The organism is Pseudomonas sp. PAGU 2196, from assembly GCF_022179005.1.
Taxonomy (GTDB): Bacteria; Pseudomonadota; Gammaproteobacteria; order Pseudomonadales; family Pseudomonadaceae; genus Aquipseudomonas; species Aquipseudomonas kermanshahensis.
Genome location: NZ_BNTL01000008.1, coordinates 100,545 through 156,820 on the forward strand (window position 1 = coordinate 100,545; position 56,276 = coordinate 156,820).

Consider the following 56,276-nt stretch of genomic DNA (forward strand, 5'->3'; position numbering starts at 1 on the left):
GGGCACTGACCTTCGACCAATTTTCCAACGGCCGTTTGCTGTTCAATGTGGTCAACGGCAACGACGCCGGCCTGGCCACGCTGGGCGTGCATTACCCGCACGATGAACGCTACGACTTCAGCCTGGAGTACTGGCGTGCGTTCCAGGGCTTTTACGCGGGTGAAACGGCAGGCTACGACGGCCGTTACGTCAAGCTCTCGCCACGCTCACCTGCGGCGGCCAGCCACCCCCTGGGCGGTTGGCACCCACCCAAGCAAAAGCCTGGCATCCCGCTGTGGGGCGCGGGCACATCGGCGCCGGGCGTGGCCCATTCGGTGCAGTTACTCGACGTCTACCTGAGCTTTGCCGATACCCCGCAAAAGCTCGGCGACAAGTTCCGCAGGGTGGCCGCCGAGGCAGCAAAAATCGGCCGCGAGCTGACCTACGGCACACGCCTGCAAGTCATCGTGCGCGAGACCGAAGAAGAAGCCTGGGCGCATGCCGAACGCCTGCTACAGCGCACTTCGCTGGCCACCGCCCGCGCGGCCATCGAGCGTCAATTGCCGGCAGGGCAGACCCTGTACACCTACGTTAGCGACGACCCGCGCATTCAGCGCAACCTCGACAGCATTCGCGCCGGGCGCCTGCCCACTGCCCGCGAGCTGGAGATCTACCCCAACGTCTGGCTGGGCCCCAGCCTGTTCGGCTTCAACATACTTGGCCCGGCCGCGGGCACCTACCTGGTCGGCAGCGCCGAACAGGTGGCCGAGCGCATCCGCGAGTACGAAGCCCAAGGCACCTCGGCGTTCATCCTGTCGGGCTTCCCGCTGATCGACGAAGCCCACCGGGTGGCCGACCTGCTGTTCCCGCTGCTCGACCTGGACCACGGGTTCGAGGTGCCGCGCCTGAGCGCCCGCACTAAGCCGACCGTGGCCCAACCGGCGTAAGGAGAGGGTGATGAGTGAGTTTTCGCGCCGGGTGTTTCTCGGCAACAGCCTGGCCGTCGGGGGCGGCCTGCTGCTCGGTGGCGGGCTGCTCAGCGGCTGCGATGGTGGCGCGCCCGCTGCCACGGCTGGCGGTATCGCATTACCCGCCACGCCGGTGCGCGGTGGGCGGTTGCGCGTGGGCATCATCGACGGAGACCAGGCGGGCAACCTCGATGCGCACAAGCCGGTGGGCGGCGGCATCATCCGCGGCTGGGCGCTGTACGCCAAGTTCTGGGAATGGAACCCGGATGTCAGCACACGGCTGGCCTTGGCCGAGTTCGCCGAGCCGAATGCCGATGCCAGCGCCTGGACCATCCGCCTCAAGCCGGGGCTGGAATTTCACCATGGCAAAAGCATCACTGCCGACGACATGCTGTTCTCGATCCTGCGTTTGACCGACCCGCAGTTGGCCTCGCCGTTTGCCGGGCTGGTCGGCGCCATCGACCGCCAGGCGCTGCGCAAGCTGGATGCGCGTACGATCGAGATCCGCTTCAAACAGGGGCAAAGCTTCTATCCCTTGGATGAAACGCTGATCAGTTTCGGCGGCATCGTGCCGACCGATTATCATCCGTTGACCAACCCGGTAGGCGCCGGGCCCTACAAGCTCAAAAGCTTCATCCCTGGCCAACGCTCGCTCTACACCCGCTTCGAAAACTACTACAAACCTAACCGTCCTTATGCGGATGAGCTGGAGATCATCGAATTCAAGGACCAGGTCTCGCGTGCGGCGGCCTTGCGCGCAGGGCAGATCGACGTGGCCAGCGGGGTGCAGGCCGAGCACAGTGCCTTGCTCAAGGCTGACCCGCGCCTGCGCCTGTACGCCTCGCCCAGCACCTCGTTCACCGGTTTCAACCTGAACCTGGCTAAGCCGCCATTCCAGGACGTACGTGTGCGCCAGGCGTTCCGGCTGCTCGCCGACCGGCAAGAGCTGGTGGCGCGTGGGCTCAATGGTTTCGGCCGTGTCGCCAACGACCTGTATTCGCCACACGACCCGACTTACAACCACACGATCGCCCAGCGCCCGTACAACCTTGATCAGGCCCGTTCACTGCTGCGCCAGGCCGGGCAGGACGACTTGCGTGTCGAGTTGACCACCACACCAGGCCCAGGGGTGAACGCGGCGTTGGTGTTTGCCCAGCAGGCGCAGAAGGCGGGGGTGCAGGTCAAGGTCAACCAGGTCGACGGCTCGGTGTTCAATGGCCCACAGCGCGAGCAGTGGCAGCTGTCACCAGGTTCGACGCCGGCCCGCGGTTTCCTCGCCTCGGCGCTGCACAACGATGCGCCGCAAGCCATCTACAACCGCAGTAATTTTCACGACTCACGGTTTACCGAACTGTACGGCCAGGCGCTGGCGCAGCCCGACCTGGAGCGGCGCAAGGCCTTGGTGCATGAAGCTCAGGTAATCCAGCACGAACGTGGCGGGCTGTTGATCTGGGGTTTCTCGGACGTGCTCGATGCAGCGTCCGCCAAGGTCGGCGGGCTCGTCCCCGAACAGACCACCTTCGCCTCCTGGCGCTTCGACGAACTCTGGTTGAACCATGCCTGATCACGCTCACCGTTCCCCACGTACGCCGGCCTGGCTGGCCTGGTTCATTGGCCGTCTGGGCTACGGCCTGCTGACCGCCTGGGTCATCAGCCTAGTGGTGTTCATCGCCACCCAGGCGCTGCCCTCGGACCCGGCGCGGGTCATCCTTGGCCCCGATGCGCCACTGGACAGCATCGTGACCTTGCAGCGCCAGCTGGGCCTCGACCAGCCGATCCTGGTGCAGTACCTGCGTTGGCTGGGGGCGGCATTGCGCGGTGACCTGGGCATCTCGCTGGACTCGCAGGTGCCGGTGGCACAGCTGCTGTTCGGGCGGCTCGGCCACACCCTGGCCTTGCTGGCCGGCGTGCTGGCGCTGGTGGTGCCACTGGCGCTGACCCTGGGCGTGAGCCTGGCGCTGCGCCGTGACCGGCCGCTGGACCGCAGGGGGTTGTCGGCCTTGATCCTGTTGAAGGCCACGCCGAGCTTTCTGTTGGCCATCGGCCTGGTGCTGTTGTTTTCCATGCCCGGCATGGGCTGGCTGCCGGCGGTGTCGATCCTCGACCCGCAATTGCCCTTGTGGCGGCAGTTGCCATCGTTGGTGCTGCCGGTGGTTGCCTTGAGCCTGTCGGCGCTGCCGTACCTGACACGCATGGTCCGCGCCTCGATGATCGAGGCGTTGGAGTCCGACTACGTGGTGGCCGCACGCTTGCGCGGTATACCGGAGCGGCGCATCGTCTGGCGCCATACCTTGCCCAACGCCCTGACCCCGGCCATCCAGGGGGTGGCGTTGACCCTGCGCACGCTGGTCGGCGGCGCGCTGTTGGCCGAAGTGATCTTCAGCTACCCGGGCATCGGCACGGCCCTCAATGCGGCGATCCAAATGCGCGACCTGCCGATGATCCAGGGCGTGGTGCTGGTCATCACCCTGGCTGTGGTGCTGATCAACCTGTTGGCCGACCTGCTGACTGTTCTACTCACCCCCAAGCTGCGCACCGCGCGCCGGGTCAAGATGATCCGCCGCAACCGGCGCGGCATCCGCCCGTGGTGGCGACGCGCACGCCGTACACCTGCCCAGGAGGCAACCCATGACTGAGACCCGCTGGCTGGCCGACCCGCAGGTGCGGCGCGGCGCTGTGATTACCGCGCTGGTGATGTTGCTGGCGCTGCTGGGCCCCTGGCTCGCGCCGCATGCACCGACGGCCATGGTCGGGCCGGTGTATGGGCCGCCGACTGCCGATGCGCCGCTGGGGCATGATTTTCTTGGCCACGACTTGTTGTCTCGCTTGCTCAGCGGGGGCGTGTCGGTGCTGTGGATGTCGGTGGCGGCGGCCACCCTTGCGCTGGTGGTCGGCGGCAGCCTTGGGTTGTTGGCCGGTTTTTCGCGCCGCCGCCTGGACCAGGCGATCAGTTGGGCGGCGGATGTCTCGCTGGCTTTTCCGGACCTGATTCTGGTGTTGCTGATCGTCTCGATGCTCGGCCGTGCGCCGTGGCTGATCGTGTTGACCGTGGCCATCGCGTTTACCCCAGGGGTCGTGCGCCTGGCGCGTGGCAGCGCGGTGGCGGTGGCGGGCCAGGAGTTCGTCGAGGCGGCGCAGATGATGGGCTACTCACGTTGGCGCATCCTGTTCAGCGAAATCCTGCCGAACATCCTGACGCCGCTGCTGGTGCATTTCGGCAACATGCTGACCTGGGCGGTGGGCATGCTCTCGGGCTTGAGCTTCCTGGGTTATGGCGTAGCGCCGCCGGCGGCGGACTGGGGGCTGATGATCAACGAAAACCAGGCCGGCCTGCTGGTACAGCCCTGGGCAGTATTGGCACCGGCGCTGCTGATTGCGGTGTTCGCCTATGGCACCAACATTCTGGCGGAAGGTATCGGCCGGGTCAGTGCACGTATTGGGGAGAAACAGCCATGACGGCGGCGTTGAAGGTCGACAGCGACGTGTTGCGGGTCAGCGACCTGCGGGTGGAACTGGCCGGGCAGGTCGATGTGCTGGCCGATGTCTCGTTCAGCCTGGCGGCGGGAGAGATCGTGGGGTTGGTGGGCGAGTCCGGTTCGGGCAAGACCACCCTGGCCACGGCCTTGCTGTGCCATGCGCGACAAGGTGCGCGTATTACCGGCGGGCGCATTGCGGTGGCTGGGCAGGCGGTGCTGGAGCTTGAGGGCGAAGCCTTGCGCCTGGCGCGGGGAGGGTTGGTGGGCTACGTCGCCCAGGACCCGGCCACAGCGCTGAACCCGGCTCTGCGCATAGGCGCCTTGTTGCGTGAAACCGTGTTGGCGCATCAACCCAAGCTGACCAAAGATGCATTGCAGCAGCGTATCAGTGAGACCCTGGTGGATGTCGGTTTGCCGGATGATCCCGCTTTTTTGCGGCGCTTTCCGCATCAGTTGTCCGGGGGGCAGCAACAGCGGGTGATGCTGGCATTGGCGTTTGTCCTGCGGCCGAAACTGATCGTGCTCGACGAGCCGACCACGGCGCTCGATGTGACCACCCAGGCGCATGTGCTGGAAACCCTCAAGCGACTGTGCCGGGGGCACGGTGTGGCGGCGTTGTACGTGACGCACGACCTGGCCGTGGTGCGCGACCTGGTTGACCGGGTGATGGTGATGTATGCCGGGCGATTGGTGGAAGTGGCGGGGCGCGAAACCTTGTTCAAAGCACCGGCACACCCTTACACCCGTGCCTTGCTCGCGGCCATTCCTGATATTGCCCGACGCCAGCCGCTGCAAGCCATTGGCGGCCATGCGCCGGCGCCGGGGCAGCGGCCTGCGGGCTGCGCGTTTGCCCCTCGTTGTGCCAGGCGACGTGCCGAATGTGCGGTGATCGAGCCTTCGCTGCTGGCGTTCGAGGGCGGTCAGCAAGTCGCTTGCCTGGCGCCCTACCGTGAGCCGCTGCCCCCGGGCGAGCGGGGTGTCGAGATGGCAGCGGCGCCTAGTGCAGAGGTGTTGCTGGAGGTGCAGGGGCTGGATGTGGCTTACGACCGCCAAGTGCTGTTCGATGTTTCACTGCAGGTAGCGCAAGGCGAATGCCTGGCGCTGGTGGGCGAGTCCGGCTCGGGCAAGACCAGCCTGGCCAGGGCCATCGCGGGGTTGGGCGAGAACGTTCAAGGGCAACTGCGTTACGGCGGCGAGCCGCTGGCGTTCACCGCGCGTCAACGGAATGCGCGGCTGCGTCACCAGATTCAGTACGTGTTCCAGAACCCCTACCGGGCGTTGAACCCTCGGCAGACGATCGCGCAGACCCTCAGCGCGCCCTTGGCGCATTTCTTCGCTGTACGTGGCGATGAGGCGCGTCATCGGGTCGAAGCGGTACTGGCGCGGGTGTCGCTGCCGGCGCGTGTGGCTGATCTGTATCCGCACAGCCTGTCAGGGGGAGAACGGCAGCGCGTGGCGATTGCCCGGGCGTTGATCTGTGAGCCACGGCTGTTGGTTTGCGACGAGATTACCTCGGCGCTGGATGTGTCGGTGCAGGCGTCGATCCTCGCATTGCTGCGGCGTTTGCAGCGTGAAGGGCTGACCGTGTTGTTCGTCACCCACGACTTGGGCGTGGTGCGGGCGATAGCCGACCGGGTGTTGGTGTTGCGCCAGGGCAGGGTGGTGGAAGAGGGGGCGGCTGAGCAGGTGCTTGGGCGGCCGGTTGATGCCTATACCCGGACCTTGGTGGAACATTCGCCTCGGTTGCAGGTGGGCTTCTAGGTGCATGCCTTGGGTTGTAGGGCGCCTGTGAGGCCGAGCGCCGCGCGGGCGGCGCTCGATCTTACAGGCGGTGCAAGGCCCAAGGCATGCACCTGGCACCCCAGATGCAATCCCCAGCTGGGCACCATCACCCAGCAAATCGCGCCTGCCGCCGCCGCACTTCCTCCCGCACCGCCGGAATCACCCACCGCCCGTAATCCACCGTGTCGTACAACGGGTCATACCCGCGGTTGAGGAAGGTGCTCACCCCCAGGTCGACATAATCCAGCAACGCCTGGGCAACGGTCTCCGGCGTGCCCACCAGCGCTGTGGTATCGCCATAAGCCCCGACCGCTGTCGCCGTCGGCATCCACAATGCCCGGTCATGCCGGTCCGCCCGGGCGGCGGCGGCGAGCAGGCGTTCGGAACCGGTGCCCTTGATGCGCTTCTGCCAGGGGCTGTCCGCCGCAAACTGCGGGTTGGCCTTGATCTGCGCGAGGATCTGCTCCGCGCGCTGCCAGGCCAGCTCCTCGGTGGCACCCAGGATCAGCCGCACCGACAAGCTCACCCGTGGCGCCGCCACGCCAGCGGCACTCGCCGCAGCCTTGAGCTTGGCGATCTGCTCGGCGACGCCGCTCAGCGGTTCACCCCACAGGGCATACAGGTCGGCATGTTTGACGGCGATCTGGTAGGCGATGTCGGACGAGCCACCAAAGGAAATCGGGATATGCGGCTGCTGCAGCGGCTTGACCGGCGAAAAAGCGCCCTTGATGGTGAAGTAGCGGCCTTCGAAGTCGAACGGCTCCTCGGCAGTCCAGGTGCGCCGGACAATCTCCAGGTATTCGTCGGCGCGCTGGTAACGCGCGGTCTTGTCCAGCAGGGTGTCACCTTCTTGCGGCTCGGCCGTGATGCCGGTGATCGCATGCAGGCGAATGCGCCCGCCGCCGGTGGTGTGGTCGAGGGTGGCGAATGCCCGCGCGGCCACCGTCGGCGCGGTCAGGGCAGGGCGGTGGGCGATCATGAAGCCGAGGCGCTCGGTGTGCGCGGCCGCATAGGCGGCAATCTGCAGGCTGTCGGCACTGCCTGGGCCGCTGGCGATCAGTACCCGGTCGAAACCGGCATGCTCATGGGCGCGGGCGTGGTGGCGGATGAACGGCAGGTCGAAGTCGGGCGAGCGCACGCCGCGGGTCTCGGACCACTGGCGGGGGAAAATCATGCCGACGAATTCAATGGACATGGCGATGGCCTTTTACGTTGAGGAAGGGTCAGAACTGGTAATCGACCTGGGCCAGCAAGGTGCGCCCGGGCATGGGTTGCAAGAAGGTGTTGGTCGAGCCGGCCAGGCCGCTGACGAAATTCAATTCGTCGGTGACGTTGAGCATGCGCAGCGTCACGCCCCACTGTGGCTGGCGGTAATACGCGGCAAGGTCGAGGTTGTATTCGTCGGGCACCTTTACCGTCTTGCTCAGGTTCAGGTACCAGCTGCTGGTCCACCAGCCAGAGAGCTCCACGCCGAACCCGGAATCGAAGCGGTAATCGACATAGCCGCCTGCGTTGTACTCAGGAATCTGCACCGCATCGAACTTGCCGGACGGGCGCTGGTTGAGGCTGTTGTTGTCGCCGAACACGGTGCCGTTGTCGGGGATGAACCCTGCGGAGGCGAACCCGGCCTGGCTGGTGAACTCGTTGTAGGCACTGATGCGGCTGAGGTTGAGGCCGCCGCGCAGGTGCGGGTCCTGGTAGCGCAGGGTTGCTTCCCAGCCTTTGACGATCAACCGGGCGATGTTGTTGTTGCTGTCTGGCGACTGGTCGCGCGCCTGCTTGTAGGCGGCCAAGGTGAAGAACAACTGGTCGGGCATGGCCTCGACCTTCAGCCCCACTTCGTGCAGCACGCTAAGGCTCTCGAACGCCAGCGGGTTGAGCTGGTTGGCCCCGGCGCCACTGCCCCAGCCCAAACCATTGGTGAAGAACCCGGTGTTGACGGCGAGGGAGCGGTCGAAGGTGTAGTACAGGGTGCTGTTGTCGGTGGGTTTGAAATAGGGGCTGACCTGTACCGAGAACAACCGGTAATTGTCAGAGTCCTTACGCGGGTTGCCGCCCGCGAGCACGAAGGGGTTTTCGATACGGGCATCGATCCAGCTGCGGCTGGCCCCCACGTTCAGCCCCACGCGCTCGCCCAGGCGCAGGTTGTGCTGGCTGAACAGGGTTTGGGTGGTCCAGGTGCTGTCGGCGGTGTAGGGCGCCACCGATTCAGCGTACAAACCGTGCCCTGCCGGGTACATGGCGGGCAGGTTGAGCCAGCCATAGTAATTGGACAACTGTGGCACGCCGGGCTGGCCGATCCAGGCTCCGTTGCCACCGGCGGGGTTGCGCCCACTCAGTCCGAGCAGGTCGCCAGGGTTTTTCAGCGTCGGGTCGAGAGTGAGGTCGTAGGCGTTGATGGTGGAGCCAAAATTGTTGTTGGCGGCGATCGACTCGTTGGTCTCGCGGCGGTAGATCAGCCCGGTGTTGCTGTCGTCGACCAGCGTCAGGCCGCCCAGCTGCCATTGGCCACGGGCGCGGAACTCGAAGCGGTTGTCGAAGATGTCGTCCTTGCCCTGCACCTGGAACGCGCCCACCGCGTCGGTGGTGTCGGTGGAGTGCTGGTAGAAAGTGCTGTTGGCCAGGGTGATCGACGGGGTCAGGTCGCCCTCGACGCGCAGTTGTGTGGTGAAGCGCCGCGAGCGGTTCTGGTCCTGCGCGCGCTGGCCGGTCTGTGGCGACAGCGAGGTCTGGCCATTGCCTGCCAGCGACGGGTCGTACACCCAGCCGCGCAAGCTGCCTGGGCTGGCCTGGGTATTGGGTGAGGCGCCCTGGAAGCTGCCATCGACCACCTGGTACTGGCCCTGCGCGTTGCGCTGGCGCTGCACCCAGCCGAGTACCTGGGCATCGCTGGCACCCGATGACAGCACCGGCGACCACAGGCTGTTGCCGTTCTGGATGATCGGCGTGGCGCGCCCGGCGTTGTACCTGCCGTGGTCGACCAGGTCTTGGGTGGCGCGGTTCCAGCCGTGGGTGATGTTGTAGTCGTAGTAGTCGTCGTAGGCGGCGTTCCAGTCCACCCGCAGGTTGTCGTTGCGCCAGGCGAGGGCGCCGTAGAACGCGTCGAAGTTGTTGTCGACGTTGTCGTAGAAGGTTTCCTGGCGCTGGCGGGTGATGCTGACCCGGTAGGCCAGGCTGTCACTGAGGGGACCGGTGTTGTCGATGCTGAATTGGGTGGCATCGCGTGATTCGCCATCGGGGATCCAGCTGCCGATTTCGCCACTCAGGCGGGTGCGGAAGCGGTTGAAGTCGGGCTTCTTGCTTAGGTAGTTGATGTAGCCGCCGCTGCCACTGACCGATCCGTAGGTGACCGACGAGGGCCCGGCGACGATGTCGGCGCCTTCGTAGGCGTTGAAGTTGGCGGGGTGGCGTACGCCGTAGGCGCGTTGGCCATCCTGGAACACCTCGGAGCTTTGCCCGCGCATTTGCGGGGCGATGCCGGCGTTCTGGCCGCCGCCACGGGTGATGCCGGGGGCGTACTTGACCAGGTCGTCCGAGCTCTGGATCGGGTCGCGGGCCAATTGCTCGGCGTTGATCTGGGTGACAGAGCGTGGGGTGTCGAGGACTTTGCTTTCCAGGCCGCCGTAGATCGAGGCCGGTGGGCGGGTGGGCAGGGCGTCGTCGTCAGCCTGTTCGGCTTGGACGGTGACGGTTTGCAGTTGGGTGTCCTCGGCGTAGGCCAGCGGTACGCTGGCGGCCAGGATGGCCAGTGCCAGGGCGCTGGGCTGGAATGTCGGGTGCAGCAAGGCAACGCGGAGCATGGGGCTGAGCCTCGTTCTGTTCGGGAATGGGAAAAGCGAGGGCGCAGCCGCGCCTGCGGTTATTGGGTGCCTATGGCGACTGCCGGGGGCGCTATGCGCCCCTTGTGGGAGCGGGCTTGCCCCGCGAACACGGGCGAAGCCCGTGCCATCCCCTCGGGGTACCTGCTTCGCGGGGCAAGCCCGCTCCCACAGAAGATTGTGCTGGCCCAGCGTTTAGCTCCTGAGCCACAGGCTCTCGAACCGCCAGGTACTGAACAGCGACTGCTCCGCCTGCGCCCCACCGACCCGTGTGCTGACGCTGTCGAGCAAGTCGGCAAAGCCCCAGATCAGCATGCCGCCGCGTTCGTACTGGATGCGTTGGGCGCGGTGCACCAGGGCTTTGCGTTTCTCAAGGTCGGGCTGGGCCATGGCAGCGAGGAAGGCCTCGCTGAATGCCGTGTCGTGGAAATGGGTCTTGTTGGCCACGGCGAACGGCGCGTCGGTATGGATGGCGCTGGCCAGAAACGGCGCACCGATGCTGCCACCCGTGCTCAACGTCCAGTCGTCGCGTTGCGGCCCCTGGAACGTCGCCAGGTCGACCTGGCGTACTGTGATCGTCACGCCGATGCGCCGTGCCTGTTCGGCCAGCACCAGGGCCGAGGTAAGCCCAGGCCCTGGGGTCGTGACCAGTTCCACCTGCAGGCCTTCGTGGCCCGCGTCCTTGAGCAATTGCGCCGCCCGTTGTGGGTCATGCGGCCGTGGCCCGAGGCTGTGGTCGAAGGTGGGGTCGAAAGGGGCGTACAGATCATTGGCCACCCGGCCCTGGCCATTGAGTGCCCGGCGCACCAAGTCTTCTCGGTCTGCCAGCAGGCGAAACGCCTCACGCACCCGCGGGTCGTCGAAGGGCGCTTTGGTGGTGTTCATGTCGAACGACAACCAGTTGCCGCTCACCGACTTCAGCAGGCGCAGGCGTGGGTCGGCCTGCAGCACTTGCAGGTGCTCGGTGGACATGACGTTGGCCATGTCGATCTGCCCGGCGCGCAAGGCCGCCAGGCGGCCGGTCTGGTCCTTGAAGTCGATGATCTCCAGTTCATCGGCATACGGTTTGCCGGGCTTGTAGTAATTGTCGAAACGGGTGAACAGCGAGCGCTGGCCCGGGGTGAAACTTTTGAGTTTGTAAGGGCCGGCACCGACCGGGTTGGTGACCGGGTGGTAGTCCACCGGCACGATGCCGCCGAAGTTGACCCACGTTTCGGGCAACGGCAGGTAGCTGCGGCCTTCGCGAAAAGCCAGGCGCACGGTGCGATCGTCGAGCTTGACCAGGTTGTCGCGGTCGACCCAGTGCAGCAGCGCCGCATAGGGCGAGGCCAACTGCGGGTCGGTCAGGCGCCTGATGGAGAAGATCAGGTCGTCGGCGTCGATGGTCTTGCCGTGGTGAAACTCCAGCCCAGGCTTGAGCCGCAACGTCCAGCCGCTGGCGTCGGCGTTGGGCTCGGCGAACTCGGCCAGGGCCAGGCGCGGCTGCATCTGCTCGTCCCACTCCCACAGCTTGCTGTACAAGGCAAAGCCGCGGACGATGCCGCTGCCGACCGGTTTATGGGCGTCGAGGTTGCCGCTTTGGTTGCCATCGATGATGCCAAGACGCAGGCGCCCGCCATGGCGTGGCTGGTCGGCAACCGCGTCCCCGGGGCTGTCGCTTGGGCCGCAGCCGGCCAGCAGCCCACCGGCCAGTACGCCGGCATGGCCAATGAAGGCGCGCCGGCTCAATGGGTAACCGTCCCAGGCCATGGCGTCAGCCTCCGTTGCTGGCGTGCAGTTGCACGGGGGTGGGCGCCGGGCGGGCGAGGGCGGCGCGCTGGCCACGGAAGTGCGGCAAGATATGCTCGCCGAGGCGGTAGGCTTCTTCCAGGTGCGGGTAGCCGGCAAGGAAGAACAGGTCGATGCCGATGCCGTGGTACTCGCGGATGCGCGCCACCACGTTGGCGTAGCTGCCCACCAGCGCGCAGCCTGGCGGGATGCCGATATAGCCGAAGCCGGTCCACACGTTGGGGTGGATGAAGAAATCGTCGAAGGCCTGCTGCTCGTCCTTGTCGCTGTAGCCGTGCTCGTAGCTCAGCTTGCGTGCCGTGCGCAGGCCAGCGTGGGCGGCGCGGGCCTTGACCGTGCCCTTGGCCACCCCTTCGTCGAAGAAACGTTTGGCCTCGGCGCGCGCGGCCTCTTCGGTCTCGCGGGCAATCACGTCGATGGACAGGCCGAAGCGAATGTCGGTACGCCCCCACTTCAAGGCGCGGGCGCGGATGTCGGCGATCAGCGCGGCGATCTCGTCCGGGTGCTCGGCACGCATCAGGTAGAAGTCCGCATGCTTGGCGGCGAACTCGCGCGCGGCCAGCGAAGAACCGGCGGTGCAGATCAGCGGCAGCTCGGCTTTTTTCAGCGGCCCGCGCAGTCCGCCACCTTCGGCGCGGTAATAGGTGCCCTCGTAGTGAAACTGCTCGTTGTGCCAGTAGCCGCGTACCACGTCCATGAACTCGGTGGCGCGGGCGTAACGTTCGTCGTGGCCCTCGAAGTCGCCGACCTGGCGCTGGAGGGCGTCGGAGCCGCCGTTGATGATGTTCCATACCAGCCGGTTGCCGGTGGCGCGCTGGTAGGTTGCGGCCTGTTGCACGGCTACCCAGGGCGTGTAGTGATAGGGCTGGAACGCGGTGACGAATTTGAGCGTGCGGGTTTCCCGTGCCAGCAGCGAGCACACGGTCCACGGCTCTTCGCCGGTGGGCGCATTGACCATCAGCGCGCCACCGAAGCCGTTGATTTCCGCAGCGCGGGCGATTTGCCCGAGGTAATCGATGTAGGTGAAGTGATCACCTACCGCGAACCCGGAAACCGCACCGCTGCTGTCGCCGCCTGCGTGCCAGTCGCCGCGGTTGCGCGGGTCGCCAGGCAGGTACTGGGTTTCGCCATGCAGTGGCAGGCGGGTGAAGAATTCGATGCTCATGGGGTGGCCTCCTTACTGGACGCTGGGGCTGCAGTTGGGCGTGACTGGCTGGCCGCTGATGACCTGGCGGGCGAAGGGGATCGAGTCCTTGAGCGAGGCGTTGACCGTTTCGCTATGGCCCAGGCCTTTGTACAGGTGCCCCTGCACCACCGAGCCGGCCTTGCAGGCATCCTGCATCAGTGCAACCTGGGTCGCGGCGGCAGGGGTCTTGTCCTCGGCGCCGGTGCCGATGAAGATCGGCTGGGCCAGTTTGAGGGTGGGGTACGACACTTGGGCCAGCCACGGTTTGAGCTGGTCGCCCTGGTAGTCCTTTTTGGCGTTGGCGGGGGTCAGGCCGGTGCCGACCACATCACTGACCAGTGCCGACAGGCAACTGGTGCGCGCCTGCTCGAACAGCGGCAGGGCCTTGTCGGTGTAGAAGTCGCGCGGGTCGATGCTCGGGTCGTACTGCTGTGCGGCGAGCAAGGTGTAGAAGCCGTAGGCCAGGGCCGGGTCGACCTTGTTCTGGTCCTGCTCACCGACGTTTTTCGACCCCACGGTGTAGATCACGCCGGTGCCGATGCTGCCCTTGACCCCCAGTTTGGGTGCATAGGTTGCGGCATAGGCACCGGCTGCAAAGGCACCAGCGCCACCCTGGGATTGGCCGATGATCAGGACCTTGTCAGCCAGCCCCGGTACGCCGGCGACCACGGCCTTGGCGGCATCGAGAATGCCGTAGGCGGCCATGCGGTTGTTCAGCAGCGGGTGGCCACCGGGCACACCCAGGCCTTGGTAGTCGGTGGCGACGATGGCATAGCCCTCTTCGAGCCAGCGGTTCAGGTATTGCACATCGCGGTAGGAACGCCCGGCCCAGGACGGTGCGCAGATATCCGCCACCCCGACGGTGCCGTGGCCCCAACTGGCGACCGGCCAGCCACCGGCGGGCGCCGGGCCCTTGGGAATGAACAGCGCGCCAGAGACCACGATTGGCGTCTTGCCGTCGATGCCGTCCAGCGAGGTGTAGAGGATGCGCTGGGCACTGGCGGCGTTGGGCAAGCTCAGCGCTGAGTCCAGCGGCTCGCTGCGCAGCAGTTTACCGGGGCTGGCCGGGATTGCCTTGGACCAGGTGTAGAAGCTCGAAACGCGGCCGTCGCCTTGTTGCGGGTCGGGTTTGGGGGCGTAGGTGTCGGCGGCCAGGACGCCAATGGAAAAGGCCAGGGCACTGAGGCCGAAAACGATGGAAACAGGCAATTTCATGGAAGATGTTCTCAAGGTTGTTGGCTGATTTGAGCGTCCAGGGACGGCCAGTAGTGGGTGAGCTGCAGGTCGATCAGCGCCTGGCGGGTGAAGCCTGTGGCCAGGTCGCTGCTGATGTCGTAGGGCGTGCGGATCAGGCGGTTGGCCAAGGCGTAGTGGCCCAGGGCGTCGTAGTGGGCTTTGAGCTGGGCATCGCTTTTCGGCGCCCAGCGCGCTTTCCAGGCCACCGGGTCGTCCTGGTCATCGCGGCGCAGCACGCTTTCGGCCACCCCGGCGCGGGACGACAGCGCGTAATAGGCGTCGCGGTTCTGCGCTTGGGAGATCCACCAGGCCGCGCGCACCCAGGCCGTGGCCACCAGCTGCGTGAGGTCGGCGTGCTGCTGCACGAAGCGGTCGGTGCCCCACAGGTCGGACACCAGCCGCCAGTCGTTGGCGCCTTGCTTGGTCGACCAGAGGATCCGCGCCACGCCTTTGTCTTCCAGGGCGTAGGCTTCGTTGAGCAGCACGGCGGCATCGACCTTGCCGGCCGACACGGCGGCGGCGCCGACCTGCGGGTTGAGGTTGGCGATCTTGAAGTCGGTCAGCTTGAGGCCCTGGCTTTCCAGGAAGTTGCTGAAGGCAAATTCCCATGGCCGCCCGCGGTGCAGGGCCAGGCGCTTGCCTTTGAGGTCCTGGATGCTGCGCACCGCAGAGCTGCTGGGCACCACCAAGTAGATGTTGTTGCCGCTGCCACCCGGCACGATCAGCTTGCCGGGCACTTGGCCGGCGCCAGCGATGACCGAGGGCAGGTCGCCGCGTACGGCGAAGTCCAGGCTGTCGTTGCTGAAGCCTTCGTTGATTTGTGGCCCGGCGCCGGCGTGGGGCAGGGCGGTCCATTGCAGTTTCACGCCGCGGGCGGCCAACTGCTGTTCGAGCCAGCCGTCTTCGATCACCCGCCCCGGGATGCCCCCGAAGACCGGCGCGCCGCCTTGGGTGAAGGCAACGATGGCGATGCGCACCGCTGCCGGTGGCTCGGCGGCCAATGTGGTCAGGCTGAGTAACAGGCCGCCCAACAGGGCCAGGCCGTGACGCCAGAGTGTGTTCATGTGCGGCTCCAAACAAGGGTTCAACAGGTCTGGGCCGCGTGCTGCAGCGAACCAGGCATTGCCAGGCCAGGAGCGAAATGCATGCCAGTCTTTGAAAAGGTGGCTGCAGGCCTTTAACGGCGGGGCCTTCAGCACATGGGAGGGGCGCGGAGTGGAGCCCAGCCTGCTGATCGGCACGCAGGGCAGTGCTGGCGCGTTGCTGCTGCAGCAGCAGTCGGCTGCTGGAAAATCAAATATTCAAAAATGGAATATATAAAGATGAATTAATAATTTTTTGATCTAATTTGTTTCGGGCACTATGGGGCTGCGCGTCAATTGCCAGGAATGCCCCCATGTCGCTGATCACCCACCCTAATGCCCGAGAGCTGACCAAGTCGGTACGTGCCACCGTGCTTGTGTTCAAGGACCCTCGCTCCCAGGAGCTGCTCAGCCGTATCGAGCGCCTGGCGCCCAGCGAGGCCAATACCCTGATCATCGGCGAAACCGGAACCGGTAAAGAACTTGTCGCTCGCCACATCCATCAGCTGAGCCGCCGTGGCCGCGAACCGTTCGTGGCGGTGAACTGCGGTGCCTTTGCCGAAACCCTGGTGGAAAGCGAACTGTTCGGCCATGAGAAAGGGGCGTTCACCGGTGCCACCTCGAACAAGGCCGGTTGGTTCGAAGCGGCCAATGGCGGCACGCTGTTTCTCGACGAGATTGGGGACCTGCCGTTGAACATGCAGGTGAAGTTGCTGCGGGTGCTGCAGGAGCGCGAAGTCGTGCGGCTGGGCTCGCGTACACCGATCCCGATCAACGTGCGCCTGGTGGCCGCGACCAACGTCAACCTGGCCGACGCCGTGGTGGCGGGGCATTTTCGCGAAGACCTGTTCTACCGCCTGCACGTCGCCACCATCCGCCTGCCACCGCTGCGTGAGCGGCCCGGCGACATCCTGCCCTTGGCGGAATTTTTCATCGAAGAGCATTGCCGGCGCCTGGGTTATGAACGTGCGTCGCTCAGCCCGGATGCCGAGCGCAAATTGCTGGCTCACAGCTGGCCGGGCAACATCCGCGAGTTGGAAAACGCGATCCACCATGCCTTGCTGGTATGCCGCTACCAGGTGGTAGCGCCCGCAGACCTGCACCTGGTGGACATGAGGCCGCAAGGTGCGGCCCAGGTGTACGCCACGCAGGCCAACGCACCGGCCGCGCTCGCGGCGCCGCCTAACCTTGAAAGCGCCTTGTTGGCGTTGTTCGAGCAGAACGTGCCGAACCTGTATGAGCACATCGAGGAGACGGTATTCCGGGCGGCGTATCGGTATTGCCACGGGAACCAGCTGCAGACCGGGCGGTTGTTGAACATCAGCCGCAACATCGTGCGGGCGCGGCTGGAGAAGATTGGCGAATTGTCGAAGGCATGAGGTGCTTGTATCGGGGCCGCATATGGGCCCCGATTTGGCGCGGTTATTTGATAAAGCGAACCTGGCTGTTGATCTTCTCGATCACCGCCCCTTTGCGCGCGTTGAAGCGGGCCTTGTTCTGTTCGAACAGGTTATTGCCCTTGGTGTCGATGGAAATGATCAGCGGGCCGAACGCCCGTACCCGGTTGACCCACAGGGTTTCAGGCATCCCCAGGTCTTGCCACTCGGCACGTTCGATCTCTTCTACCTGCGTTGCAGCCAGCACCGCACAGCCCCCTGGAAACACCGCATGCACGGCTTTGTTTTCCAGGCAGCCGGTGGTGGTTTCCGGCCCCATGCCGCCTTTACCAATGATCAGCTTGACGCCGGTTTGCTCGATGAACTGCTTTTCGAACTTCTCCATGCGCATGCTGGTGGTTGGGCCGATGGACACCATCTCGAAACTGCCATCGTCTTTTTTGCGCACGATAGGCCCAGCGTGAAAGATCGCACCGCCGCGCAAGTCAACCGGCAACTCTCGCTTGAGCTCGATCAAACGACGGTGCGCGACGTCGCGGCACGTCACCAGCTGGCCAGTGAGATAAACCACGTCGCCGACATTGAGGTTGGCCAGGTCTTCGTCTTTGATCGGGGTGGTCAGGATCTTTTTCACAGTACTACCCCTTCGTGCGAGAGGATGTCGTAGGACAGGTCGGCATTAATGCGGATCTTGCCGCGGCGGTGCGCCCAGCAACCGGTCGATACCGCGACGCCAATGGTCGAGGGGTGACGCGCGGAAGACTCGATGTTCACGCCCATGACACTGCTGTTGCCAGTCAGCCCCTGCGGGCCGATGCCGATTTCGTTGAGGCCGTCTTCCAGAAGCTGTTCCATCATGGCGGCGCTTTCGTTCGGGTGGCTAGAATCGACCGGGCGCAGGATCGCCTTTTTCGACAGGCGCGCAGCGGTCTCCACCGAGGTCGACACGCCAACGCCAACCAGCAAGGGCGGGCACGCATTGACGCCTCGCGAAGTGATCACGTCGAAGACGAACTCGGTGACCCCTTCATAGCCCTGGCCTGGCATCAGCACCTTGGCCGAGCCTGGCAAGGTGCAGCCACCACCGGCCATGTACACATCGACGATGGCGTAGTCGGCATCCGGGATGATTTCCCAGTCCAGCCACGGGATCTTCGAGCCGGTGTTGGTGCCGGTGTTCTTCTCGATGAAGGTTTCTACCGCGTTGTGGCGCAGCGGGCCCTTGATGGTGGCCTCTTTGGTGGCGTTTTCCAGAATGCCTTCAAGCTCGCTCAGTAGCGGGAACCTGGCCCCCGCCGAGATGAAGTACTGAATGACCCCGGTGTCCTGGCAACTGGGGCGGTCGAGTTTGTCGGCGTACTCCTGGTTGTCGGCCATCGAGTCATACACGGCGATGGCCAGTGGGTTGGTTTCTGCGGCGCGCAGTTTTGCGGTTTTCTCCTTGACGTCTTTGGGCAGGCGCTTGCCGATATAGGCGGTGAACTTCGCCATCACGTCGGTGAGCGATGATACGGCTGATTCTTTATCCACGGTTTTTTCCTCACTGCATCACAAGGCTGATTGTTCGATGTCTGGGTGTTCAGGGGGCCAGGGTGCCGCTGGTGCTGGCCTCCCTGTGTAGAAGCGGGGTGTGTAGCTGAGTGGCCTCGGGTTTTTCGGGGTCTGCGGGTAGCTGGCCATTCAGCACTTGGGCCATGCGCGGTTTGTCCAAAGCGCCAACCCAGTGCGCGATGGCCACGGTGCCGACGGCGTTGCCGATGGTGTTGGTGATGGCGCGGGCCTCGGACATGAAGCGGTCGACGCCCAGCAACAGCACCATGCCGGCCACGGGGATGTTGTCCATGGTTGCCAAGGTCGCGGCCAGGGTGATGAAGCCGGAGCCGGTCACACCTGCGGAGCCTTTGGAGGTCAGCAGTAGCACGCCCAGCACGATCAACTGGTCCATCAGCGTCAGTGGCGTGTTGGTGGCCTGGGCGATGAAGATGGCCGCCATGGTGTAGTAGATGCATTGCCCGTCCGGGTTGAAGGTCAGGCCGGAAGGGATCACCAGGCCCACCACCGGTTTGGACACGCCGACCTTCTCCAGCTTGTTCATCAGTTGCGGCACCACCGACTCCGATGAACTGGTGCCCAGTACGGTGAACAGTTCTTCCTTGAGGTACTTGAGGAACTTCCACAGGCTGAAACCGGACAGCCGAGCGATGGCGCCCAGCACAATCACCACGAACAGGAAGCAGGTCAGGTACATGGTTGCCATCAGCTTGCCGAGCGAGACGATCGAGCCCAGCCCGTACTTGCCGACGGTAAATGCCATTGCACCGCAGGCCGCGAGCGGCGCCACGCGCATGATCATGCCGACGATAAAGAACATGCCGTGGGAGAACGCTTCAAGCACATCGACCATCGGTTTGCCGCGCGGGCCCAGGTGCGAGAGGGCGATGCCGAACAAGGTCGAGAACAGCAGGATCGGCAAGATCTCATTCTTGGCAAAGGCATCGGTCACGCTGCCGGGGATGACATGCAACAGAAAGTCGATGAACCCGCCCGAGCTGTTTGCAGCTGCCGCGGTGTAGGTGGAAATGCTTTTGGCATCGAGGGTGGCCGGGTCGACGTTCATGCCTTGCCCAGGCTGTACAAGGTTGACCACGACCAGGCCCAGCACCAGGGCAAAGGTGGACAGTACTTCGAAGTAGATCAGCGCACGCACGCCCACGCGGCCGAGCTCTTTCATGTTTTCCATCTTGGCGATGCCCAGCACCACCGTGGCGAAAATGATCGGTGCGAAGACCATCTTGATCAATTTGATAAAGGCATCGCCCACCGGCTTGAGGTCTGCGCCGACCTGTGGCCAGAACACCCCGATCAGTACCCCGAGGGTTACCCCGATCAGCACCTGCACGTACAACTTGCCTAACACTCGCTTGGCCATTGCCGTCTCCGAATTATTGTTGTGAGTCGGTTCTTGTGGCGGCTGGGCTTATCGGTAGCGGCAGGCAACACCTGGCCGTGGCAGCTCGATAGCCCAGGTTTCTTAGGGTTAATCACGCAGGGCCAAGGTAATGGTTTTTTAAAAACCGTGTAATACAATGAAATTCAACTCATTATTTCCTTCAGGTTAATTATGAACCCAGTGTCCGAGCTGGCCTTTTTCACCCAGCTCATCCGCGTGGGCAGCCTGGCTGCCACCGCGCGTGAGATGAACCTGACCCCACCTGCGGTCTCCAAGCGCCTGGCGCAATTGGAACAGCGGCTGGGCGTGCGGTTGCTCAACCGCACCACACGCAGCATTAGCCTGACCGCCGAGGGCGAGACCTACCTGGTCAATGCCCGGCGCATACTGGGTGAGATCGAGGAGATGGAGCGCCAGGTGTCCAGCAGCCGCGCCGAGCCCAAGGGCCTGCTGCGGGTCAATGCGCCGTTGGGCTTTGGCCGTACCCATGTGGGGCCGGCGATTTCATCGTTTGCCAAGCGTTACCCCGAGGTGGAGGTGCAACTGCACCTGACCGATCGGCCCATCCAGCTGCCCAATGACGCAATCGATGTGGCTATCCGCTTTGGTGAATTGCCCGACTCGCGCCTGATCGCGCGCAAGATCGCAGCCAACCGCCGGAGGCTGTGTGCCGCGCCCAGCTACTTGGAAGCCTGCGGTACACCCGAGGTGCCCAAGGACCTGGCTGCACACAATTGCATCGTGTTACGCCAGAACGATGCCGCCTTTGGCGTCTGGCGCTTGAGCCGTGGCAAGCAGTCAGAATCGGTTAAGGTGCGTGGAAGCCTGAGCACCAACGATGGTGAGGTGGCGTTGAACTGGGCGTTGGAGGGGCAAGGCATCCTGATGCGGGCCGAATGGAACCTGGCGGACCACTTGCGCAGTGGGCGCCTGGTGGAGGTGTTGGGTGATTACCAGACACCGCCGGCGGATATCTATGCGGTTTACCTTGAGCGTTTGAACCTGTCCGCGAAGGTGTCGTGTTTCATCGAGCACTTGAGGGCGTTTTTTAAAAGCCATGCCGATGGGCCGGAAGACAGCTTGGCGGCATGGCAGTAGCGGCATGAATGAAGCCATGAATGATGTCGCGTGAATGAAGAGTTGCACAGCGTTGGATGGCTCATGTTAAATGAGAGTCATTATTAAAGACGTCCTGACCGGTTCACCCCATGTCCTGCGCTGACCCTTCCCTGCAAAAAACCGTGCATACCCTCTACGCGGAGCACCATCCCTGGTTGTGCGGTTGGCTACGCAACAAGCTCGGGTGTGTCGAGCATGCGGCGGACCTGGCCCAGGACACGTTCATCCGCGTGCTGACCCTGCGCAAGGCCGCCGAGCTGCGCGAGCCACGGGCTTACCTCTCGAGCATCGCCCGTAGCCTGATGATCGACATGTTCCGCCGCCGTGCTGTTGAGCAGGCCTATCTGGAGACGCTTGCCGCCCGCCCCGAGCAGGTCGAAGTCTCGCCCGAGGCGCGCACGTTGATCATCGAAGCGTTGATGGAAATCGACCGCCTGCTCGACGGCCTGGGCGCCCGCAGCCGGGAGATTTTTCTGATGGCCCAGCTGGATGGCTTGAGCTATGTCGAGATCGGGCGGCGCCTGGACATTTCGGTTACCACCGTCAAGAAGCATGCAGTGCGGGCACTGACCCATTGCCTGATGCTGGCTGAGGACTGAAGCGTGGCCGGGGACCCGCCACTGGATCGGAACGTGCTCGAAGCCGCGGCGAGTTGGTATGTCGAGTTGCGCTGCGATGCCGATGAACGTACGCGCGCCGCGCATCAGCGCTGGTTGCTCAGCGATCCACTTCACCGGCAGGCCTGGGAGCGCCTGGCGCGCTTGCAGGGCACCTTCGAGCACGTGGCACCAGGCATCGCTCGGCCAACCCTGAGCAGTGCCAGGGCCAAGCGCCGCGAAGTGCTCAAGGTGATGTCGATTGTGCTGGCTGCGGGTGGGGCAGGGGGGCTGGCCTGGCACGAGGGGGGCATCGCGCGGTTGATGGCCGACCAACGCACAGGGGTTGGCGAGCGCCGTTCGCTGCGCCTGGAGGATGGCAGCCGCTTGCAGTTGAACACCGCCACCGCTGTCGATATCCGTTACACCGCCCAATGGCGCGCCTTGCACCTGTTGGGCGGGGAGATCCTTGTGCAAACCGCGCGCGACGCGCAGGCCCGAGCGTTTATCGTGCACACCGAAGAAGGCAGCATTCGCGCCCTGGGCACGCGTTTTACTGTCCGCTGTGATGCTGACGTCACGCGGGTTTGCGTGCTGGAACATGCCGTGGAGGCACGCACGGCGCACTCGCTGGCGCCGGTGCGTGTCGAGGCCGGTCAGCAACTGGTCTTTCGCGCGGATGAAGCCGGCGTGGTGCAGCCCGCGACAGCGCTGGCGGATGCCTGGACCCGCGACATGCTGGTGGTGGACGACTGGCGCCTTGCCGATGTTGTTGGCGAACTGCAACGTTATCGGCCCGGCCATCTGGGGTGTGACGCGGCCGTGAGCGAGCTGCGCCTGTCCGGCGCGTTTCAGCTGGGCAATATCGATACTGCCCTGGACAACCTCACCCGCACCTTGCCGGTACGCATTCGGCGGTTCAGCCGGTTCTGGACGCGGGTCGAGGCTGTTTGAGTGCTTAGGGCGTATTTTTGAAGGTGTTCGCTCAGCATTTTCAGCGCCTATGAGATCGAGCGCCGCCCGTGCGGCGCTCGATATACGCCTCACATCAAAGCCCAAAGCAGGCACTCTTTTACCCAGGGGGGGGTTATCGATTTCAATTCTCATTCGACTTGTTAAGTAGAGGCGCATCAGACGCCGTAAAAAACTGCCGCAGGGCGAAAGGAATACCCATGCTCCCTTCAGACACTCGCAACCCCGTTATCCTCATCAACTGTGCCAAAAACCCCTTGATGCGGGCGGTCAATCGCGCGCTGTTCAGCATCGCGCTCGCGACGCCTCTGGCTGCGGCGATGATCGCCCCGCCAGTCATGGCCCAGACCCGTGTCGAAGCCGCATTCGACATCCCGGCCGGCCCGTTGGGCGCCGCGCTCACCCAGTTCGCGGAGGCGGCGGGGGTGACCGTGTCGTTCGAACCGTCCTACGTGCACTCGTTGAAGTCGCCAGGCTTGCATGGCCGCTACAGTGCCGAGGCCGGCCTGCGCCAATTGCTGGTAGGCAGCCAGTTGCAGGTGCTGCGCCAGGCCAATGGCAGCTATTCGCTGTTGCCCATGGTCGGGGATGCGTCGACGCTGCAACTCGACAGTACCAGCATCACCGGCACGTCCGTGGAGTCGGCCTACGGGCCGGTAACCGGTTATGTCGCCACCCGCAGCGCGACGGGGACCAAGACTGATACGCCGATTCTGGAAATCCCGCAGGCCATCAACGTCGTCACTGCCGACCAGGTACAGGCCCAGGGCGCGCGCAACCTGACCCAGGCATTGCGTTATACGCCGGGGCTGGCAACGGGGGGGTTCACCGATCGCAACAGCATTGCCGACGAAATCACCAGCCGTGGCTTCGCCCCGACCCCGCTGTACCTGGATGGCGCGTACCTGCCGTATGCGGGCAGCCTGGGCGGCGCGCCACAGATCGACCCCTATACCCTGGAACGCATCGAGGTGCTCAAGGGCCCATCGTCGGTGCTCTACGGGCAAAACCAGCCGGGCGGGCTGATCAACATGGTCTCCAAACGCCCGACCCGCGAGCAGCGCAACCAGGTCAAGCTGGGGGCCGGCAGTTACAACCGGGTCAACGGTGCGTTCGACAGCAGCGGCCCATTGGAAGAGCAAGGCGCGTTCACCTATCGCCTGGTCGGTGTGGCCGACAAAGGCAACGAGCAGGTGGCGCACACCCACAGCGAACGCCTGCTGCTGGCACCGAGCCTGACCTGGGCGCCGAACGAAGACACCGCCCTGACGGTGCTGGCACAGGTGCAGCGCGACGACGGCCTTGCCGACTACCAGTCGCTGCCGATGATCGGTTCGCTCAAGCGTGGCCCGACGGGCCAGCGCATCGACCGCGACTTCTTCTCGGGCGACTCGCACTACAACGATTACAAGCGTAACCAGTACATCTTCGGCTACGACTTCAGCCACCGTTTCAGCGATGACCTGGCGGTACGTTCCACAGCGCGCTACACCGATGTACGTGACCGCTACAAAGGCTTCTACCTGCGCAGTTTCGTTACGGACGACGAGGGGGTGGATTACACCCGGGCCAACCGGGTCAAGCTCGACTGGCGCCAGCACAATATCGCCTACACCCTCGATAACAACCTGGAATATAAATTCAATACCGGCGCGCTGCAGCACACCACACTGGCCGGCGTGGACTACCGCCACTTCTCCCGCAAATACGATGGCTACAACGCCTACAACGTGCTGCCGGTCGACCTCTACGGCAAGAACAACTACGACACCAGCAGCGTGACCCCTGTGCTGGACACCCAATGGGACAATACCGTTCGCCAGACTGGGGTGTATGTGCAGGACCAGATCAAGCTCGACCAGTGGATCCTGACCGTTGGTGGCCGCCAGGACTGGGCAGAAATCGACAACAAAGACCTGCTGGCCAAAAGCATCGCTTCACAGCGTGACAACAAGTTCACGGGCCGTATCGGCCTGACCTACGTCACCGAGTTTGGCCTGGCGCCTTACGTCAGCTATTCCCAGTCGTTCTTGCCGACACTGGGCACGGACAGCGCCGGCAAGTCGTTTGAGCCGACCGAGGGTGAACAGTACGAAGTGGGGGTTAAGTACCAGCCGGTCGAGGGCACCTTGCTCACCGCGTCGGTGTTCCAGGTCAAGCAGAAGAACGTGCTGACTCAGGACGACGACAACCCCCAGTACCAGGCGCAGGACGGTGAGGTGCGCTCGCGTGGCGTTGAACTTGAACTCAAGTCCACCCTCGACAACATCGACGTGCTGGCGGCAGCCACCTACATCGACTCGTTCTACACCAAGAGCAACTACGGCGACCAAGGCAACCGCAGCGAGTCGCAGGCGCCGGTATCGGCGTCCCTGTGGGTGGATTACCACTTTACCCAGGCCATGCTCAACGGCCTCACCTTCGGCGCAGGTGCCCGCTACACCGGCCGTAAACCGGGTGATTCGTCCAACTCGTTCGACGTGCCGGCCTACGCGGTGTATGACGCTACCGTCAGCTACGACCTGGGCAAATTCGACGCGAGCCTGCGCGGTTTGCAGGCCAGCCTGAATGTGCAGAACATCTTCGACCGCGAGTATGTGTCGGACTGCAACTATGCGTTCGGTTGCTATTACGGCCAGGAGCGCGTGGCGTCGGTGGAGATGACCTACGATTGGTGATCGGGGGGTAGCCATGACCGGTGTTCGCGGGTTCGCGTGCGAACACCCGCCTCACGAAAGGAATTTGACAAAGATGAGCTCGGGATCGCCTTCATCCAGGTTGTCGATCTGCCCGCTCCTGATGAAGCCCAGTTTGACCTAGGGCTTCTGATCAAAAAATTGCGTAAAGAGGCAGGCCTTTCCCAAGCGCAGCTTGCTCAACGGCACGGCATGAGCCGCGCGACCATCTCGGGGATTGAAAACAATACGATTGCTGAGGTCGGGATTCGCAAGGTTGCAGCGATCCTGGAGGGATTGGGGTATGAACTGACGGCCATACCCGAGCGTCGGCGCATGACGCTCGACGAACTAAAATCCGCAAGTGTCCATGATCATGGTCGCTGATCGTTTGTATATTGGTGCCAGCGATGTGGCCGTCGGCACGCTCGGGCACAGCGAGGCCAATACGCGCGATTCGATCTTCTCCTATAACGGGGCGGTCGCTCAGGAGCAAGCAGTCTCGCTGACCATGCCAGTAGAAGTATCAGACCTTAGCATGGCATCGGCGGTAGCCTCGATGCGGGTCATGCAGGCACTGTTTTCAGCAAACCGCAGTGCTAGCACCACGTTATACTCGGCGCTTTTTGCCCATGGCCGGAGACCCTTATGCGCCAGGTTTTGCTCATCGTCGATGTTCAATCCACCTTCAGCCCGCCCGAATGGCTGGTCGACGGTTTGCGGCGGTTGTCGGCGAATATCCCGACCATCGCCTCGGTCGAACTGCACGATGAGCAGGCCACGCCGTTTCAGCGTCAGTTGGGCTGGCACCCGGCAGCCGAGGACGAGAGCCTGGTCGAAGCAGACCAGGTGTTCGTCAAGCATGGCTACGGGCAGACCGTCGAAACCCTCGAATACATCAAGCAACTAGGCGTGGAGCGGGTGCTGGTGTGCGGCATGCAAACCGAAACCTGCGTGCTGGCTGCAGGCTTTGCGCTGTTCGATGCGGGGCTCACGCCAACCCTGGTGACCGACATGACGGTAGGGTCGTCGCTGGACAGGTCCGGGAAGATGGGTATCGACTTGTGGAAGCACCACTTCCGCCAGGTGACGACGTCTGCCGAGGTGTTGGCCGCGCTGGCGATGTGAGCACAGGGAGTGCAATCATTTTGCTATCTTTCTACGCCAATGAGTATCATTGTCGATTAATGACGGCCTCGATACACCTGGATTGAGAAGGATCTCCATGCTGAAACAGTCTTACCTTGTCGCTGTGCTGCTGCCGCTTGCAATGAGCGGGTGTGGCTCGGCGCAGGCCTTCACCGATGGCACTGACCGCTCCGTGACCTTGGAAAAGGTCGAGCAGACCTTTGTCGTGCAGAAGGATGGCAGCCACCGCCTGGACGTCGACAGCGTCTTGCTGATCAATGACGAACGCGCCATCAAGACCCGCGCCCAGCAGCCGGTGAGCTTCAACCGCTCGCTGGAAACCCTGGAAGTGATCGAGGCCTACACGCAAAAGCCCGATGGGCGCAAAGTGCGGGTGGATGCCGCGCACATCAAGGAACAGCAAGAGCAGGCGTCTGTGCAGGCGCCGATGTTTCAGGACAGCGTCAATAAGGTGATCATCTTCCCTGAGGTCGCGGTGGGGGATCGCTTGGTCCTGCATTACCAGCGCAACCGTGTCACGCCGCTGTTCCCGGGGCAGTTCGAAGACATCACCGTGCCGGAATTCCACCTGGTCGGGGAGTTCACTCTGACCTACGACATGCCCGAGGACATGCCCCTGCAAGCGGACGCGCGCAGCTTCAAGGTGTCGATGCCAGCGGCTGCACCCGGGCGCAAGGTCTACCGCTGGGATTACGTACCGGCGGACCGGGCGCGGATCGAAGCCAGTGCGGTGTCCTACCTGGACTACGGGCACTATCTGGCCGTCTCGACCTTCACCGATTTCAAACAGTTCGCCGAGGCCTACCAGGCACGGGCCAAGGTCGAGGTCACGGCACCGATCACCGAGTTGGCGCACCGCCTGACGGCCCATTTGCCTACCGCACGGGAAAAGGCGCTGACGCTCAGCGACTGGGTACGTGAGAACATTCGCTATGTCGCCGTGTATGTCGGTGCCGGTGGGGTGGTGCCACATGCCGCGCAGACCGTGCTGGACAACCGCTACGGTGATTGCAAGGACCATGTGGCATTGCTTGAAGCGCTGCTGACGGCGGCGGGTATCAAAAGCACGCCGGCCTTGATCAACCTGGGCAATGCTTATGTGTTCCCCAAGGTTCCTGCGCTGGGGGTGTTGAACCACGTGATCACCTACGTGCCGAGCCTGGACCTGTACCTGGACTCGACCGACCCTTCGATTGCCGCAGGCTACCTGCCGCTGGGTACCTTGAACAAGCGTGTGCTGCTGACTGCCACAGGCGAGTTCGGGCGTACCCCGGCTATCCAGCTCAACAAGGTGTCCAGCGACCTGAAGTTCAAGGTCAACGGCAAGGGAGCGGCGGACTTCACCAACGTTGCCACCGTGCAAGGCTGGGCCAGCGAGGTCAGCCGCTATGGGGTTAAATCGATGAAGCCGGCCGACCGTGAACTGCTCGTCGAAAAAGTGCTCGGCGCCTATGGGCAGCGCGGCAGCGGCACGTTCGAGGTACACCCGCCGAGCGCCAGTGGCGAGTTTGTCAGCACCGTCGATGGGCGCACGGAAAACCTCGTCAACCTGCCCGGGCCGGTGGGGGTGGTGGCCTTGAGCAGCCTGGCAGGGGGTATTTCGCAGAACGTCTACAGCTTTGCCATGGAAAAGGAACGCAGCCAGCACTTCGTGTGCATTTCCAACGACACCGTGGAAACATCGCGTTTCGAATTCCCACCGGAGGTCAGCGTACTGGCAATCCCCAAGCAGGTGCGTCTGCAAGACGCCAATGTGGAATACAGCGCGCGTTACGCTCAGGAGGGGAATGCGGTGGTGATCGAGCGGCACTTCAAGTTCAGCCGCCCGAACGTGGTGTGTTCACCCGAGGATTTTGCCGCCATGAAGCCGACGCTCGAGGCGATGGTCAAGGACCTGCAGAGCCAGATCATCGTGCAAGCGAGCTAGCCCCCAGGTCGTACGCCAACAGCATGCGCCTGGCTTACTCGGCCGCCAAGCGCCCCTTCACCCGGTCAGCCTTGTACTGCATAGCCACTGCTGGCGCAGGTTTGGCTGCTCCGGTTTCCAGCCATTGACGCATGCGGCTGGCATCGGCGAAGTGGGTGTACTTGCCGAAGGCATCGAGGATCACCATCGCCACCGGGCGGTTGTCCATGCGGGTCAGCAGCACCAGGCAGTGGCCAGCCTCATTGGTGAAGCCGGTTTTGGTCAGCTTGATGTCCCAGTTGCTCTTGTTCACCAGGTGATCGGTGTTACGAAAGCCCAAGGTGTAGTTGGGCGCGCGGAAGGCCACGGTCTTCTCGCGGGTCGTCGACAGTTCGCTCAGCATCGGGTACTTGCGCGACGCCATCAACAGCTTCGACAGGTCGCGGGCGCTGGACACGTTCTGCGTCGACAGGCCGGTCGGCTCGACATAGCGGGTGTGCGCCATGCCCAGGCTGCGGGCCTTGGCGTTCATGGCCTTGATGAACGCCGGGTAGCCGCCGGGGTAGTGGTTGGCCAGGCTGTTGGCCGCACGGTTTTCCGACGACATCAGGGTAATCAGCAAGGTCTCGCGGCGGTTCAGCTGGCTGCCCAGGCGCACCCTCGAATACACACCCTTCATCTCCGGGTTGTTGGCGATGGTCATGGTGAGCATTTCATCCATGGGCAGCTTGGCGTCCAGCACCACCATCGCCGTCATCAGTTTGGTCACCGAGGCAATGGGCACCACGCGGTCGGCGTGGCTGGCATACAGTTCCTGATTGGTGTTCAGGTCGATCAGCAATGCGCTGCCCGAAGCCAAGTGCAATTTGGCCGGGTCACGTTGCACCTGGGCCGGGGGTTGTGCAGCAGCAGTCGACGGAAGGGTCGCGGTACCTGTGAGCAACAGCAGCAGGCTGAGGATAGACAGGGATGTTTTCACGTTGAGGCTCACTAAAAGTTGGTATGTCGTTGGCTGTGCAAGGGTTTTCCCCCAAAAAACCGCTGCATTGTGGAGTATGGTCGAAGTGCTGTCGATTGCTCGTTGAAGCGACCCGGCGAAATGAAAAAAGCTTCATGCTGGATCGGTTCTGCCGCCTCCGCTCGTCGGATCACACCGGCAAAAAAAGACCCGCCAAGCGGCGGGCCATAAGGGAGGGAGCAACGCACAACAAATACTGTCAAGCGACCAGGGTATCTGGCTGCAACTGGTCGGCCAGGGCTTGAGCCGAGGCGCGGGTCGCCAAGGGGCCGCTCACGGGTTCACCGTTACGCACCAGGTACCAGCAGGCCAGCAGGCCTTGCTGGCGCAGTGAAGGGGGGACGGCGCTGCCGACGACGGACATGATCTGGATAGTGGCCATGTGGACCTCCTGTAAAACATGGCCCTACCTTACGCAGCGGCCGCAGCGGTTTGAAATTAACTGAGTTGATAGTGATCATTGGTTTTATCAACGATCACCAACGGGGTGGCCCGTAGTACACCGGGGGCGGGCCGTAATAGGGGCGATAGCCCGGTGGCGGCGGGGCCGGTGCATAGTAGGGCTGGTAGTACACCGGCTGCGGCGGCGGCTGTACGTAGACCGGCTGCGGTGCGTAATAGACTGGCTGGCGCTCCACATACACGGTGCGATCACGCCCGCCATAAACCGTTGCCCCCACCACGGCACCGACCACCGCCGCGCCTAACAGCGGGCCGGGTCCATACCAACCACCGCCATGGCCACCATGGGCAGCAGCTTGTCCGCTGATGGCCAGGGCACCGACCAGCAGGGCGATTACGGGAATGTGACGGTTCATAAAGCGTCCTCGCAGGGCAACCCCAAAGATGGGGTCCTATTACTATGACCCCTGCCTCTGTCAGCTGGGCACAGGGAAACGGTAAAGGTTGTGTAAGGGACGACAAGCGGCTGTGTCTGATACGCTGAACAAACGATTCAGTTCTGAAAATGGAGCAGGTTATGTCGACAACTCCCAGCAGAGACACGGTGCTGTGCATCTCCTTGGCCGGGCGGCCTGGCACCTTCGGCGTGCGTTTCCACAACCACCTCTACCAACAGTTGGGGCTGGACTTCTACTACAAGGCCATGAGCACTGACGACTTGCCCGCGGCGGTCGCAGGCATTCGTGCTTTGGGTATTCGCGGGTGCGGGGTGTCGATGCCTTACAAGGAAGCCTGCATGGCCTTGGTCGACGAGGTGGATCCGTCCGCTGCGGCAATCGAGTCGGTCAATACGCTGGTCAATACCGGCGGCCATCTGAAGGCCTACAACACTGATTACCTGGCAGTGCGGCAGTTGCTGGCGCAATACGAGGTCGACCCGGCGACTGCGTTTGCCCTGCGCGGCAGTGGTGGCATGGCCAAGGCGGTGGCGAGTGCCTTACGTGACGCGGGCTTTACCCAGGGCACGATCGTCGCGCGCAATGAACAGGCGGGGCGGCAACTGGCGGACGTTTGTGGTTATCGCTGGGTGGCCGAGCTCGGAGACCTGTGCCCGCCGATGTTGATAAACGTGACGCCGATCGGCATGGCCGGCGGGCAGGCGGCCAACGCGCTGGCCTTTAGCGAACAGGCCATTGCGGCGGCCGAACGGGTGTTCGATGTGGTGGCGATGCCGGCGCAGACGCCGTTGATTCGCCGGGCCCAGGCGTTGGGCAAGCCAGTGATCACTGGCCTGGAGGTGATTGCGCTACAGGCGCTGGAGCAGTTCGTGCTGTATACCGGCGTGCGCCCTACGCGTGAGCAAGTAGAAGCAGCCGTCGCATACGCGCGCGACCCTCTGTAGGAGCAGCCTTGTGCTGCGAAGAGGCCGTTACAAGGATCATCAATCTCTGATCGCCGCACCGGCCTCTTCGCAGCACAAGGCTGCTCCTACAGGAGGGGCGCGCTATGTTGCGTCAATCAGAAGGCTTTGTGCCCCTTGTCCAGCTGTTCATCCACCAGCGCACGGCCATGGGCCAGCGACACATGCTGGGCATTTTCAAGGTCTGAGAAGAACTTCATCGGCATTGAGATGCGCTTGCTGGTGTGCCCTTCAGGGTCGGTGATCAGGCAGCCGGCGGCATAGGGCAGGGGGGAGTCGGGGTGGGGCATCACACTGGCGGTGATGGTGTACTTGCGGTGCTCACAGTGAAGAGATTGCATCGTCCTTACCTCGCTGTGCTTATGAAGCGGTTACTTTCATATACCACAGCAAGGGGCCGGGAGTTCCCGGCCCGACGAGCGAATAGCGTTGTGCCTCAGCCTTTGAGTTCGGTTGGCTGGATCACTTCAACCCAGTAACCGTCAGGGTCCTTGACGAAGGCCAGGTGATTCATGCGGCCATCCGCCAGGCGTTTCTGGAAGGGCACGTCGAGTGCTTCGAAGCGCGCACAGGCCTCACGCACGTCCGGCACCGAAACGCAGATATGGCCGAAACCGCGTGGGTCGGTGTTGCCGTTGTGGTAGGCAAAATCGGCGTCGTTTTCGGTGCCGTGGTTGTGGGTCAGCTCCAGAACGCCTGGGATCGACTTCATCCACTGGTGGCGCGCGGCGTCGTCGGCAGGGATCTGCGCCGGGTCGACCAGTGCCAGGAAGTACAGGCTGAAGGCGGCTTCCGGGAAGTCGCGCTTGTCCACCAGGCGGAAGCCCAGAACGCGGGTGTAGAAGTCCAGCGACTTCTCGATGTCCTTGACCCGCAGCATGGTGTGGTTGAAGACGAACTTGGAGGTGGCGGCATCCGGCTGCGCGGTGACGCCAGGCAGGGTTTGCAGATCGTGCAGGCTCATGGGAACTCCTGAGACGGGGCCGGTGCGCGGCACCGGCAAAACAGACAGGCTGGCCATGATACGGCAGTGAAGCGATTGCGCAAATGAAAGCGCCCTGCACGAGGCAGGGCGCTTGAATTAGAGGCCCGCATGTGCGGGCGCGTGGGGTCGCTAGTCCTTTAGCTGTCTCGATACTGAGCCAGCGCTTGTGAAAAAAGTGTGAAGTCCATGTGGACGTTTCATCAGCGTACCCAGCTTTCAACGGTGGCAGCGCCGTACTCTTCTTTCCAGGCTTTCAGCCCGCGATGGTTGCCGCCTTTGGTCTCGATCAGCTCGCCCGTGTGTGGGTTTTCATAGACCTTGACCACGCGTGGGCGGCGCTGTTGTTTGGGGGCTGCGGCAGCAGGGCGGGTGGCAGCCTTGGGGTCGAGGATGGCGATGATATCGCGCAGACCCTTGTCATAGCTTTTCATCAGGCCGACTAGTTTCTGCTCGAATTCGATTTCGCGTTTGAGGCCGGCATCCTTTTTCAGCGCTTCCAGTTGAGCCATTTGTTCCTGAAGCGCTTTTTCGGCAGCACGAAACTCTGCAAGTCTGGACACTGTAATCACTCCTGTACGTCTTTCGTGGCAGGGCGTGACGAACATTGAAGAAGAACAAAACGCCGGCCACGGGGGTGGGTTCCGCTGTTCGCTGATATCGAGTGTAGTCATTCATCGCTACTGGGTAAACTGCAAACTTTTTATAAGTAAGCACGGAACTTTACGGGTTTTTCATGCGCCAGTTTTTGACGACTTCGACGGGGCTGGCGAATGGCTCTAGACCAAGGTCCAATAGCCCGGAATAGAGCCTTTGAGCGATCATTTCAGATGATGCTCGGCCACTGTTCGAGCATGTCGCAGTACCGCAGCAGGTGTTTGCTGCAGGTTGTTTTCGCCATTCTTTCTGGATATTTCCTCGCATGTTTGCCCCCCTCCCTCACGCCCCTGGGCGCCGTGTTGCCGGCCTGTTCCTTTTGTGTGCTGGCGTCAATGCCCAGGCCGCCGGTTTTCTTGAAGACAGCAGCGCCAAGGTTGAAGCGCGCAATGTCTACTTCAACCGGGATTTCCGTGACGGCCATAGCAGTTCCAGCCAGGGCGCGTCCAAACGCGAAGAGTGGGCGCAAGGCTTTATTCTCAATGTTCAGTCGGGTTATACCCAAGGGCCGGTAGGGGTTGGCGTGGATGCGCTGGGCATGGTCGGCTTCAAGCTCGATTCCAGCCCTGCGGACAGTAACAGCGGCCTATTGCCGTCGTCTGGCCATGATCCACGGCACTCGGCCGATCAATACGCGAAGATGGGCTTGGCGGCCAAGGTCAAAGTGTCCAGCACCGTGCTCAAGTACGGCTCGATGATGCCAGATGTACCGTTGCTCAAGTACAACGATGGGCGTTTGTTGCCGACGATGTTCCATGGCGCCATGCTGACCTCCGAAGAGGTGCGCGACCTGAAGTTCACCCTGGCCCGCCTAGACAAATACACCGCACGTGATTCCACCGATCGCCAGGACATTCGCGTGCACTGCAAGAACAAGCGCTATGCCTGCGACATCGAAGCCGACCACTTCGACCTGGCAGGCCTCGATTACCGTTTCAACGACCGTATCACTGCCCAGTATCAAGTGGCCAAGCTGGAGAATATCTATCGCCAGCACTTCCTCGGTCTGGTGGCCAGCCAACCGCTGGCGGTGGGCAGCCTGTCGGCCGACCTGCGCGTGATCAAGAGCGACGACATCGGCAATGCCCGCGCCGGCGACATCGACCACCGCGCCTTCAGTGGCATGCTCGGTTACAGCCTGGGCGGCCATAAAGTCAGCGCCGGCTGGCAGCGCATGTACGGCGAAAGCGCCATGCCTTACCTGGATGGCAGCAACCCGTACCTGGTCAACTACGCCCAGGTCAACGACTTTGCCGCCGCCCAGGAGCGTTCCTGGCAGTTGCGCTACGACTATGACTTCAAGGCACTGGGTGTGCCCGGCCTGACCTTCTTCACCCGTTACATCAATGGCGACCACATCAAGGTCCCGGGCAGTAACGCCGAAGGCAAGGAATGGGAGCGCGACACCGAGTTCAAGTACCAGGTACAACGCGGCACCTTCAAGGATGTCAGCGTGCGTCTGCGTAACTCCACGTACCGCAGCAACTATGAGAAGTGGGCGCGTGATATGGATGAGACTCGCGTCATTGTAAGTTACAACTTCTCCATCTTCTGACGGGGCGCTTTGCCAAGCGTGAGTGGCTAATCGACAATGGCGACTGGCATTGAAAGGGCAGGGCAATGAAAGACCTGTTGTTGATTGGCATTGGCCCGGGTGACCCACGCCAGGTTACCTATGAAGCGGTCGACGCGTTACGTCGTGCCAGCGTGTTTTTCGTGATCGACAAGGGCACGGAGAAGGACGAGCTGGTGCGCTTGCGCAAGGCTATTCTGCAGCGCTATCGGCCTGAAGGCGGCTACCGGCTGGTGCAGGTCGCCGACCCTTCCCGCGATGGCCAGGCGCTCGATTACGTGGGTGCTGTTCAGGATTGGCACCGGCAGCGGGCCGCGCTGTACAGCCGGTTGATCGCGGACGAGATCGGAGCCGACGATGTCGGTGCCTTTCTGTTATGGGGTGAGCCTGGCCTGTACGACAGTACCCTGCGCATTCTCGACTGGGTCCGCGAAGGCGGGCTGGCGCTGCGACTGCAGGTGATTCCCGGCATCAGCAGCGTCCAGGCCTTGGCGGCCCGCCACCAAGTACCGCTCAACCGTATCGGTGAGCCGCTGACTGTACTGCCTGGGCGTCGTCTTGCCGAACAGGCGCATATCGACAATGTGGTGGTGATGCTCGACGGGCAGTGCGCGTTTGCCTCGCTGGATGACCCGGGTTTGATGATTTATTGGGGGGCTTACCTGGGCACCGCAGATGAGGTGCTGATTGCCGGGCCTTTGCAGGCGGTGAAGGCGCAGATTCTGCAAGTGCGAGAGGAGGCGAGGGGGCGCAAGGGGTGGATCATGGACACGTATCTGTTACGCCGCGAGCTGTAGCTGGCTGCAACCCCCACAGTCGTTAAAGACCTGTGGGAGCAACTGTCTTGTGGTGCTTGTGCCGGCCTCATCGCTGGCAAGCCAGCTCCCACAGGTGCGGCGCTAGCCTGTGAGGCTACACAGTTCGGGTGGGAGCGGGCTTGCCCGCGAAAGCCGCCACTCGGGCATCAGGCCGTACCCAGTATGTCCACCACCTTGTTGCGCAATTGCTCGATGCTGAACGGCTTGCCAATCAGGTGCATGCCCTCCGGCACGTTTACGTTCTCGGCATAACCGCTGGCAAACAACACCGGCAGCAGTGGACGAAGTTCGCGTGCCCGTTGCGCCAGCACTTCGCCGCGCATGTCCGGCAGGCCCACGTCTGTCATCATCAGCGCCAAGGCCTGCGCAGGGTCTTCGAGCACCCGCAGTGCTACGGTGGCGTCTTCGGCTTCGATGACCGTGTAGCCCAACTCGTCGAGCACTTCGACCATCAGCATGCGTACGATGTCGTCGTCTTCGACTACCAGAAGATGCATGGTTTGGATCCTGTGAAAATGAATGTCTTTATTCTGTACGCCGGTAGACGGCAGAAGTTCCCGAGGATACCGATCCCTGCAATCAGATGGAACGATTCGCGCCTGCAACCTTCAAATGCTGGCTAAATGCCCTGCCAGAGCCAGCAAAGCTGGTTAGACTCGCTATTACCGGTGAGCGCGGCGGCAGACAATTATAACGGTCTTGGTGCCACACTTTTTCATGGATTCTTTTCGCTCGGGCGTTTTCAGATGATTCAAGTAGCCTCGATTGACCAGCAAAGCTTTCGCAAGCTGCTGAGTCGCAACATCGGCCTGCCCCTTGGGGTCGGCCTGCTGGGCGCAGTGGCGTTCGTCGCGGTGATCAACTACCTGCTCTCGGCCATGCAGTGGGTCGAGCATACGGACCGGGTGATCGGCAATGCCAACGAAACGGTCAAGCTGTCGATCGACATGGAAACCGGCATGCGCGGCTTCCTGATCACCGGCGACGAACGCTTTCTCGACCCTTACGAGGTGGCCAAGCCGAAAATTCTCGGCAGCCTGCAGAGCCTGCGCGGCATGGTCGAGGATAACCCGCAGCAGGTTGACCGTATCGATCGGCTGTTGGCCCTGCAACAGGCCTGGAATGACTTCGGCAGCGAGATGATTAGCCTGCGCCGCAGCGAGGGCAATTACCAGGCATCGATCGGCAATGGGCGCGGCAAGCGCATCACCGATGAAATCCGCAAGGAATTCGAAGGCCTGATCGACACTGAACAGCAACTGCGCATGGCCCGAAACGAGAAAGTCAGCTCGGTCACCGTGACCGCGATCTCGGCCTTCGTGCTGTTCATCGTCGGCCTCAGCGCCTTGCTGGCCTACCTCGGGCGCCGCGACCTCCTGGCGCTGTCGAGCAGCTATGACGAAAACCTGCAGGCCCAGCAGCGTGCGGCTGAGCGCCTGGAACACCAGGCCTGGTTGCGCAATGGCCAGACCCAGCTGGCCCAGCAGGTGCTCGGGCAGCTGACCCTGCCCATGCTGGGCGACAATATCCTGCGCTTCTTTGCAACGTACCTGGGCAGCGTGGTGGGCGCGGTGTATGCGCGCGACGAACATGGCCGCCTGGTGCGCGTGGCCACCTATGGCCTGAGCGCTGAGGAACAGGCCCGTGAGCAGATCAAAGGCGACCACGATGGCCTGTTGGCCCAGTCCATGCGCGAAGGCCGGCTGTTGTGCCTCGACGACCTGCCCGAAGACTACTACCGCCTGAGTTCGGGCCTCGGCAATGGCTTGCCGCGCAGTGCATTGCTGATGCCCGCCACCGATGATGGGCAGATCAATGGTGTGATCGAGCTGGGCTTCTTGCGCCCCTTGCAGCCGCGCGATGAAGAGCTGATGGAGCGGGTCGGCGGCAACCTTGGCATGTCCATCGAGAGTGCGCGTTATCGCCAGCGCCTGCAGGAAGTGTTGGCCGAGACCCAGCAGTTGAACGAAGAGCTGCAAGTGCAGCAGGAAGAGCTGAAAACCGCCAACGAAGAACTCGAAGAGCAATCACGGGTGCTCAAGGAATCCCAGGCCCACCTGGAAACCCAACAGGCCGAGCTTGAACAGACCAACGAGCAACTGTCCGAGCGCACCGACGCCCTGGACCGCAAGAACGATGAGCTCAGCCAGGCCCAGCAAGAGTTGCAGGCCCGCGCCGACGACCTGCAGCGTTCGAGCAAGTACAAGTCCGAGTTCCTCGCCAACATGTCCCACGAGCTGCGCACGCCGCTGAACAGCTCGTTGATACTGGCCAAGTTGCTGGCTGAGAACGGCGAAGGCAACCTCAGCGCCGAGCAGGTCAAGTTCGCCGAATCGATCTACTCGGCGGGCAATGACCTGCTGAACCTGATCAACGACATTCTCGACATCGCCAAGGTCGAAGCCGGCAAGCTCGAAGTGCGCCCTGAGACCACCCAGCTGGAGCGCCTGGTCGAAGGCCTGCGCGGCATGTTCCTGCCGCTGGCCGAGCACAAAGGCCTGGCCTTCGAGGTCAAGGTCGAGCCACAGGTGCCGGTGACGCTGTTCACCGACCGTCAACGGCTGGAGCAGATCCTCAAGAACCTGCTGTCCAACGCCATCAAGTTCACCGACCACGGCCAGGTCAGCATGACCATTAGCCACCAGGCCGGTACCGGAATCATCTTCGCCGTCCGTGACTCTGGTATCGGCATTGCCGCCGACCAGCAGCAGGCGATCTTCGGCGCCTTCCACCAGGTCGACGGCAGCAGCAACCGGCGCTATGGCGGCACCGGCCTTGGCCTGTCGATTTCGCGTGACCTGGCGCACCTGCTGGGCGGGCAGATCAACGTTGAGAGCAACCCGGGGCAGGGCAGCGTGTTCAGCCTGGTCATGCCCGAACGCTACGAACATGAGGACGAGGAAGTCGAGGCCCTGAGCCTGCGCCCTGCGGTAGACACTCTGCCGCCCGCGCCCAAGGCGTCCAACGCCGTGGCGCCGAAACTGCCGGCACCGACCTTCGCCGATGACCGCGAGCGGGCCCCCTTCAATAACCGCTGCATCCTGGTGATCGAGGACGAGCCGAACTTCGCCCGCATCCTCTTCGACCTGGCCCACGAGCTGGGTTACAGCTGCCTGGTGGCGCATGGCGCCGATGAGGGCTTTGCGCTGGCGTCCCAGTACATCCCCGATGCCATCCTGCTGGACATGCGCCTGCCCGATCATTCTGGCCTCACCGTGCTGCAGCGCCTCAAGGAGCTGGCCGGCACGCGGCATATTCCGGTGCACATCATTTCGGTGGAGGATCGCGTCGAAGCGGCCATGCACATGGGCGCCGTGGGCTACGCGGTCAAGCCGGCCAGCCGCGAAGAACTCAAGGAAGTGTTCGCCCGCCTGGAAGCCAAGCTGACCCAGAAGCTCAAGCACATCCTGCTGGTGGAGGACGACGACCTGCAGCGCGAGAGCATTGCCCGCCTGATCGGCGATGACGATGTCGAGATCACCGCCGTGGCCATGGCCCAGGACGCCTTGGCGCTGCTGCGCGAGAACATCTACGACTGCATGATCATCGACCTCAAGCTGCCCGACATGCTCGGCAACGAACTGCTCAAGCGCATGACTGCCGAGGACATCCGGTCATTCCCGCCGGTGATCGTATACACCGGGCGCAACCTCACCCGCGAAGAAGAAACCGACCTGCTCAAGTATTCGCGCTCGATCATCATCAAGGGCGCCCGTTCGCCGGAGCGCCTGCTCGACGAAGTGACGCTGTTCCTGCACAAAGTCGAATCGCAGTTGTCCCATGAGCGCCAGCGCATGCTCAAGACCGCGCGCAGCCGCGACAAGGTTTTCGAGGGCCGCAAAGTGCTGCTAGTGGATGACGATGTGCGTAATATCTTCGCCCTCACCAGTGCCCTGGAGCACAAGGGCGCCATCGTCGAAATCGGCCGTAACGGGCGTGAAGCCATCGAGCGCCTGGAGCAGCATGACGACATCGACCTGGTGCTGATGGATGTGATGATGCCGGAGATGGACGGCTTCGAGGCTACCCGGCTGATCCGCCAGCAACCGCGCTGGCGCAAGCTGCCGATCATCGCCGTGACCGCCAAGGCGATGAAGGATGACCAGCAGCGTTGTCTGCAGGCTGGCGCCAATGATTACCTGGCCAAACCGATCGACCTGGACCGTCTGTTCTCGTTGATCCGTGTATGGCTGCCGCAACTGGAGCGAATTTGACTAGCGAGCGTAACACCGACATCGAGATCCGGCTGCTGATCGAGGCGATCTACCTCAAGTACAGCTACGATTTCCGCAACTACTCTGGCGCTTCGATCAAGCGCCGGATCCTGCATGCCCTGCGCCAGTTCGACTGCCTGACGGTGTCGGCGTTGCAAGAGCGGGTGCTGCACGACCCGGGCATGTTCATGCAGTTGCTGCAGTTCCTGACGATCCCGGTCAGCGAGATGTTCCGCGACCCGAGCCATTTCCTGGCCCTGCGCAACGAAGTGGTGCCGCTGTTGCGGACCTGGCCGTCGATCAAGATCTGGGTCGCGGGCTGCAGCACCGGTGAAGAGGTGTACTCCATGGCCATCCTGCTGCGTGAGGAAGGCCTGCTTGAGCGCACCATCATTTATGCCACCGACATCAATCCGCATTCGCTGGATCGGGCCAAGCAGGGTATCTACTCGATGCAAAGCATGCGCGAGTATGAAGAAAACTACCGCCTGGCCGGTGGCCGTCGTGACTTTGCCGAGTACTACACCGCCGCCTATGGCAACGCCATCATGGACAGCAGCCTGCGCGACAACGTGACCTTCGCCGACCACAGCCTGGCCACCGACAGCGTGTTCTCCGAGACTCAGCTGGTGTCGTGCCGCAATGTGCTGATCTACTTCAACAAAGACCTGCAAGACCGGGCCTTGGGCCTGTTTCATGAATCCCTCTGCCACCGGGGCTTCCTGGTGTTGGGCAGCAAGGAGTCGGTAGACTTTTCGGCCTACAGCCAGCGCTTCGAGCCGCTGGTGAAGCCGGAACGGATCTACCGTAAGACATGAACGGCGCACGGGCAGTGGTGATGGGGGCCTCAGCTGGCGGTGTGGCGGCCTTGTTCCAGGTGCTCGGTGCGCTGCCGTCGGCCTTCGCCATCCCGGTGCTGTGCGTGCTGCACTTACCTGACGGGCGTCACAGCCAGCTGGCCGAAGTGCTGCAGCGGCGGCTGCAGCGCCCAGTGCGCGAGGCCAGTGACAAGGAACGGATCAGCGCTGGGATGATCTACGTTGCTGGGCCGGGGTACCACCTCTCGGTGGAGCGTGACCTGACGCTGTCGTTGAGCCAGGAAGCGCCGGTGCACTTCTCGCGCCCGGCCATCGACTTCCTGTTCATGTCGGCGTCTGATGCCTACGGCGCCAGCCTGCTTGGCGTGCTGCTGACCGGTGCCAATGAGGATGGCGCCGCGGGCCTGGCCTACATCAACAACAACGGGGGCCGCACGATTGTTCAGGACCCCCGCGACGCACAGGTCGCGCTGATGCCGGAAGCCGCCTTGGCCCTGCACCAGCCCGACCATATCCTTACTCTGAGTGGTATCGGGCAATTGCTCGCGACCCTGGAAACAAGCGCATGCTAAGCCACACCATCGCCAAACTGCTGATCGTCGACGACCTGCCGGAAAACCTGCTGGCGCTCGACGCCCTGATCCAGGGCGAAGACCGCGAGGTGCACCAGGCCCAGTCTGCGGAAGCGGCGTTGTCGCTGCTGCTGGAGCACGAATTTGCGCTGGCCATCCTCGATGTGCAGATGCCAGGCATGAATGGCTTCGAGCTGGCCGAGTTGATGCGCGGCACGGAAAAGACCAAGAACATCCCCATCGTGTTCGTCAGTGCGGCGGGGCGCGAGATGAATTACGCCTTCAAGGGCTATGAAAGCGGAGCCGTGGACTTTTTGCACAAGCCGCTCGACACCTTGGCAGTGAAGAGCAAGGTCTCGGTGTTCGTCGACCTGTTCCGCCAGCGCAAGGTGCTTGGTCGGCAACTGGAAGCCCTGGAGCGTAGCCGTCAGGAGCAGGAGGTGCTGCTGGGCCAGCTGGAGCGGGCGCGGTGCGAGCTGGAGCATGCGGTGCGCATGCGCGACGACTTCATGTCGATCGTCTCCCACGAGGTGCGTACGCCACTCAATGGCCTGATTCTGGAAACTCAGCTGCGCAAGATGCACCTGGCACGGGGCAACCTGGAGGCTTTCAGCGCAGACAAGCTGCAGGCCATGGTCGAGCGTGACGAGCGGCAGATCAACAGCCTGATCCGCCTGATCGAAGACATGCTGGACGTCTCGCGCATCCGCACCGGCAAGTTGTCGCTGCGGCCCAGGGTGTTCGATATCGGCCAACTGGTGCGCGGCCTGGTGGAAAACTTCAGCGCCCAGGCCACCGCGCTGGAAACCCATATCGCGCTGCAACGTTGTGAAACGTTGCAGGGTGAGTGGGACGAATTTCGGATTGAACAAGTGGTGGCCAACCTGTTGTCCAATGCTTTGCGTTACGGTGAACGAAAACCGGTGCAGGTGCGGGTGTTCGCTGAGGACGGCATGGCCTGGGTGCAGGTGCAGGATCACGGCATTGGCATCAGCGCCGTCAACCAGCAGCGCATTTTCCAGCAGTTCGAGCGGGTCGCAGCACACCAGGCCAGCGGCGGGCTGGGGTTGGGGCTGTACATCTCCGAGCAGATCGTCCAGGCCCACGGCGGGCGGATTCTGGTGGACAGCGAGGAAGGCGAGGGCGCCACATTCACGTTGCAATTGCCGCTGGCAACGTTCAAAGAACAAAACGACCAGGCGCGGGCAACCTCTGCGTAAGCCTGGGGTCAGATGGCCAACTGTAAGAATTTCAAGGCGTTATCATGAGTGAAGATGCACAAGATGTGGTGCTGGTGGTCGAGGACGAGCCGGCGATTCGGATGATTTTGCGCGACTACCTGGCCGGCGAGGGGTATCACGTGCTGGTGGCCGAAGACGGCGAGCAGGCGTTCAAGATCCTGGCGAGCAAGCCGCACCTGGACCTGATGGTCACCGATTTTCGATTGCCAGGGGGCATCTCTGGGGTGGATATCGCCGAGCCCGCGGTAAAATTGCGGCCGGAGCTGAAGGTGATTTTCATCAGTGGCTACCCGGCCGAGATTCTCGAATCGGGCAGCCCGATCACGCGCAAGGCGCCGATCCTGGCCAAGCCCTTCGACCTGGATACCCTGCACGAGCAGATCCAGGTCCTGTTGCGCTGAGCCTACCCGGATGTAGGAGCGGCCTTGTGCTGCGATGAGGCCATTGCAGCCACAGAAAAGCAGGTGCCCATGCCGGCCTCTTTCGCAGCGCAAGGCTGCTCCTACAACAGCGTGAACGTTAGCGCAGGGTTCGCTCAATGCCTCCCCGCAACAGGCTTTCCATCAAGCCCAGCCCTTCGCCTTCCGGCAGGCGCCGCGCCTGCAGCAGCCCTGGCAACTGGTTGAGCAGCGTCGCCAGCACATGCGCGGTCGCCGCCAGCGCTTCGCCTTTGAGGCTTGCCTGCGGTGCAATCAGGTGCAGCACCCCGGTTTCGTAACGCCTGCGCAGTAGCATCAGGCGCGACTGTTGCGCCTCGCTCAAACAGCAAAAATCCCGCTCGGCCAGGCGAAACTGCAACGGCCGCTCGGCATGCAACTGCCAATGTGCCGCAATCAGGCACGACAACGCCGAACCGCCACGGGCCATGGCCCTGCGCCCAAGGTCCAGGGTTGCCTGCAGCTCCTCGTACAATTCTTCGATCAAGTCGTACAGTAGGTCCTGCTTGCTGGGGAAGTGGTGATACAGCGAGCCCGCAGTCAGCCCGACGTGGGCCGCCAGCTCACGCATGCTGACCTGGCCGAAGCCCTTTTCGGCAAACAGCGCCATGGCCCGGTCACGTCGCTCTTCAAAATTGGCACAGCGCATTGCAGCGTTGACCGGGGGCATGGCACTTGCTCCTCAATAGGTGAAGAAACCGCGGCCGCTCTTGCGCCCCAGCCAACCGGCCGCGACCATTTCCTTGAGCAACGGCGCTGGGCGGTACTTGCTGTCACTGAAGCCCTCATGGAAGGCCTCCATGATTGCCAGCAGGGTATCCAGGCCGATCAGGTCGGCCAGTGCCAGTGGGCCGATCGGCTGGTTGCAGCCCAGGCGCATGCCGGTGTCGATGTCCTCGGCACTGGCCAGGCCTTCCTGGCGTACGAAGATCGCTTCGTTGATCATTGGCACCAGAATTCGGTTGACCACAAAACCTGGGCGATTGCCGGCGCTGATTGGGGTCTTGCCAACCTTCTCGGTCACCAGCAGGGCCTGGGCATAGGTGCTGTCGCTGGTCTGTAGGCCACGGATGATCTCGACCAGGGCCATCATCGGCACCGGGTTGAAGAAATGCACACCGATGAACCGCTCGGGGTGCTCGATGCTCGCGGCCAATTGCGTGATCGACAGCGACGAGGTGTTGGTGGCAATCAGGCAGTCGGCGGCCACGCTGGCAGCCACTTGCTGAAGGATGCGCTGCTTGAGCTGCAGGTTCTCGGTGGCTGCCTCGATCACCAACTGCGCGCCACTGAGTTGCGCGTAGTCGGTGCTGGTGCGAATACGGGTTTTCGCTGCCTCGGCCTTTTCGGCGTCGAGCGTGCCTTTGCTGACCTGGCGCTCGAGGTTCTTGCGCAAGGTAGCCACGCCACGCTCCAGCGCGGCATCGGCAACGTCCACCAGCAGCACGTGATAGCCCGCCACGGCGCACACCTGGGCAATGCCGTTGCCCATGGTGCCCGCGCCGATCACGGCAATCTGTTCGATGTTCATGTGTCAGTTTCCTCAGACGCGCTCGAAGACCACGGCGATGCCTTGGCCGCCGCCAATGCACATGGTGGCCAGGGCGTAGCGGCCCTGAATGCGGTGCAGTTCATGGATGGCCTTGGTGGCGATGATCGCGCCGGTGGCGCCGACCGGGTGGCCGAGGGAGATACCTGAACCGTTCGGGTTGACCTTTTCCGGGTCGAAGCCGAGCTCGCGGGCTACAGCGCAGGCCTGGGCGGCGAAGGCTTCGTTGGACTCGATCACGTCCAAGTCCTGGATGCTCAGGCCGGTTTTTTCCAGCACCTTGCGGGTTGCCGGGATCGGGCCCAGGCCCATCAGCTCGGGCTCGACGCCGGCATGGGCGTAGCCCACCAGGCGTGCCAGCGGTTTCAGGCCCAGGCGGCGCACGGCGTCACCATTGGCCAACACCAGGCCGGCCGCGCCGTCGTTGATACCACTGGCATTGCCGGCGGTGACAGTGCCGTCTTTCTTGAATACCGTCTTCATGCCGGCCAACTGTTCAGCGGTGACATCGCCACGCACGTGCTCGTCGACGCTGAACTGTACGCTGCCTTTGCGGGTTTTCAGTTCCAGCGGGACGATCTGGCTGGTGAAGCGGCCTTCGGCAATGGCACGCGCGGCGCGACGCTGGCTGGTCAGGGCCAGTTCATCCTGCATTTCACGGGTGATGCCGTGTTTGGCCGAGACGTTTTCGGCCGTGATGCCCATGTGGAAGTGTTCGAAGGGGTCTTGCAGCACGCCGACCGTGTAGTCAATACCTTGCAGGTCGCCCATGCGTGCGCCCCAGCGGGCTTGTGGCAGCAGGTACGGGCCGCGGCTCATGGACTCGGCGCCCGCCGCCAGGGCCACATCGGTGTCGCCCAGCAGCAGGCACTGTGCCGCTGAGACAATGGCCTGCAGGCCCGAGCCGCACAGGCGGTTGACGTTGAAGGCTGGGGTTTCCTTGGGGATACCAGCGTTCATCGCTGCTACCCGCGCCAGGTAGGCATCACGAGGTTCGGTGGGGATCACGCTGCCCATCACCACATGGCCGATTTGCCCAGCGTCCACGCCCGCGCGTTCGATGGCGGCACGGGTCACGGCGGTGGCGAGGTCGGCCAGCGGCAGGTCCTTGAGGGAACCGCCAAAGCCACCAATGGCTGAACGGACGGCACTGACGACGTAAATTTCTGCGCTGCTCATAGGGGCTCCGATTGCGAAGGCATGGCGGGACCGGGCCTGGCTCTGCGAGAATGGCGGGCGATCCCTTCGTTCATCCGAGTCTAGGCAAAGGCTCTGCCAGAGCCTATGCCGGATCTGTTCAATCAACCTGGCACTTTTTGCCACTCAGCATAGACAGCGAAATCCGCCATGCGCGATAGCGATACGGTCGCCGTGTACTTCCTCGAAGCCATGCTTCATGCCCTGCGCGAACGCCCGGACGTGCGCGATGCACACCTGCGTGCGGTCGGCATCGACCCGCAACTGCTCGAGCAGCCCCAGGCACGCGTGCCGGCCAAGGCATTCGCTCAGCTGTGGCTGGCCCTGATTCAGCTATTGGACGACGAGTTTTTCTGCCTCGACAGCCACGGCATGCCGCTGGGCAGCTTTGCCCTGATCTGCCGTGGCCTGATTCAGGAGCCGAACCTGGAAAAGGCCTTGCGTCAGTGCATGGGCGGTTTTGGCCTGTTTCTGCGTGACCTGCGCGGCAGCCTCACGCTACGCGGCGGCAGGGCGGTGATCAGCGTGCAGTCGAGCATTGCCGACCCCTTGACCCGTGTGTATGCCGAAGAAACTTACCTGGTGCTGATGATCGGCTTGCTGTGCTGGCTGGCAGGGCGGCGCATCGCCATCGACCGCACCGAGCTTGCGGTATCGCGCCCTGCCCAGGACGATGACCTGCTGTTGTGGGGGCCTGACCTGCGCCTGGGCAGTGGGCGTACCGAAGTGGAGTTCGACAGTGCCTACCTGCGCCTGCCGGTGGTGCAGGACCTGCCAGCCTTGAAGACCTTTTTGCGCAGCGCCCCCCAAGGCCTGGTTATTCGCTTTCGCAACCAGAACGGCCTGGTGGCCGAGGTCTATCGCCACCTACGCGCACGCCGCTACGGGCAATGGCCGACGTTGGCCGCGTTGGCGCAGGTGCTGGGGGTCAGCGCCAGTACCTTCCGCCGTCAGCTGGAGCGGGAGGGGCGTTCGTACCAGCAGATAAAGGACGAAGTACGCCGGGCGATGGCCTTCGAGCACTTGCGCGAAGGGGCGCTGAGCATCGCCGAGGTTGCCGAGCAGGCCGGGTTCCAGGAGCCCAGTGCATTCCACCGGGCATTCAAGAAGTGGACTGGGCAGAGCCCCGGCAGCTATCGAGCCAAGTTGACCGGGCGCAGTGGCTAAGCCGACACCATCAGGCCGGCACCATCGCAAAGCCGACGCCGAAGCGGTTCCAGGCATTGATGGTGGCGATGGCCAGCGTCAGGTTGACCACTTCCTGCGGCTCGAAATGCGCTTGCAGCGCTTCGTATTCCGGTTGTGGCGCACCGCGCTCCGGCAGCCGGGTCAGGCACTCTACCCACGCCAGTGCGGCACGTTCACGCGCAGTGAAGTAGGCGGTTTCCTGCCACACGCTCAGCGTTTGCAGGCGTGCTTCGGTTTCGCCGGCCTGGCGTGCGTCATTGGCATGCATGTTGACGCAGTAGGCGCAGCCGTTGATCTGCGAAGCGCGCAGGCGCACCAATTCGAGCAGTGAATTCTCCAGGCCGCACTTGGCCAGGGCCTGTTCCAGGCCGACCATGGCTTTGTAGGCTTCCGGTGCGTGCTTGGCCCATTCAATACGTGTGTTCATGGTGTTCTCCAGAAGGTGTTGGGTGGACATGGCGCTACCTTAGCGCTGCGCAGCGATCAGCCCGATAGCCAATCGCACACTTTGCCCGGAGGCCAATCTGGGCATTCAGGTGGCCACTGAGGTGCATCCAATCTCTTCATTTCTGCCAAGGCCGGCAAGCCGGGATAATGGCCAGGTCTTGCAGAAGGAGTACCGACTCATGTCCGAAGAACGCTATATGCGCGAAGCACTCGAACTGGCCCGCACCAACATCCAGGCCGGTGGCCGGCCCTTTGCTGCGGTGCTGGTCTACCAGGGGCAGGTGGTGGCGCGCGCGGTCAACGAGATCCACAGCACCCAGGACCCGACCGCCCATGCCGAGATGCAGGCCATCCGCAAGGCTGCGCATGCCTTGGGCCAGGCTCGTCTGGACGGTGCCGAGGTTTACGCCAGCGGTCACCCGTGCCCGATGTGCCTGGCGGCCATGCACCTGTGCGGCATCGAGCGTGCCTGGTTCGCTTACGACAACGATGAAGGCGAGCCATTCGGCTTGTCCACGGCTGCGGTGTATGCGCAGATGGCTCGCCCACCGCAACAGCAGAGCCTGCCGTTGCGGCCGCTGAAACCCAGCGGCGAAGCCGGCCTGTACCTTGAGTGGAAGCAGGCCAACGCGCAATGAGAACTGCCTTGAATCTGTTGCTGGTGGTGCTGCTGGCGCTCAACTTGCGCCCGATCCTCACCAGCATCGGGCCGCTGCTCGAACCCATGCGCGCCAGCACCGGCCTGGGCTATCAGCAGGCCGCACTGCTAACCGCGCTGCCCGTGTTGTGCATGGGCCTGGTGCCGTTGTTGCAACCTTGGTTGCGGCGCTGGATCAGCGAACATGGCGGCATGCTCGCCGGCTTGTCGGCCATTGCGCTGGCGTGCTGGTGGCGCCTGCAACTGGACAGCGCCTGGGCATTGATTGCCAGCGCCGTGGTCGCGGGCCTCGGCGTGGCGGTGGTCCAGGGCATGATGCCGGGGTTGGTCAATCGCTGGTTCCCGACCCGCCTGGCTGGGGCCATGGGCATGTATTCCGCGGCCTTGATGAGTGGTGGTGGCCTGGCGGCGGTGCTTGGCCCGCATATCAGTGGGTACTTCGGCCATTGGCAGGCCGGGCTGGGCCTGTGGGCGATCCCGGCGCTTGTGGCGCTGCTGGCCTGGGCGTTGCTGCGGCCACGGCAGGCTACGCCGACACTGACGGGTGCCACGGGTGGGCATTGGTTCGGCACCCGCCGTGCCTGGTTGCTGGCGGTGTATTTCGGCCTGATCAATGGTGGCTATACCAGCATGGTCGCCTGGCTACCGGCCTATCACCTGGAGCACGGCGGGACCGCCCAGGGCGGTGGTGACCTGGTGGGGCTGATGACAATCTTCCAAGTTGCCGGCGCGCTGGGGCTGCCGTTGTTGCTGCGCCGCTGGGTCGACCGTCGGCCTGGGTTGTGGCTGGCGCTTTCGATTCAGCTGGCCGGCTTCCTTGGGCTGCTGCTGGCGCCCACGCTGAGCATGGGCGTGTGGGTGGCGATGATCGGCTTTGGCCTAGGGGCGTGTTTCAGTCAGAGCCTGACACTGACCCTGGAGCACCTGAAAACACCCGCTGAAGCGGGGAGCCTGGCGGCCTTTGTTCAAGGGATCGGCTTCATCATTACCGGGATCGTGCCGTACATCACGGGTTGGTTACGCGACGTCAGTGGCGACTTCCAAGCGTCGTGGGTGCTGTTGACCGTGACCGTGGTGGCGATGTTGCTGGTGACGGCCTGTTTCGCGCCCCGCGGCTATGCGGCAGCCATTGCCCGTTCGGCGCCAAACGGCCAGGCCGCATCGGTCAGCTAAGGCGCTGCAGGGTATCGCGAACACGGTCGATGGCAGGGTCGATGTCGAGCAGTTCGATGGCGCCGAAGCCCATTACCAGGCCAGGGCGCACAGGCACGTCACTGAAGAAGGGTGCCAGCGAGTAAAGGCCGACCTCCACCTTGCGTGCGAGGTTAGCCAGCAGTTCGACATCCACCCCCGGCTTGGCCAATGCGCTCAGGTGGAAACCGGCGCTGGCCGGCACGGCGCTGAACCAAGGCGCCAGGTCGCCGCCCAGGCGGGCGAGGATGCGCTCGCGGCGAGCACTGTAGACATCGTGACAGCGGCGGATGTGCTTGTTCAGGTGGCCCTCGCTGATGAAGCGCGCCAGCGCCCATTGCAGCAGGGTCGGGCTGTGCCAGTCGCTCAGGTGCTTGGCCACGCAGGCGGCCTTCAGCACCGCGGGCGGCAACACGGCGTAGCCCAGGCGCAGCTCCTGCAGCAGGGTCTTGGAGAAGGTCCCGACGTAGGCCACCAGGCCATGCCGGTCGAGGCGCTGCAAGGCGTCGGCGGGTGGCCCCTGGTAACGGAATTCGCAGTCGTAGTCGTCCTCGATGATCAACGCGCCAAGCTCGGCGGCGCGTGCCAGTAACGCCCGCCTGCGCGGCTCGCTCATCGGCATACCGAGGGGGAATTGGTGCGAGGGGGTCACGTAGATCAGCCGCGTGCCGTCGGCGATCTGCTCGACACACATCCCTTCATCATCCACCGGTACTGATTGCAGGCGTGCGCCCAAGGCCAGGAACAGTTGACGTGCAGGCGGGTAACCTGGGTCTTCCATGGCCACCGGGCAGCCGGGTTCGATCAGCACCCGGGCGATTAGGTCCAGCGCCTGTTGCGCGCCATTGCACACCAGCACGTCCGCTGCGTTGCAATGCACGCCGCGGGCGTAGGCGATGTGGTGGGCGATGGCTTCGCGCAGCTCAGGCAGCCCCTGGGCAGAGAACTGCCGCTCGGGGTGCCGCTGGCTGCGGCGCAGGGCGTAGTTCAGGCAGCTGCGCCATTGGTCGAACGGGAACTGCGTCTTGCTCGAGGCGCCGCCAACGAAGTCATAGCGCGACGGTGCTTGCAGTTGCGGCCTGCCCAGCACGGTCGCGCGTTGCTGCCAGCGTTCGAGGGAGGCTGCAGCCGCCAAGGGGATGGCCGTTGCCTCGTTCGAACGCAGGGGGTGGCGCGGCGTGATGAACGTGCCACGGCCGACCACGCCGCTGAGCAGGTTGTCATAGGTTAGCCTGGAGTAGGCCTCGGCCACGGTCTTGCGCGACACGCCCAGTTGTTCGGCCAGCAGCCGGGTGGGCGGCAATTGGCTGCCGGCTGCCAGGTGGCCACTGTCGATGCCCGCGCGCAGTTGCTGGTAGAGCTGGTCGGCGAGGCCTTTACGGCCTTCCAGGCGGATGTGCAGTTCCATGAAACGATCCGGTGCAGGGGAGTGCTGAGGATAGCGGATCGCACTTCGACGTACAGTGCCAATGCACCGCGTTGCGCCTACAAGCGTGCCGTGCTGACCGTGATGTAGCCTTTGTCGGGCAGGGCGATGCGTATCACCGTTTCATCGGCCGGTGCCTTGTGCTTTTGCTTGATACGCACCCCGTCAACCGCAGCCGCTCGCATCCGGTGGGTGATGGCGCGGCCACTGGCGTCGAAGAAGGCTTCGCTGGCCAGCAGCTCGATGCGCTCGATCAACTGGCGGGTGCGCTCGTCGGTGGCACAGAAGAACAGCACACCCGACAGGTGCGGGTCGTCATCAGGGTTGCTGACCTTGTGGGCCAGCAGTTCACGCAGGGTGTGGCGCAGTTCGGCGGTGGGGCGAGCGGACTGGTGCATGCGGGGGCCTCCTCTGGGTCGTCCAGAGGGGATCATGTTTTCAGCTGGCAGGCGCGACAAGTAGGGCATTTCTGACGTGGTTGTGGGGGATTTCTGAAAGTGTTCAGCCTTGGGATTTTCTGCGCTTATGAGATCGAGCGCCGCNNGCGGCGCTCGGTCTCCCAGGCGCTGCACATCTAACGTCATACCTATCCCGCTCCCAAACCCGCATCAACAATCTCAACCCAATGCCGCACCGGCGTGCGCCCGGCCCCAGCAAGGTGGGCCTGGCAACCGATGTTGGCGGTAACAATGACCTGCGGCATGCCGCTCTCCAAGGCCTTCAATCGATTGTCCCGCAACTGCCGCGACAGCTCAGGCTGGGTCAGCGAATAGGTCCCCGCCGACCCACAACACAAATGGCCATCCGGCACCGCGGTCAGGGTAAAACCGAGGCGAGTCAGCAGGCCTTCGACCGCGCCGCCAAGCTTGAGTGCGTGCTGTAAGGTGCACGGACAATGAAAGGCCACACGCTGCTCGGCGCACAGCCCAAGCTGCTCGACCGGCGCTTCGCACAGCACTTCCACCAGGTCGCGAGACAAGGCACTGACCCGCGCCGCCTTGGCGGCATACCGCGGGTCCGCCTCCAGCAAGTGGCCGTAATCGCGCACGAACGCGCCGCAGCCGCTGGCCGTTTGCACGATGGCTTCAGCCCCCGCTTCGATGGCCGGCCACCAGGCGTCGATGTTGCGCCGGGCGCGGTCCAGGCCTTGGGCCTGGGCATTGAGGTGGTAATCGACCGCACCACAGCAACCGGCTTCGCGAATCGGTTCGACGCTGATCCCCAACCGGTCCAGCACGCGCGCGGCAGCGGCGTTGGTATTGGGCGACAGCGCTGGCTGCACGCAGCCTTCGAGCAACAGCACCCGGCGCGCATGCCGTGGCACCGGCCGTACGCCGGGTGCGGTCACCCGGGCGGGCAGCTTGCTTTTCAGGGTTGCCGGCAGCACCGGGCGCAAGGCTTGCCCAGTGCGGCACAGGGCCTTGAACAGCGCAGGGCGCGGCACCACCGCCCGCAGCCCCCCCTGCAGCAGGCGCTGGCCAAGCGGGCGTGGCACTTGCTGTTCGACCACGGCGCGGCCGATGTCCAGCAAGTCGTGGTATTTCACGCCTGAAGGGCAGGTGGTTTCGCAATTGCGGCAGGTCAGGCAGCGGTCCAGGTGCAGTTGCGTGCTGGCGGTGATCGGTGCGCCTTCGAGCACTTGTTTGATCAGGTAGATGCGCCCGCGAGGGCCATCCAGCTCGTCGCCGAGCAACTGATAGGTGGGGCAGGTGGCCGTGCAGAAACCACAGTGCACGCAGCTACGCAGAATGCGTTCGGCCTCTTTCGCGCGGGGCAGGCGTTTGGCGGCTTCACTCAGGTTGGTTTGCATGGTATGCCCTCATAGGTCTGGGTACAGGCGGCCCGGGTTGAAGATGCCCCGGGGGTCGAGCTGCTGCTTGAGGGCTTTGTGGTAGCGCAGCAGGGCGGCGGGCAATGGTGCGCTGCTCTGTTCGCCAGGTGCGTAGCAAGTGGCATGGCCGCCGACGTTGGCAACCGCTGCGCGAATCGACTCCACTGGCGCGTTCGACTTCAGCCAGCGCTGCGCGCCGCCCCAGTCGATCAGTTGCCGCCCGGGCAGGTTCAGCTCACCGGTGGCGTTGGGCACGGACAGCCGCCACAGCGGTGCCGGGTCGTCAAAAAAAGCCAGGCGCTGCTCGCGCAGGTCGGTCCAGAAACAGCTGTCGAGCACGTCACCTCCCAGGCGTTGGCGTGCCGACTGCACCGAGCCTTCACCCCCTTCCAGGCGCAGGTACAGCGCCTCGCCGTCATGGCAGGCAGCGCTGATCGGCAGCGGCTGCTGGCCCCAGGCGGTAAGCGCCGCCAGCGCCTGGTGACGGTCCATCGGCAGGCATAGGCTTAGGCATTGGCGCGGGCGCGGCAGTACTTTCAGCGACACCTCGGTCAGCAGGCCAAGGCAACCGAAACTGCCGACCATTAGCCGCGAGACGTCATACCCGGCGACGTTCTTCATGACTTCACCCCCAAAACGCAGCAGTTTGCCGTGGCCAGTGATCACCCGGGTGCCGAGCACATGATCGCGCACCGCCCCGGCCCAGGGCCGGCGTGGCCCGGATAACCCCGCCGCAACGACCCCGCCGAGGGTCGCTTCGGGGCCGAGGTGCGGGGGCTCGCAAGGCAGCATCTGGCCAGCCTCGTGCAGTGCTGCCTCGACTTCCTGCAGCGGCGTGCCGGCGCGTGCGGTCAGCACCAGTTCGGTGGGGTCGTAGCTGACGATACCGCGATGGCCGCGGGTATCGATGACTTCTCCGGCGACCGGGCAGCCGAGCATGGCCTTGCTGTTGCCGCCCTGGATTCGCAGCGGTGTGCCCAGGTTCAGAGCCTGGTTGACCTGCTCCAGCAGGGCCTGGCTGATGTCGCAGTCCTTGCCCATCAGAAACGCTCCAGGTCGGGGAAGGGCAAGTGCCCGTGGTGCACGTGCATCGCGCCGAATTCAGCGCAGCGGTGCAGGGTGGGGATGTTCTTGCCAGGGTTGAGCAACCCTTGCGGGTCGAAGGCGGCCTTGACGGCGTGGAACAGGGTGATTTCGTCGCTGTTGAACTGCGCGCACATCTGGTTGATCTTCTCCCGCCCGACGCCGTGCTCGCCGGTGATGCTGCCGCCTACCTCCACGCACAGTTCGAGGATCTTGCCGCCAATGGCTTCGGCGCGTTCCAGTTCGCCGGGCAGGTTGGCATCGAACAGGATTAGCGGGTGCATGTTGCCATCGCCGGCATGGAACACATTGGCCACGCGCAAACCGTACTGTTCGGAGAGTGCGCTGATGCCCTTGAGTACGCGGGGCAACTCGCGGCGTGGGATGGTGCCATCCATGCAATAGTAGTCCGGTGAAATGCGCCCTACCGCGGGGAAGGCGTTCTTGCGCCCGGCCCAGAAGCGCGCGCGTTCTGCCTCGTCGCAGGCCAGCCGCACCTCGCGTGCGCCGACTTGGGTCAGTACGGCCGCGACCCGCTCGCAGTCGTCATGCACATCGGCTTCGACACCATCGAGTTCGCACAGCAGGATCGCCGCCGCATCCACGGGGTAGCCCGCGTGGATGAAGTCCTCGGCAGCGCGAATCGCCAGGTTGTCCATCATTTCCAGCCCGCCGGGGATGATCCCGGCGCCGATGATTTCGGCCACTGCCCTGCCGGCGTCCTCGACGCAGTCGAAGCTGGCGAGCAACACCCGCGCCACCTGGGGCTTGGGCAGCAGCTTGACGGTCACTTCGGTGATGATGCCGAGCATGCCTTCGGAGCCGGTGAACAGTGCTAGCAGGTCGAAACCGGGGCTGTCGAGGGCGTCGCTGCCCAGTGTCAGGCGTTCCCCCTCGACTGTGAGCATGTCCACCTTGAGCAGGTTGTGCACGGTTAAACCGTACTTGAGACAATGCACGCCCCCGGCATTTTCGGCCACGTTGCCGCCGATGGAGCAGGCGATTTGCGAAGACGGGTCGGGGGCGTAGTACAGGCCATGGGGCGCGGCAGCCTGGGAGATGGCCAGGTTGCGTACCCCGGGCTGAACACGGGCGAAGCGCCCCTCGCGGTTTATCTCGAGAATGCGGTTGAAGCGCGCCATTACCAGCAGGATGCCTTTGGCCAATGGCAGGGCACCCCCGGACAGGCCGGTGCCGGCACCGCGCGCCACCACCGGTACGCCACGTTGGTGGCAGAGCTGCAATAAGGTCTGAACCTGTTCCAGGCGTTCGGGCAGCACCACCAGCAGGGGCACCGTGCGGTAGGCGGAGAGGCCGTCACACTCGTAGGGTTTGAGGTCTTCTGCGCGATGAAGAATCGTCAGGTCCGGCAGCGCATCGCGCAGGGCCTTGAGCAGGGCGGGCAGGTCCACGTCAGGCAGCGCTCCATCGACCCGCTCGTCGTAGAGGATGTTCATGGGGCTCACTCGGCGGCAATTGTTATTGTCGTTGGAAGCGTATCACCCCTTCAGCCTGCGTGTGCCCGCAGCACACCCACGCCTGCTAAATCTGCGAAGAGAAGCAGGCGTGGGTGTGCTGAGTGCAAGGTTTCAATGATTTGCTACAGGGTCGTCCTGGGAGAGAATGGCCCGGGCCAGTTCTTCGTCATTGGCCTGCAGGCCGGGGTGGTCCTTGCGTGCCTGTTCCAGCGCCGATTCCACATAGGCGCCGCGGATAGCACCACCGCTAGCGACGAAGGCAGACAGCTCGTCACGGGCCGGGATGATCCGTTTATCGTCCTTGAAGGTCGAATACAGCGAAGCGGAAACACCGGCCGAGGTGGCCACGTCGCCCGCATCGACGCGGGCCAGGGCAGCACCGGCAGGCAGCAGGAGCAGCAGCGCGGGGGCGAGGAATAGGTGGCGCATAGTGTGTTCTCCAGTAGCGTCAAGCCCAAGGAAATAAACCACTCACTGAGTAAGAGCGCTTGTCTGTGCGAGTAGTTCAATCCTTGCCTGGGGACTGCCGCACGCGCGGGACATGCACGGTTTTGCGTCGTGGGTAGGAGCAGCCTTGTGCTGCGAAGAGGCCGGTGATGCCACACCAACTTTTGTGTTGCATTCACCGGCCTATTCGCAGCACAAGGCTGCTCCTACACAGCGTGCAAGATCAGGCCAACTGATACGTGGTTTTCACCCGGGTGAAGAACTGCCGTGCATGGGTGCCTTGCTCTCGTGAGCCCAGGCTTGATGCACCATTGCCACCAAATGGCACGTGGTAATCCACCCCTGCCGTGGGCAGGTTGACCATCACCATTCCCGCCGAACTGTTGCGTTTGAAATGCTCGGCATGGCGCAGCGACGTGGTGACGATCCCGGCCGACAAACCAAACGCGGTGTCCTCGGCAGCCGCAAACGCCTCCTCGTAGTCACGCACCTTGAGCACACTCAACACCGGGCCGAAGATTTCTTCGCGGTAGATGCGCATCTGCGGCGACACATCGGTGAACAGCGCGGGTGTGAACAGGTATGCCCCGTCCTTGTTGTCGATGCGCTCCCCGCCGCACACTAGCTTCGCGCCTTGTTCAAGGCCTGAGGCCACGTACGACAGGTTCTGCTCCAACTGCCGGCTATCGACCACGGGGCCTATGTCGGTGGTGGGCTGCAATGCGTCGCCCACGTTCAGCGCCCGGGTACGCTCGGCCAAGCGCGCCACGAAGGCGTCATGAATGCCGGCGGTGACGATCACCCGGGAGCTAGCCGTGCAGCGTTGGCCGGTGCTGTAGAACGAGCCGTTCAATGCAACCTCCACGGCCTGCTCCAGGTTCGCATCGTCCAGCACGATCAATGGGTTTTTGCCCCCCATCTCCAGTTGCACTTTCTTCATGCCATCGGCCGCCAGCCTGGCGATCTGCCGGCCGGTGTGCTCGGAGCCGGTGAAGCTGATGCCATCCACCAGCGGCGAGCGGATCAGGGTGTCACCCACGCTGCGGCCCGGCCCGATGAGCAGGTTGAACACACCGGCGGGCAAACCGGCCCGCGAGATGATTTCGGCCAGCGCCCAGGCCGAGGAGGGCACCAATTCGGCCGGTTTGAACACCACACAGTTGCCGAAACACAGGGCTGGGGCGATCTTCCAGGCCGGGATGGCGATCGGGAAGTTCCACGGCGCGATGATGGCGACCACGCCCAGCGGCTGAGTGAACACGTCGATGCCCACGTCCTGGCGCACCGACGGGTATTTCTCGCCTTCGGCGCGCAGGGCTTCCTGGGCGTAGAACTTGAACGAGCGGCCGGCACGCTCGACTTCGCCCAGAGCCTCACGCACCACCTTGCCTTCTTCGCGGGCCAGCAGCGTGGCCAGCTCTTCTCGGCGTGCGAGGATTTCGCTGCCGATAAAGTCCAGCGCATCGGCGCGTTGCTGCGGGTTGCTGCGCGCCCAAGCGGGAGCGGCGCGGCGGGCAGCAAGCAGGGCCTGTTCGGTCAGTGCCTGATCG

At 63.5% G+C, this 56,276-nt stretch carries 51 protein-coding genes (2 of these 51 cut by a window edge); 24 read left to right on the forward strand and 27 right to left on the reverse strand.

Annotation, left to right across the window (positions count from 1 at the left end; translation table 11 throughout):
* The 5 genes in view from MFF34_RS07870 to MFF34_RS07890 are tightly spaced (at most 10 nt apart) and all read left to right on the forward strand, a layout consistent with a single transcriptional unit that may run on beyond the window.
* On the forward strand, positions 1–926 hold the 3' portion of the coding sequence (locus MFF34_RS07870) for an LLM class flavin-dependent oxidoreductase (RefSeq protein WP_238212090.1). 262 nt of this gene lie to the left of the window's left edge; only the last 926 of its 1,188 coding nucleotides appear in the window; its start codon lies off the left edge, out of view; the stop codon is at positions 924–926.
* Positions 927–936: 10 nt separating this feature from the next.
* On the forward strand, positions 937–2,511 hold the full coding sequence (locus tag MFF34_RS07875) for an ABC transporter substrate-binding protein (protein ID WP_238212092.1): 1,575 nt from the start codon (positions 937–939) through the stop codon (positions 2,509–2,511).
* Entirely contained in the window at positions 2,504–3,583 is a 1,080-nt protein-coding gene (locus tag MFF34_RS07880) for an ABC transporter permease (RefSeq protein WP_238212094.1), read from the forward strand. The genes MFF34_RS07875 and MFF34_RS07880 overlap by 8 nt, the downstream gene beginning before the upstream one ends.
* The gene (locus MFF34_RS07885; RefSeq protein WP_099429805.1) at positions 3,576–4,403 is read left to right on the forward strand and encodes an ABC transporter permease; all 828 of its coding nucleotides are present in this window, start codon (positions 3,576–3,578) and stop codon (positions 4,401–4,403) included. Before MFF34_RS07880 ends, MFF34_RS07885 begins: the two co-directional genes overlap by 8 nt.
* On the forward strand, positions 4,400–6,184 hold the full coding sequence (locus tag MFF34_RS07890; protein WP_238212096.1) for an ABC transporter ATP-binding protein: 1,785 nt from the start codon (positions 4,400–4,402) through the stop codon (positions 6,182–6,184). The genes MFF34_RS07885 and MFF34_RS07890 overlap by 4 nt, the downstream gene beginning before the upstream one ends.
* 127 nt (positions 6,185–6,311) lie before the next feature.
* Here the strand turns inward: MFF34_RS07890 and MFF34_RS07895 are convergent, their stop codons facing one another.
* The 6 genes from MFF34_RS07895 to MFF34_RS07920 all read right to left on the reverse strand — a co-directional run bounded on the left by MFF34_RS07895 (position 6,312) and on the right by MFF34_RS07920 (position 15,297).
* Positions 6,312–7,400, reverse strand: a complete 1,089-nt coding sequence (locus MFF34_RS07895) for an LLM class flavin-dependent oxidoreductase (protein ID WP_099429803.1) — start codon at positions 7,398–7,400, stop codon at positions 6,312–6,314.
* A gap of 28 nt (positions 7,401–7,428) precedes the next feature.
* On the reverse strand, positions 7,429–10,005 hold the full coding sequence (locus tag MFF34_RS07900; protein WP_238212098.1) for a TonB-dependent siderophore receptor: 2,577 nt from the start codon (positions 10,003–10,005) through the stop codon (positions 7,429–7,431).
* A gap of 213 nt (positions 10,006–10,218) precedes the next feature.
* Positions 10,219–11,772 (reverse strand): ABC transporter substrate-binding protein, encoded by a 1,554-nt coding sequence (locus tag MFF34_RS07905; protein ID WP_238212100.1) that lies wholly within the window; start codon positions 11,770–11,772, stop codon positions 10,219–10,221.
* A gap of 4 nt (positions 11,773–11,776) precedes the next feature.
* Entirely contained in the window at positions 11,777–12,976 is a 1,200-nt protein-coding gene (locus MFF34_RS07910) for an LLM class flavin-dependent oxidoreductase (RefSeq protein WP_099429800.1), read from the reverse strand.
* 12 nt (positions 12,977–12,988) lie between these two features.
* Positions 12,989–14,212, reverse strand: a complete 1,224-nt coding sequence (locus MFF34_RS07915; protein ID WP_238212109.1) for a lipase family protein — start codon at positions 14,210–14,212, stop codon at positions 12,989–12,991.
* An 11-nt stretch (positions 14,213–14,223) separates the two neighbouring features.
* Positions 14,224–15,297, reverse strand: coding sequence for an ABC transporter substrate-binding protein (locus MFF34_RS07920; protein ID WP_238212111.1), 1,074 nt, complete (start codon positions 15,295–15,297; stop codon positions 14,224–14,226).
* A gap of 332 nt (positions 15,298–15,629) precedes the next feature.
* Between MFF34_RS07920 and MFF34_RS07925 the strand changes: the two genes are divergently transcribed.
* Complete coding sequence (locus tag MFF34_RS07925; RefSeq protein ID WP_099429798.1) at positions 15,630–16,694, forward strand: sigma-54-dependent Fis family transcriptional regulator; 1,065 nt, start codon at positions 15,630–15,632, stop codon at positions 16,692–16,694.
* Between the two features lie 43 nt (positions 16,695–16,737).
* On the opposite strand, the gene ttdB is transcribed toward MFF34_RS07925, so the two are convergent.
* From ttdB to MFF34_RS07940, 3 genes are read right to left on the reverse strand one after another with little or no spacing between them, the layout of a single operon-like run.
* Entirely contained in the window at positions 16,738–17,346 is a 609-nt protein-coding gene (gene ttdB / locus MFF34_RS07930; RefSeq protein ID WP_027593743.1) for a L(+)-tartrate dehydratase subunit beta, read from the reverse strand.
* Positions 17,343–18,242, reverse strand: coding sequence for a L(+)-tartrate dehydratase subunit alpha (gene ttdA / locus MFF34_RS07935; RefSeq protein WP_238212120.1), 900 nt, complete (start codon positions 18,240–18,242; stop codon positions 17,343–17,345). The genes ttdB and ttdA overlap by 4 nt, the downstream gene beginning before the upstream one ends.
* 49 nt (positions 18,243–18,291) lie before the next feature.
* Positions 18,292–19,641, reverse strand: coding sequence for a dicarboxylate/amino acid:cation symporter (locus MFF34_RS07940; protein ID WP_238212121.1), 1,350 nt, complete (start codon positions 19,639–19,641; stop codon positions 18,292–18,294).
* Positions 19,642–19,833: 192 nt separating this feature from the next.
* On the opposite strand from MFF34_RS07940, the gene MFF34_RS07945 reads away from it, so the two are divergent.
* The 7 genes from MFF34_RS07945 to MFF34_RS07975 all read left to right on the forward strand — a co-directional run bounded on the left by MFF34_RS07945 (position 19,834) and on the right by MFF34_RS07975 (position 28,100).
* Entirely contained in the window at positions 19,834–20,760 is a 927-nt protein-coding gene (locus MFF34_RS07945; protein ID WP_027593740.1) for a LysR substrate-binding domain-containing protein, read from the forward strand.
* Positions 20,761–20,870: 110 nt separating this feature from the next.
* Positions 20,871–21,380 (forward strand): sigma-70 family RNA polymerase sigma factor, encoded by a 510-nt coding sequence (locus tag MFF34_RS07950; protein WP_238212123.1) that lies wholly within the window; start codon positions 20,871–20,873, stop codon positions 21,378–21,380.
* A 3-nt stretch (positions 21,381–21,383) separates the two neighbouring features.
* The gene (locus MFF34_RS07955) at positions 21,384–22,331 is read left to right on the forward strand and encodes a FecR domain-containing protein (RefSeq protein ID WP_238212126.1); all 948 of its coding nucleotides are present in this window, start codon (positions 21,384–21,386) and stop codon (positions 22,329–22,331) included.
* 218 nt (positions 22,332–22,549) lie between these two features.
* Positions 22,550–25,027: a TonB-dependent siderophore receptor gene (locus tag MFF34_RS07960; protein WP_238212128.1), complete on the forward strand. Its 2,478-nt coding sequence runs from the start codon at positions 22,550–22,552 to the stop codon at positions 25,025–25,027.
* Between the two features lie 108 nt (positions 25,028–25,135).
* Positions 25,136–25,411, forward strand: a complete 276-nt coding sequence (locus MFF34_RS07965) for a helix-turn-helix domain-containing protein (protein WP_238212285.1) — start codon at positions 25,136–25,138, stop codon at positions 25,409–25,411.
* A 261-nt stretch (positions 25,412–25,672) separates the two neighbouring features.
* Positions 25,673–26,152: an isochorismatase family cysteine hydrolase gene (locus tag MFF34_RS07970; RefSeq protein ID WP_027593733.1), complete on the forward strand. Its 480-nt coding sequence runs from the start codon at positions 25,673–25,675 to the stop codon at positions 26,150–26,152.
* A 97-nt stretch (positions 26,153–26,249) separates the two neighbouring features.
* A complete protein-coding gene (locus MFF34_RS07975) occupies positions 26,250–28,100 on the forward strand; it encodes a DUF3857 domain-containing transglutaminase family protein (RefSeq protein WP_238212130.1) in 1,851 nt (616 codons plus the stop codon).
* 34 nt (positions 28,101–28,134) lie between these two features.
* On the opposite strand, the gene pbpG is transcribed toward MFF34_RS07975, so the two are convergent.
* The 3 genes from pbpG to MFF34_RS07990 all read right to left on the reverse strand — a co-directional run bounded on the left by pbpG (position 28,135) and on the right by MFF34_RS07990 (position 29,915).
* The gene (pbpG, locus tag MFF34_RS07980) at positions 28,135–29,058 is read right to left on the reverse strand and encodes a D-alanyl-D-alanine endopeptidase (protein ID WP_027593731.1); all 924 of its coding nucleotides are present in this window, start codon (positions 29,056–29,058) and stop codon (positions 28,135–28,137) included.
* Positions 29,059–29,296: 238 nt separating this feature from the next.
* Complete coding sequence (locus MFF34_RS07985; RefSeq protein WP_027593730.1) at positions 29,297–29,479, reverse strand: hypothetical protein; 183 nt, start codon at positions 29,477–29,479, stop codon at positions 29,297–29,299.
* Between the two features lie 94 nt (positions 29,480–29,573).
* Positions 29,574–29,915 carry a hypothetical protein gene (locus tag MFF34_RS07990; RefSeq protein WP_238212132.1) on the reverse strand — a complete coding sequence of 114 codons (342 nt, stop codon included), beginning with the start codon at positions 29,913–29,915 and terminating at the stop codon, positions 29,574–29,576.
* Between the two features lie 161 nt (positions 29,916–30,076).
* Here MFF34_RS07990 and MFF34_RS07995 point away from each other — a divergent pair, with 161 nt between their 5' ends.
* The gene (locus tag MFF34_RS07995; RefSeq protein WP_238212141.1) at positions 30,077–30,901 is read left to right on the forward strand and encodes a shikimate 5-dehydrogenase; all 825 of its coding nucleotides are present in this window, start codon (positions 30,077–30,079) and stop codon (positions 30,899–30,901) included.
* A gap of 116 nt (positions 30,902–31,017) precedes the next feature.
* Here MFF34_RS07995 and MFF34_RS08000 read toward each other — a convergent pair whose 3' ends face one another.
* From MFF34_RS08000 to MFF34_RS08010, 3 genes are all read right to left on the reverse strand, one after another.
* Positions 31,018–31,260 carry a hypothetical protein gene (locus MFF34_RS08000; RefSeq protein WP_099429788.1) on the reverse strand — a complete coding sequence of 81 codons (243 nt, stop codon included), beginning with the start codon at positions 31,258–31,260 and terminating at the stop codon, positions 31,018–31,020.
* Between the two features lie 95 nt (positions 31,261–31,355).
* On the reverse strand, positions 31,356–31,883 hold the full coding sequence (gloA, locus tag MFF34_RS08005; RefSeq protein ID WP_027593726.1) for a lactoylglutathione lyase: 528 nt from the start codon (positions 31,881–31,883) through the stop codon (positions 31,356–31,358).
* 221 nt (positions 31,884–32,104) lie between these two features.
* Positions 32,105–32,464: a histone-like nucleoid-structuring protein, MvaT/MvaU family gene (locus tag MFF34_RS08010; RefSeq protein WP_238212287.1), complete on the reverse strand. Its 360-nt coding sequence runs from the start codon at positions 32,462–32,464 to the stop codon at positions 32,105–32,107.
* A gap of 359 nt (positions 32,465–32,823) precedes the next feature.
* Here MFF34_RS08010 and MFF34_RS08015 point away from each other — a divergent pair, with 359 nt between their 5' ends.
* On the forward strand, positions 32,824–34,113 hold the full coding sequence (locus MFF34_RS08015) for an OprD family porin (protein WP_238212143.1): 1,290 nt from the start codon (positions 32,824–32,826) through the stop codon (positions 34,111–34,113).
* Between the two features lie 65 nt (positions 34,114–34,178).
* Positions 34,179–34,928: a precorrin-6A synthase (deacetylating) gene (cobF, locus tag MFF34_RS08020; RefSeq protein ID WP_238212146.1), complete on the forward strand. Its 750-nt coding sequence runs from the start codon at positions 34,179–34,181 to the stop codon at positions 34,926–34,928.
* A 167-nt stretch (positions 34,929–35,095) separates the two neighbouring features.
* Here cobF and MFF34_RS08025 read toward each other — a convergent pair whose 3' ends face one another.
* Positions 35,096–35,446 (reverse strand): response regulator, encoded by a 351-nt coding sequence (locus MFF34_RS08025; RefSeq protein ID WP_238212171.1) that lies wholly within the window; start codon positions 35,444–35,446, stop codon positions 35,096–35,098.
* A 249-nt stretch (positions 35,447–35,695) separates the two neighbouring features.
* Here MFF34_RS08025 and MFF34_RS08030 point away from each other — a divergent pair, with 249 nt between their 5' ends.
* The 5 genes from MFF34_RS08030 to MFF34_RS08050 are packed head-to-tail and all read left to right on the forward strand — an operon-like array spanning position 35,696 to position 42,195.
* Positions 35,696–39,163 carry a response regulator gene (locus tag MFF34_RS08030; protein WP_238212173.1) on the forward strand — a complete coding sequence of 1,156 codons (3,468 nt, stop codon included), beginning with the start codon at positions 35,696–35,698 and terminating at the stop codon, positions 39,161–39,163.
* A complete protein-coding gene (locus tag MFF34_RS08035) occupies positions 39,160–39,981 on the forward strand; it encodes a protein-glutamate O-methyltransferase CheR (RefSeq protein WP_027593720.1) in 822 nt (273 codons plus the stop codon). The genes MFF34_RS08030 and MFF34_RS08035 overlap by 4 nt, the downstream gene beginning before the upstream one ends.
* Positions 39,978–40,553: a chemotaxis protein CheB gene (locus MFF34_RS08040; RefSeq protein WP_099429783.1), complete on the forward strand. Its 576-nt coding sequence runs from the start codon at positions 39,978–39,980 to the stop codon at positions 40,551–40,553. Before MFF34_RS08035 ends, MFF34_RS08040 begins: the two co-directional genes overlap by 4 nt.
* Positions 40,547–41,773: a hybrid sensor histidine kinase/response regulator gene (locus tag MFF34_RS08045; RefSeq protein WP_238212175.1), complete on the forward strand. Its 1,227-nt coding sequence runs from the start codon at positions 40,547–40,549 to the stop codon at positions 41,771–41,773. The genes MFF34_RS08040 and MFF34_RS08045 overlap by 7 nt, the downstream gene beginning before the upstream one ends.
* A 44-nt stretch (positions 41,774–41,817) precedes the next feature.
* Positions 41,818–42,195 carry a response regulator gene (locus MFF34_RS08050; protein ID WP_238212177.1) on the forward strand — a complete coding sequence of 126 codons (378 nt, stop codon included), beginning with the start codon at positions 41,818–41,820 and terminating at the stop codon, positions 42,193–42,195.
* Between the two features lie 118 nt (positions 42,196–42,313).
* On the opposite strand, the gene MFF34_RS08055 is transcribed toward MFF34_RS08050, so the two are convergent.
* Genes MFF34_RS08055 through MFF34_RS08065 form a run of 3 tightly spaced genes read right to left on the reverse strand, consistent with a single transcriptional unit; the run spans position 42,314 to position 44,959 of the window.
* Entirely contained in the window at positions 42,314–42,901 is a 588-nt protein-coding gene (locus MFF34_RS08055; protein ID WP_238212179.1) for a TetR/AcrR family transcriptional regulator, read from the reverse strand.
* A gap of 12 nt (positions 42,902–42,913) precedes the next feature.
* Positions 42,914–43,762: a 3-hydroxybutyryl-CoA dehydrogenase gene (locus MFF34_RS08060; protein WP_238212181.1), complete on the reverse strand. Its 849-nt coding sequence runs from the start codon at positions 43,760–43,762 to the stop codon at positions 42,914–42,916.
* 12 nt (positions 43,763–43,774) lie between these two features.
* Positions 43,775–44,959 (reverse strand): acetyl-CoA C-acyltransferase family protein, encoded by a 1,185-nt coding sequence (locus MFF34_RS08065; protein WP_027593714.1) that lies wholly within the window; start codon positions 44,957–44,959, stop codon positions 43,775–43,777.
* A gap of 168 nt (positions 44,960–45,127) precedes the next feature.
* Between MFF34_RS08065 and MFF34_RS08070 the strand changes: the two genes are divergently transcribed.
* A complete protein-coding gene (locus MFF34_RS08070) occupies positions 45,128–46,144 on the forward strand; it encodes an AraC family transcriptional regulator (RefSeq protein WP_238212190.1) in 1,017 nt (338 codons plus the stop codon).
* Positions 46,145–46,154: 10 nt separating this feature from the next.
* Here the strand turns inward: MFF34_RS08070 and MFF34_RS08075 are convergent, their stop codons facing one another.
* Positions 46,155–46,592 carry a carboxymuconolactone decarboxylase family protein gene (locus tag MFF34_RS08075; RefSeq protein WP_027593712.1) on the reverse strand — a complete coding sequence of 146 codons (438 nt, stop codon included), beginning with the start codon at positions 46,590–46,592 and terminating at the stop codon, positions 46,155–46,157.
* 199 nt (positions 46,593–46,791) lie between these two features.
* On the opposite strand from MFF34_RS08075, the gene MFF34_RS08080 reads away from it, so the two are divergent.
* On the forward strand, positions 46,792–47,250 hold the full coding sequence (locus MFF34_RS08080; RefSeq protein WP_238212192.1) for a nucleoside deaminase: 459 nt from the start codon (positions 46,792–46,794) through the stop codon (positions 47,248–47,250).
* Positions 47,247–48,443 (forward strand): cyanate transporter, encoded by a 1,197-nt coding sequence (locus tag MFF34_RS08085; RefSeq protein ID WP_238212207.1) that lies wholly within the window; start codon positions 47,247–47,249, stop codon positions 48,441–48,443. The genes MFF34_RS08080 and MFF34_RS08085 overlap by 4 nt, the downstream gene beginning before the upstream one ends.
* Here the strand turns inward: MFF34_RS08085 and MFF34_RS08090 are convergent.
* The 7 genes from MFF34_RS08090 to MFF34_RS08120 all read right to left on the reverse strand — a co-directional run.
* The gene (locus MFF34_RS08090) at positions 48,436–49,869 is read right to left on the reverse strand and encodes a PLP-dependent aminotransferase family protein (protein ID WP_238212216.1); all 1,434 of its coding nucleotides are present in this window, start codon (positions 49,867–49,869) and stop codon (positions 48,436–48,438) included. The genes MFF34_RS08085 and MFF34_RS08090 overlap by 8 nt on opposite strands.
* Before the next feature lie 77 nt (positions 49,870–49,946).
* Positions 49,947–50,285 carry a hypothetical protein gene (locus MFF34_RS08095; protein ID WP_027593708.1) on the reverse strand — a complete coding sequence of 113 codons (339 nt, stop codon included), beginning with the start codon at positions 50,283–50,285 and terminating at the stop codon, positions 49,947–49,949.
* Between the two features lie 188 nt (positions 50,286–50,473).
* Complete coding sequence (gene glcF, locus MFF34_RS08100; protein ID WP_238212218.1) at positions 50,474–51,697, reverse strand: glycolate oxidase subunit GlcF; 1,224 nt, start codon at positions 51,695–51,697, stop codon at positions 50,474–50,476.
* Positions 51,698–51,706: 9 nt separating this feature from the next.
* Positions 51,707–52,759 (reverse strand): glycolate oxidase subunit GlcE, encoded by a 1,053-nt coding sequence (gene glcE / locus MFF34_RS08105; protein ID WP_238212220.1) that lies wholly within the window; start codon positions 52,757–52,759, stop codon positions 51,707–51,709.
* Positions 52,759–54,258: a glycolate oxidase subunit GlcD gene (gene glcD, locus MFF34_RS08110; protein WP_238212222.1), complete on the reverse strand. Its 1,500-nt coding sequence runs from the start codon at positions 54,256–54,258 to the stop codon at positions 52,759–52,761. Before glcD ends, glcE begins: the two co-directional genes overlap by 1 nt.
* A gap of 132 nt (positions 54,259–54,390) precedes the next feature.
* A complete protein-coding gene (locus tag MFF34_RS08115; protein WP_099429773.1) occupies positions 54,391–54,708 on the reverse strand; it encodes a DUF2388 domain-containing protein in 318 nt (105 codons plus the stop codon).
* Positions 54,709–54,949: 241 nt separating this feature from the next.
* A protein-coding gene (locus tag MFF34_RS08120; protein WP_238212224.1) for an aldehyde dehydrogenase family protein crosses the window boundary here: on the reverse strand, positions 54,950–56,276 show its 3' portion. 122 nt of this gene lie beyond the right edge of the window; only the last 1,327 of its 1,449 coding nucleotides appear in the window; its start codon lies off the right edge, out of view; its stop codon occupies positions 54,950–54,952.

What these genes read in the sequence shown, in the direction of transcription:
- MFF34_RS07890 (WP_238212096.1), top strand. Translation starts at nt 4,400, where the DNA reads ATGACGGCGGCGTTGAAGGTCGACAGCGACGTGTTGCGGGTCAGCGAC.
- MFF34_RS07880 (WP_238212094.1), top strand. Translation starts at nt 2,504, where the DNA reads ATGCCTGATCACGCTCACCGTTCCCCACGTACGCCGGCCTGGCTGGCC.
- MFF34_RS08115 (WP_099429773.1), bottom strand. Translation starts at nt 54,708, where the DNA reads ATGCGCCACCTATTCCTCGCCCCCGCGCTGCTGCTCCTGCTGCCTGCC.
- MFF34_RS08070 (WP_238212190.1), top strand. Translation starts at nt 45,128, where the DNA reads ATGCGCGATAGCGATACGGTCGCCGTGTACTTCCTCGAAGCCATGCTT.
- gloA (WP_027593726.1), bottom strand. Translation starts at nt 31,883, where the DNA reads ATGAGCCTGCACGATCTGCAAACCCTGCCTGGCGTCACCGCGCAGCCG.
- MFF34_RS08085 (WP_238212207.1), top strand. Translation starts at nt 47,247, where the DNA reads ATGAGAACTGCCTTGAATCTGTTGCTGGTGGTGCTGCTGGCGCTCAAC.
- MFF34_RS07970 (WP_027593733.1), top strand. Translation starts at nt 25,673, where the DNA reads ATGCGCCAGGTTTTGCTCATCGTCGATGTTCAATCCACCTTCAGCCCG.
- MFF34_RS07940 (WP_238212121.1), bottom strand. Translation starts at nt 19,641, where the DNA reads ATGGCCAAGCGAGTGTTAGGCAAGTTGTACGTGCAGGTGCTGATCGGG.
- MFF34_RS08000 (WP_099429788.1), bottom strand. Translation starts at nt 31,260, where the DNA reads ATGCAATCTCTTCACTGTGAGCACCGCAAGTACACCATCACCGCCAGT.
- MFF34_RS08060 (WP_238212181.1), bottom strand. Translation starts at nt 43,762, where the DNA reads ATGAACATCGAACAGATTGCCGTGATCGGCGCGGGCACCATGGGCAAC.
- MFF34_RS08050 (WP_238212177.1), top strand. Translation starts at nt 41,818, where the DNA reads ATGAGTGAAGATGCACAAGATGTGGTGCTGGTGGTCGAGGACGAGCCG.
- MFF34_RS07905 (WP_238212100.1), bottom strand. Translation starts at nt 11,772, where the DNA reads ATGGCCTGGGACGGTTACCCATTGAGCCGGCGCGCCTTCATTGGCCAT.
- MFF34_RS08025 (WP_238212171.1), bottom strand. Translation starts at nt 35,446, where the DNA reads ATGCATCTTCTGGTAGTCGAAGACGACGACATCGTACGCATGCTGATG.
- MFF34_RS07885 (WP_099429805.1), top strand. Translation starts at nt 3,576, where the DNA reads ATGACTGAGACCCGCTGGCTGGCCGACCCGCAGGTGCGGCGCGGCGCT.
- MFF34_RS07875 (WP_238212092.1), top strand. Translation starts at nt 937, where the DNA reads ATGAGTGAGTTTTCGCGCCGGGTGTTTCTCGGCAACAGCCTGGCCGTC.
- MFF34_RS08045 (WP_238212175.1), top strand. Translation starts at nt 40,547, where the DNA reads ATGCTAAGCCACACCATCGCCAAACTGCTGATCGTCGACGACCTGCCG.
- glcD (WP_238212222.1), bottom strand. Translation starts at nt 54,258, where the DNA reads ATGAACATCCTCTACGACGAGCGGGTCGATGGAGCGCTGCCTGACGTG.
- MFF34_RS07975 (WP_238212130.1), top strand. Translation starts at nt 26,250, where the DNA reads ATGCTGAAACAGTCTTACCTTGTCGCTGTGCTGCTGCCGCTTGCAATG.
- MFF34_RS08095 (WP_027593708.1), bottom strand. Translation starts at nt 50,285, where the DNA reads ATGCACCAGTCCGCTCGCCCCACCGCCGAACTGCGCCACACCCTGCGT.
- MFF34_RS07950 (WP_238212123.1), top strand. Translation starts at nt 20,871, where the DNA reads ATGTCCTGCGCTGACCCTTCCCTGCAAAAAACCGTGCATACCCTCTAC.
- MFF34_RS08090 (WP_238212216.1), bottom strand. Translation starts at nt 49,869, where the DNA reads ATGGAACTGCACATCCGCCTGGAAGGCCGTAAAGGCCTCGCCGACCAG.
- MFF34_RS08055 (WP_238212179.1), bottom strand. Translation starts at nt 42,901, where the DNA reads ATGCCCCCGGTCAACGCTGCAATGCGCTGTGCCAATTTTGAAGAGCGA.
- MFF34_RS08075 (WP_027593712.1), bottom strand. Translation starts at nt 46,592, where the DNA reads ATGAACACACGTATTGAATGGGCCAAGCACGCACCGGAAGCCTACAAA.
- MFF34_RS08030 (WP_238212173.1), top strand. Translation starts at nt 35,696, where the DNA reads ATGATTCAAGTAGCCTCGATTGACCAGCAAAGCTTTCGCAAGCTGCTG.
- glcF (WP_238212218.1), bottom strand. Translation starts at nt 51,697, where the DNA reads ATGCAAACCAACCTGAGTGAAGCCGCCAAACGCCTGCCCCGCGCGAAA.
- MFF34_RS07915 (WP_238212109.1), bottom strand. Translation starts at nt 14,212, where the DNA reads ATGAAATTGCCTGTTTCCATCGTTTTCGGCCTCAGTGCCCTGGCCTTT.
- MFF34_RS07910 (WP_099429800.1), bottom strand. Translation starts at nt 12,976, where the DNA reads ATGAGCATCGAATTCTTCACCCGCCTGCCACTGCATGGCGAAACCCAG.
- MFF34_RS07925 (WP_099429798.1), top strand. Translation starts at nt 15,630, where the DNA reads ATGTCGCTGATCACCCACCCTAATGCCCGAGAGCTGACCAAGTCGGTA.
- glcE (WP_238212220.1), bottom strand. Translation starts at nt 52,759, where the DNA reads ATGGGCAAGGACTGCGACATCAGCCAGGCCCTGCTGGAGCAGGTCAAC.
- MFF34_RS07995 (WP_238212141.1), top strand. Translation starts at nt 30,077, where the DNA reads ATGTCGACAACTCCCAGCAGAGACACGGTGCTGTGCATCTCCTTGGCC.
- MFF34_RS07920 (WP_238212111.1), bottom strand. Translation starts at nt 15,297, where the DNA reads ATGAACACACTCTGGCGTCACGGCCTGGCCCTGTTGGGCGGCCTGTTA.
- MFF34_RS08065 (WP_027593714.1), bottom strand. Translation starts at nt 44,959, where the DNA reads ATGAGCAGCGCAGAAATTTACGTCGTCAGTGCCGTCCGTTCAGCCATT.
- MFF34_RS08080 (WP_238212192.1), top strand. Translation starts at nt 46,792, where the DNA reads ATGTCCGAAGAACGCTATATGCGCGAAGCACTCGAACTGGCCCGCACC.
- MFF34_RS07960 (WP_238212128.1), top strand. Translation starts at nt 22,550, where the DNA reads ATGCTCCCTTCAGACACTCGCAACCCCGTTATCCTCATCAACTGTGCC.
- MFF34_RS07990 (WP_238212132.1), bottom strand. Translation starts at nt 29,915, where the DNA reads ATGAACCGTCACATTCCCGTAATCGCCCTGCTGGTCGGTGCCCTGGCC.
- MFF34_RS07895 (WP_099429803.1), bottom strand. Translation starts at nt 7,400, where the DNA reads ATGTCCATTGAATTCGTCGGCATGATTTTCCCCCGCCAGTGGTCCGAG.
- MFF34_RS08040 (WP_099429783.1), top strand. Translation starts at nt 39,978, where the DNA reads ATGAACGGCGCACGGGCAGTGGTGATGGGGGCCTCAGCTGGCGGTGTG.
- MFF34_RS08015 (WP_238212143.1), top strand. Translation starts at nt 32,824, where the DNA reads ATGTTTGCCCCCCTCCCTCACGCCCCTGGGCGCCGTGTTGCCGGCCTG.
- cobF (WP_238212146.1), top strand. Translation starts at nt 34,179, where the DNA reads ATGAAAGACCTGTTGTTGATTGGCATTGGCCCGGGTGACCCACGCCAG.
- MFF34_RS07985 (WP_027593730.1), bottom strand. Translation starts at nt 29,479, where the DNA reads ATGGCCACTATCCAGATCATGTCCGTCGTCGGCAGCGCCGTCCCCCCT.
- MFF34_RS07945 (WP_027593740.1), top strand. Translation starts at nt 19,834, where the DNA reads ATGAACCCAGTGTCCGAGCTGGCCTTTTTCACCCAGCTCATCCGCGTG.
- MFF34_RS07900 (WP_238212098.1), bottom strand. Translation starts at nt 10,005, where the DNA reads ATGCTCCGCGTTGCCTTGCTGCACCCGACATTCCAGCCCAGCGCCCTG.